This is a genomic window from Neorhizobium tunisiense, from assembly GCF_039631515.1.
In the GTDB taxonomy this organism is placed as follows: Bacteria; Pseudomonadota; Alphaproteobacteria; order Rhizobiales; family Rhizobiaceae; genus Neorhizobium.
Genome location: NZ_JBDIUU010000001.1, coordinates 1337448 through 1393681 on the forward strand (window position 1 = coordinate 1337448; position 56234 = coordinate 1393681).

A 56234-nucleotide genomic window follows, 5' to 3' on the forward strand; every position below is an offset into this window, starting at 1 on the left:
GTGTCTGGCATAGTGGTGGTAGAGTGCGGCGGCGGAATGCAGGAAAACGAGTGCCAGCGTCGAATAGGCGAGAACCGCATGGACGGTCGTCCACCACGCCTCGGCGGCTTCCGACTTCGGCACCGGAAGATGCGGAATGACGACGAGGTTGAACGCGAAGGTGGGAATTTCGAGCGGCGATACGGAAGCGATCATCCAGCCGGCCACCGGCACCACCACCGCCAAGGTCAGCAGCAGATAGTGCATCACATGGGCCGAGCGACGTTCCAGGGCACTCAGACTTTCCACGGGCTTCACGCGCATGGCGGTCAGCGAACGAACCAGCCTCACGGCGGCCAGCAGCAGTGCCAGCATGCCGAAGGACTTGTGCCACTGGAAGAGCGAGAACTGCAGGGCGGGATCGATCGATCGGCGGGTCATGACAAAGCCGAGGGCCAGCAGGCCGAGGATCAGCATCGCGATCAGCCAGTGCAGAACGATCGCGACAAGATCATAACCATCGGCGGAGCGACGCGGCATGGGATGTTTCCGGAATTCCTTGGCAATTCACAAGCGGAAACATCGTACTTTCCAACCCGACCGGCAAGCGCCGCCGCGATCACGGTCATTCAATATTATTGAATAGGGATTTGTGCCGCCGTTACTGGTCAGCAGCCGTCAGGAACAGGATATTCAAGTCCTTTTCCGGATAGAAGTCGTCGGCAGTCATCTCGAAGGTCGTGGGGCCGACCTTCTTGATGCCGTTGCCGCAGAAGCTGACGTAGTCCTGCGCCCTGCCCTTGTCGATCGTCAGCTTGAACTTGCCGATCGAGCCGCCCCAGTTGGCGCCGGTGGTGAGGATATACGACACCCATTGCTCGGTGTAGTTCGGACCGTTTTTCCCAGCCGCCGCTTCGAGCTTTGCGGCGGTCTTCATGAAGGCGGCGTCGATGCAGTAGCGCTCGGCATAGTCCTTATAGTTCGTCGCCGGCTTGCCCTGGTCGATGAAGGTCATGGCGACAGTGCCGCCGACGCTCGGCTTGTAGCGATGACTGACGCGGACGGGCTTGCCGGCCGGGAACTTGGTCTTCCACCAATAGACCGAGCGCAGCGTCCAGGCGGGCGTCAGATCCTCCTGCCAGCCCTTGCCGGCGTCGTAGCGGTTGACGAACACCAGCCCTTCGGCGATCCAGGCCGTCTTCACCTCCTCGGGCAGGGCCTTGAGCGCGGCGAGCGTCCGGTCGCTGTAGGGGAGAAGCGGAATGTTGCGCGTCACGAGCTCGTCGGTGCGGTCGACGCCGGCCGCCAGCACCCGCTGCTGCAGGTCCGGCTTGATCTGCCGGCTGTCCTGCACGACCGAAAAGCCAAGGAAATTGTCGGCGTCGGTATCGTCGAGCGCGATATTGCTGTCCATGCTGCCGGTGATATCCGGCATCGGGAAGGCGATGACGCTTTCGACGTCCTTGTCGCTGGTGTTCTTGAAGACGTAATCGACCAGCACTTCCTCGCGGGAAATGTAGAGTTGCTCCTCGGCCATGGTGACATCGGAGGTCTGAACGTAGATCAGCCCGCCCGTCTTCAGCTCCGCCATGGAATCGTTGGCGAATACCGGGTTCGAGACAAGCAAAAGCCCGCCGATCAGCAAGGTCCACCGCATTTCCGTCCCTCCGGTTCGTCGCCGTCTTTCCGGCCGCCGGACGATAGACGCAAATGCTGAAACAGAGAAGGCAGGCCGGATGGTCTTCCGGCCTGCCTCTGAGATCGAGCCATATGGAGGGATCAGAATTCCGACCACTCTTCCTTCACGGCCGCAGCGCTCGCCGTCTTGCCGGAAAAGGCGCGGGCGACAGTGGAACGCAGGGCGTTTGCCGGCGATGCCACGGGACGGGCTGCGGACGGGGCCGCGACCGGACGAGAGATCCGGGCCGCCGGCGTACCGCCGAAGTTGAACTGCCTCAGCAGGGCATCCAACGCCTGGGCTTCCTGGGCAAGCTTGTGGCTTGCCGCGTTCTGCTCTTCGACCATGGCGGCGTTCTGCTGCGTGCCCTGGTCCATTGCGTTGACCGAAGTGTTGATCTCCTGGAGGCCAGTCGACTGCTCGCGGGTGGAAATGACGATGGCGGAGAGGTGCTGGTTGATCTGCTGCACCTCACCGACGATCGCTTCCAGCGCCTGGCCGGTCTCGCCGACCAGGGCAACGCCCGCATCCACCTGCTGGCTGGAGGTGGTGATCAACGCCTTGATCTCCTTTGCCGCATTGGCGGAGCGCTGGGCGAGCTCGCGGACTTCCTGTGCGACGACCGCGAAACCCTTGCCCGCTTCGCCGGCACGGGCCGCCTCAACGCCCGCATTGAGCGCGAGCAGGTTGGTCTGGAAGGCGATGTCGTCGATGACCGAGATGATATTGCTGATCTCGCCGGACGACTTCGAGATCTGCTCCATCGCAGAGACCGCGCGGCGGACCACCTCGCCCGATTTCTCGGCACCAATACGGGTACGCTCGACGCGCTGGCCGACGTCTTCTGCACGGCGGGCCGATTCCTTCACCGTCGTCGTCACCTGTTCGAGCGCGGCGGCTGTCTCTTCGACGGCTGCGGCCTGCTGTTCGGTGCGGCGGCCGAGATCGTCGGCCGCGGAGCGGATTTCGCCGGCGCCGGAGCTGATCGCCGACGCGTTCTCGCCGACCGCCTGGAGGGCTGCCTGGAGGCGGCCGAGTGCCTGGTTGAAGTCGGTGCGCAGCCGGTCGAGATTGCCGGAGAAGGGCTTTTCGATGCGGTAGGCGACATCGCCGTCGGCAAGGCTTGCAAGGCCGGTGGCAAGCGCGTCGATCGCAAATTCGATATTGGCGGCTTCGCGTGCCTTCTGGGCGTCGTTGTCGAGACGTTCGCGCTCGCTGGTGTCGCGCAGCATGTCGGCATCGCGGGCCAGACGCTGCTTCTCGATCGCCGCATCCTTGAAGACCGTGACGGCCTTGGCCATGCGGCCGACTTCGTCGCCGCGTTCGAGAGCCGGAACCTCGATGTCGTGATTGCCGCCTGCAAGGCTGGTCATGGCATCCGTCATGCCGACGATCGGCTTGACGATGGCGCGCGACAGGGCAAGCACCAGGGCAACCGCGATCAGGCCGGCAATGCCGCCGCCGAAGAGAAGCGTCAGCAACAGGTCGGTGTGGGCGCTGGTCTGGGTTTTGACCATGGCGGTGGAGAGGTCGAAAGCCTGCTTCTTGATCTTCGCGGCAGCCTCGCGGAAGACGTCAAGCTGGCCCTTCGACTGGTTGCGGCCGATCTCGATGACTTCATCGATCGGCTTGCTGGTGTTCTTGCGCGCATCGAGCTGCGGAACGGTGAGCTGGGTGTGGAAGACATCGGCTGCGGCCCGCATCGCATCGAGCGAAGCCAGCATATCCGGCATGCCGACAGCGGCCTTCTTGGCAGCGTCGATCGCCGCAATCATCTTCTCGCGGTTGTTGAAGACGTCCGCATAGGTGCTGTCGCTCTTGAAGAGCAGGAAGCCGCGCTGATTGACGGCCTGTTCCAGCATGGCTTCGAGCGCCGCGTCCACATGCATCAGGATAGTCTGGGAGACGACCTGCTGAGCGGAAGACCGACTCGATTTCAGCGCCTGCCAATAAACGCCGGCGGATGCCAGCAGACAGACCGACATCAACGCCGCAAAGGTGATGATCAGCTTCTTGTTCAGGGATAGGTTTTTAAGCGACATCAGTGGCTTCCGCTCTCGGTTGAAACAGCATTGGACATCTCCTCCAGCCTGGAGAGAATCCCAACATGATTAAAATTTGATTGAACGCGGCCGAGAGTTTTCGTGGATCAAGCCCCTTGCAAGCAAGGCGATAGGCAGGCATTGACTGCGTCCATGTCCTCAACTCCCGAAAACCAACGCCTCGACCAGCTTCTCGTCTCGCTCAATCTCGTCGCGAGCCGGGCCCGTGCGCGCGACGCGATCGCCCGCGGCACCGTCACCGTCAACGGCCGTGTCGTCACCAAACCGAGCCTCACCTTCCCGCCCGACGCGAAACTCACCATCGACGACCCGGCGCAGGATTACGTGTCACGCGCGGCGCTGAAGCTCGTCGCGGCACTCGATCACTTCAAGCTCGACCCGGCCGGCCATGACTGTCTCGATATCGGCGCCTCGACCGGCGGCTTTACCGAGGTGCTGATCATGCGCGGCGCAGAGCATGTCACCTCGATCGACGTCGGCCACGGGCAGATGCATCCGCGGCTGCTCGCCGAGCCGCGCGTCACCAATATCGAAGGCCTCAACGCCCGTTATCTGACCGCCGAGGATTACGACGACCGCGAGATCACCTTCATCGTTTCCGACGTCTCGTTCATTTCCCTGAAGCTGGCGCTGGCGCCGGCCCTCGATCTTGCCGAGCCCGGCGCGCATTGCGTGCTGCTGGTCAAGCCGCAATTCGAGGCCGGACGCGATGCGATCAGCAAGGCCGGCCTGCTGAAGGAGCCGGAGACGGCGCCGCAGGTGGCGGCCGAGCTCGAACGCTGGCTGGTCGAAGAGATGGGCTGGGTGAGCCTCGGACTGATCCCTTCCCCGATAGCCGGCGGCGACGGCAACCAGGAATACCTGCTCGCAGGCCGCAAGCCCGGTGAACCCTCATGAGCACGGTCACCGTCACGATCAATCGGCTCGGCGCCCAGGGACACGGCATCGCCAACGGCGAAGACGGCCCCGTCTACGTGCCCTATGCGCTGCCCGGCGAAACGCTGGCGATCGCCCGGAACGGCGACCATGGCACGGTCATGTCGACCTCCAATCCCTCGCCGGACCGGGTGACACCGGCCTGTCGCCACTTCGGACCGGACAGCGACGCCTGTGGCGGCTGTTCGCTGCAGCATCTGGCGGACGCGCCCTACCACGCCTTCAAGCGCAATCTCGTCGTCGAAGCGCTGAAATCCAAGGGCCTGACGCCCGAGGTCGGGGAACTGGTGATCGCGCATCCCGGAGAGCGTCGTCGGGTGGTATTTTCCGCCCGCAGGACCGAGAAGGAATTCCTGCTCGGCTTCAACCGCGCCGAGACCAACCATATCGTCTCGATCGTGGAATGTCCGATCGCCTCACCGGGCATCGTTGCCCGGCTCGAGGCCATCCGCGCGGTGGGCAAGGCGCTGGCGACCGGCTCGGAGACATTCCGCATCGCGGTTCTCGAAACGCTTGCCGGCCTCGACCTTGCCGCGGAGGGGCTGAAGCCGCTCGACGACAAGCAGCGACGGCTGGTCACCGAGACCGTGCTGGCGCTGAAAAACATCGCGCGGGTTTCTGCCAATGGCGAGATCGTCATCGAACTGCAGAAGCCGCTGGTGGATTTCGGCGGCGTCAAGGTCTCCCCGCCGCCCGGCGCCTTTACCCAGGCGACGAAACCGGCAGAAGACGCGATGGCCGAACTGGTGCTCTCGCATGTCGGCAAGGCCAAGCGCGTGATCGACCTGTTTGCCGGTTCCGGCACGTTTTCGCTGAGGCTTGCCCGCATCGCCAAGGTGCATGCGGTCGAAGGCGACGAGAAGTCGGTCAGAGCGCTCGATCACGCAGCCCGCAACACGCAGGGACTGAAGCCCGTGTCAGTGGAGAAGCGCGACCTGTTCCGCCGGCCGATGATGGTGTCCGAACTGAAGAACTACGACGCCGTCGTCTTCGATCCGCCGCGCGCCGGCGCCGAAGTCCAGATGCAGGATCTCGCCCGTTCGAGCGTCAAGACGGTCGTTGCGGTCAGCTGCAACCCGCTGACGCTCGCCCGCGACCTCAGAATTCTTGTCGATGGCGGGTACGAGATCAAGGCCGTCACGCCGATCGACCAGTTTCTCTGGTCGCCACATGTGGAAGCGGTGGCCCTGCTGCGAAAATAGGGCGCCTCGCACGGCCATCACAATCCTTGATTGCATTCGATTGGTTTGCATCCAAGGGTTAAGGTGGCATCTTTCGATGCAACCATCAGCCGCGAATAATTAGCGGCGATGGTCTTCGAAGGAGGGCAATCATGACAGAATTCGCAATGCATGGACACGGCGTCCGAGGCATGCACTGGGAGACGCTTCAGTCTCTGACCGGGCATGGGGATCCCGGCAAATTCGGGCGGATGTTTCCGAAGCTGGATCCGCTCAATGTCGACGACGATATCCTGATCGAACTCGCCCGCGCGATGAAGGAGCCGGGGGATCCGGGTAAAAACCCCGATCCCGCGGGAGACAACAGGAACATCCCGGCAGGCTTCACCTATTTCGGCCAATTCGTCGATCACGACATCACGCTCGACACGACGCCGCTCGATCAGCAGAAGGCTGATCCGCTGGCGACCAGGAATTTCAGAAGTCCGGCACTCGATCTCGATTCACTCTACGGGGACGGCCCGGGCATCCATCCCTATCTCTACCAGCGCGATCCGGTGAGTTTCAGGATCACCCCGAAGCTGCTGGTCGGGCATGCGGCGGAATCTCCCGACAACGTGCCGGGCAAGAAAATCCCGTCCCTGCCGAACGATCTGCCACGCAACCAGGTCGGCCACGCATTGATCTTCGACGAACGCAATGATGAAAACCTTCTGGTGGCGCAGACACACCTGCTGATGATCAAGTTCCACAATGCCGTCGTCGACTGGGTCAAGGAGCAGCAACCCGGTCTGGATGGAACCGCACTTTTCAAGGAGGCGCGGCGCATCGTCACCTGGCACTATCAGTGGATCGTGCTGTTCGACTTCATCGAAAGGCTGACCGAGCCGGGGCTCGTCCGCAAAATCAAAAATGCCGGCCGGCGTTACTACCGGTTCGTCGAGACGCCCTATATGCCCGCGGAGTTTGCGGCGGCGGCCTACCGTCTCGGCCATTCGATGGTGCGCGAGACATACAGCCACAATCACGTCTTCCATCCCGGCCCCGGCGCGATTGCCAATGGTACGCTTCCGCTGCTCTTCTTCTTCACCGGCAAGTCGGGCAAGATCGTCGGCGAACTAGATCCGGATCCTTCGGATTTCCCGCTCAATCCGCAGGTCGCCCTTCCGTCCAACTGGGCGATCGACTGGCGGCGGTTCTTCGATATCGAGGGAACCGACAATCCCGATTTTGCCTTCAACTTCTCGCGGCGGCTGGACCCGTTCATCACGCCTTCGCTTCATGCACTTCCCGGACTTCGGGAGGATCCGACCGAGACCGAGAAGCGCGAAGCCAATCTCGCCTTCCGCAACCTGAGGCGCGGCGTGCAGATCGGCCTGCCATCCGGCCAGGATGTCTGTCGGGCCATCGGTCTCGCGCCGATGACGCCGGAGCAGATCGCCAGGGGCGAGGATGGCGAAGTTGCGGAGCGGCACGGTCTGCACATCAAGACGCCGCTCTGGTACTACGTGCTCAAGGAGGCGCAGCACTACCACCAGGGCGAACGCCTGGGGCCGATGGCATCGACCATCGTCGCCGAGACGTTCCTCGGCCTCGTGCACGGGGACCACGAATCGTTCCTGTGGCTGCGTTCCAATTGGAAACCGGAGCTACCTGGGGCCACTGCCGGCCACTTCACCATGGCCGACCTGATACGCTTCGTGGGGGATATCAACCCGATCGGCTGAAATGGGGGACGACGGCTTGGCGGGTGACCGCCGAGCCTCTTACCGATCCAGATCGAGCGTGCCGCTACCCACCACGCCGGAGCAGCGGCAGCGGCCGCCGACGCGGCCCGGTTCGGCGTTGCAGACATAGGGACGACGGCGATCCATGCTCGGCGGCGGGGAGACGACGCAGACATAACGCTGCGGGCGGGGGCGATCCCTATCGCGGTCACGATCGCGATACCGGTCCCCCTCACGATATCGATCACGATCGTCGTCACGGCGGATGATGACGCCGTTCGGGCCGATGGTGACGGAGGGGCTCTGCGCGAGTTGCAGCGGCTGGCTCTGCAATGGGAATGCCAACGTCTCGGCCTGCGCCGGCGCTATTCCCAGAAGCAATACGAGCAAGCACGACCAGAAACGATACGACATTCTTTCCTCCCAGGTTATGGAGGCAATCTAGCGCTGAAGTTGCGTCAAAAGAAGACGGGAGCAGAGTTTCCCACGGGACACCGTTAACGCCGCATGAAAGCCTCGAAGGCGGCTCGCGCCTCGGCGCTTTTGAGCTGGGCGGAAAAATGCACCAGTTCCTCATCCATGCGGGCGAGCACCGCGTCGCGCGGGCCGCGCACCAGGTCGCGGGCGATCTTCAGGGCCTGCGGCGGCTTCTTCGCAAGGCTTACGGCAAGCGCCAGCGTCTCCGCCTCCACCGTCTCGGGCTCGACGATCTTCCAGATCAGTCCGGCATCGAGCGCGGCCGCCGCCGAAAAACCCTCGCCCGCCACCAGCATGGCAAAGGCGCGCTGGTGACCGATAACCTTCGGCGCCAGCAGGCTGGAGGCGGCTTCCGGCACCAGCGCCAGATCGACGAAGGGCGTCTTGAACAGGCTGCGGGCGGAAGCGACCGTGAGATCGCAATGCATGTTCAGGGTGGTGCCGATACCGATCGCCAGGCCATCGACACCGGATACCAGCGGTTTTTCGGCCAGCGCCAGCGCCTTGATGAAGACGGCGGCGGCCGGCGCCTCCTTCGATCCGGACATCGCATAGACCAGGAAATCGCCCATGTCGTTGCCGGCGGAGAAGCAACCTTCGGTGCCCAAGAAGGCGACGGCGCGGATGGCGTCATCGCCGTTGGCCTCTTCGAGCGCCGCGGTCATACGGTTGTACATGGCCGAGGTGATGGCGTTCTTCTTTTCCGGCCGGTTGAAGCGGATGACCATGACGCCGGGCCGGGCCTCAGGACGCTCGACGAGGACGTGGTTGTCGCTCACGGATATCTCCTTCAGGCCAGGATGGCGCGGGCAGCTTCAAGGCTCGCGGCGCCCGAGATGACCCGGTCCTTCAGGGCCGATGTTTCGGCCAGCAGGTTTTCGGCCATGAAGCGGCATAGCGCGACGCGCTTTTCCGGGCCGCCATTGTCGATGACGACAAGCGCGCCCTTGGCGAGGTAACAGCCGGTCAGCACCAGGCCGAACAGGCGCTGATAGGGCGTCGCGCCGGCAAGCGCATCGGCGATCCTGCCGGCGGCTTGCGTTTCCAGCAGCCAGCCGGTGGCGGTTTCGAGTGCGGCGATGGCGGCGCGCAGACGGTCGCCCGTCTCGCCGAATGCCGTATCGTTGGAGGCCGAGACCTTGTCGGCGATCTCCTTCAGCTCCCCGATGAAGCCGCGCACCTGGTCGCCGGCGGAGAGCGGCAGCTTGCGGGTCACGAGGTCGATCGCCTGGATGCCGTTTGTGCCCTCGTAGATCGGCGCGATGCGGGCGTCGCGCAGATAACGGGCTGCGCCCGTCTCCTCGATGAAGCCCATGCCGCCATGCACCTGGATACCGAGCGACGCGACGTCGACGCCGGCGTCGGTCGCGAAGGATTTGGCGATGGGCGTGAGAAGCGCTGCCCGTTCGGTCCAGTGGCGGGCCTCGTCGCCTTCGGTGTGATGCGACATATCGGTCGCGTGGGCGCAGGCGTAGCAGATGGCGCGAGCGCCTTGCGTCAGGGCCTTCATGGTGATCAGGGTGCGGGCGATGTCCGGATGGTCGATGATCGGGCTCATGCCCTCCCCCGACCAGCCGGGCGCCTTGCCCTGGGTGCGTTCCTTGGCAAAGGCGACCGCCTTCTGGGTTGCGGCTTCGGCAATCGCCACGCCCTGCATGCCGACCGCCAGGCGCGCATTGTTCATCATCGTGAACATGCAGGCGAGGCCCTTGTTCTCCTCGCCGATCAGCCAGCCGATCGCGCCCTTGTCATCCTCGTTGCCGGGAGAGAACTTGCCGTCGCCATAGATCATCGTGCAGGTGGGTGAACCGTGGATGCCGAGCTTGTGTTCGATCGAATGGCAGAAGACGTCGTTGCGGGCTTCCAGCGAACCGTCATCACCCACCAGGAATTTGGGGACCAGGAAAAGCGAGATGCCGCGGGTGCCGGCAGGCGCGTCGGGAAGCCGCGCCAGCACGAGATGGATGATGTTGTCGGCGGCGTCGTGTTCACCCCAGGTGATGAAGATCTTCTGGCCGAAAATGCGGTAGGTGCCGTCGTCGCTGCGCTCGGCGCGGGTCTTCAGGACACCGAGATCGGAGCCGGCATGCGGCTCGGTCAGGTTCATGGTGCCGGTCCATTCGCCGGACACCATCTTTGCGAGGTATTTTTCCTTGAGCGCATCGCTGCCGTGGACGACCAGCGCCTCGATGGCGCCCATGGTCAGCGTCGGGGCAAGCGCGAAGGCCATGGAGGCGGAATTCCACATTTCGAGCGCGGCGACGTTGAGCATATGCGGCAGGTTCTGTCCGCCATAGGCTTCCGGCGCGGTCAGGCCGTTCCAGCCACCCTCCCGCCAGTGACGATAGAGTTCCGGCCAGCCGTCCGGCGTTTTTACCTTGCCATCTGCGAGACGGGCACCTTGCGTATCGCCGATCTCGCCGAGCGGCGCCATCTCGTTGCCGGCAAACCGTCCTGCCTCCTCCAGGATCGCCTCGACCAGATCGGCGCTCAGATCACCGAACCTGCCGACCTCAAGGGCGTCCGAGAGGCCCGCCACATGGTTCAGGGTGAAGGCGATCTCCTCGACTGGTGCCTTGTACATGATGCTCCTCCTCGCGGACGCAGTTGCCACTGCCACAACTTAACCGATTCTGCTCCGTCGGCATTCCTCACATGCTTTTTACGTAAACGTAAATGCGATTGTCAATGTTCAGGCCAAGCCAAAGAACACGGCAAGCGACCGGTTGACGGCCACAAATATCTCATCCTCGATCGAGCCGAAGACCTTCCCTATCTTTTCCCGCTTCAGGGTTCTTTTAGACAATGTTGTTGAAACCAGCGTTACACAAGAGGTCTATGGAGTGATGCCTATGCTTTCGGATTCCTCGCCCATGTCCCTCATGAACCCCGCTGTCCCAGGCCTCGTCTGGGCCTATCGCTTCCATCCGGGATCGGCGCCCTGTACCCGGTTGCCGCTCGATGCGGCGCGCAGCGATCTCGAGATCGCAGACGGCTTCCTGTGGCTGCATCTCAACCTCGCTGACAGCCGCGTCAACGCCTTCCTGGAGAACTTTCCAGGCTTGACACCGCCGGCCATCGCCGCACTCACCACCCACGACACGCACGCGGCCGTGACGCTCGACGAACAGCTCGTCTACGGCACGCTGGTCGATTTCCAGCGGGAATTCGACAGCGAGACACGCAATATCGGCTGGCTGCATTTTTTCGTCTCGGACAGGATCATCATCACCACCCGCCTGCAGCCCCTGCGTTCGATCGACCGGGTGCGGGCTGCGATCGAAAAGAACGCCTCGCGCTACATGAAGCCGATCGACGTGTTCGAGACCCTGGTCGCGGAATTCCAGCGCACGCTGATCGCGCTGGTGATGGAGCTGACCGAAGAGATGAACATCATCGAGGATTTCGTCTACGACAATACGCCCCGCGACGAGAGGCGCAGGCTTGCGCCGATCAGGCGAACGGTGGTCAGGCTTCACCGGCACCTGAGGACGGTGCTGACGCTGCTGCGGCGCGCCGCGGCGACCGACGACGATGAGATGCTGCCCGGCTTCGACGACGCCGCCGCGCGGTTGATCGGTCGCCTGGAGGCGGCGGACCACGATGTCTACGCGCTACAGGAACGAGCCCGACTGCTGCACGAGGAAATCGACTCGAAGCTCTCCTCCGAAACCAACCGGCACCTCTACATCCTGTCGCTGATGACCGCCTTCCTGCTGCCGCCGACATTGGTTACCGGCTTTTTCGGAATGAACACCTCGTCGTTACCCTTCGAGGGGAATTCCGGCGGGACGGCCTATGCCTTCGGCCTGATCGGCGTTTCGGTGCTGGCCGCCTGGTGGCTGTTGAAGCGCACCGGAATTCTCTGACCGCTGAACAAATGAAAACCCGCCCGGGCTCGATACCGGACGGGTGGGATAGTGATTATCGGACGCTTAGAAATAAGGCGAGTAGCACGTCTGGCGCGGGCCGTAGTTCGGCTGGAACGAGTTCGAATAGGCGTCGTAGGAGCGGTAACGGTCGGCGCACCATTCGTAATGGCGCGGATTGATATCGTCGCCGCCGCCATAGGCCGGAGCGGGCTCGACATAACGCGGCTGAGCGGCGATGGCGCCGCCGATCAGGGCGCCGGCACCGAATGCTGCCAGCGGGAACCAATAGCCGTTATGGCGGCGATAACCCGGACGGTAGTCGCGATAACCGCGATGCCCACGATACCAGCCGCCGCCATGGCGGCGGTACTGCACGAGGGTGACGCCGGTATTGGCGTCCGTTTCGACGCCGGCGGCCGGAGCGGACGGCAGCGGCATCGCCTGAGCCGGCATCAGAGAGCCGGCGAGAACGGCAACGGAGATGCCCGCAACCGCGATGTTCTTCAAAAGAGTCATGTTAAGTCCCCAGATCCCTTGTCCATGTTTCAATTTTGCCAGGCAATATTTCAATATGCAGCGTATTTTCAGTTTCGCCGCAACCTTAGGAAGTTCATCCTGAATGCGCAATTAACGTGCCCCGCCACGCAGCAAGCCCGGTCGCGGCATATCCGCGACCGGGCTTGGCGTCGAGATGACCAATGCCTGCTTACCTGTAAGGCGAGATGCAGCGTGCCCGCACGCCGGCGCGCGGCGCATAGGTATCGTCCCAGGCCCGGTAGCTGCGATAGCGGCTTTCACACCAGGCGACGTGACGGCTCGAATAACCGCCGCGGTCTGCCTGTATGGCACCACCGATGATGGCACCGGCACCGAAGGCGGCGAGCGGGAACCAGAACCCGTTGTAATAACGGTAGCCGGGCCGGCGATCGCGATAACCGCGATGGCCGCGATACCAGCCATAGCGGTCACGCCGGAAGTCGCGACGATACTGGACATTGGTGATATCGCCGGCGGCCGAAATGCCTGACGGGGCAGCCGGCATCTGAATGGCCTGTACAGGGACGACACCGGCGAAAATCGTCGCAACGGCAACCGCCGCGGCGGTCAGGCGCAAACGAAGAGCATTCATCTTGAGCGTTTCCTCATTCTGATTTTCAATCAGAAAACAACGCCGGATCTCAGATTCCGTTCCTGGCAGGGCAGCCCGGTGCCGATCACGACTTGGCGATCAGGCGACGATCGAGAGTTGCGCCTGGTCGCCCTGCAGCCGGTTGACCATGAAGTTCGAATACCATTCGACGAACTGCATGACGCCGCCCTCGTGGAGCGGCGAATAGGGACCCGGCTCATAGGCCGGCGAGCGAATGCCGAAGGCATTTTCCTCGACGATCTGGCGGTCCTGGTCGTTGGTCATGTTCCAGACATGCGTCAGCTCTTCGAGATTGTAGTCGACACCCTCGACCGCATCCTTGTGAACCAGCCATTTGGTGGTGACCGCCGTTTCCTCCGGCCCAAGCGGGGTGACGCGGAACGAGATCGCGTGGTCGCCGAGAATGTGGTTCCAGCTGCTCGGATAATGGAAGAGCAGCATGGTGCCGATCGAATTGATCGTCACGTCGTCGGAGAGTTGGCGCTGCACGGCGTTGCGGCCGGTCATCGTATAGCTCTCGGCATCCTCGATCAGCGGCATGCGCGCGACGCGGAACTGGCCGGTCTCGTCCATGCGGAACTCGCTCGGCAGACCGGCCTCCTCGCAGCGCTGCCAATGGGCGGCGATGACCGGATCGTCCTTGGCGCCCTGGACGCCGGTCGCGGTCGGCGATTCCGGATAGGTGCGGCAGAGCTCCGGGTGGTTGGCGGCGCAATGGTAACATTCGCGGTTGTTTTCCCAGACGAGCTTCCAGTTGCCCTTCTCGATGATCGTCGACTGGTGCGCGACCTTGGCTTCAGACAGGCGGTGCGGGGCCATATAGGGTTCGATCGCTGCGCGAACCGGGGCGAAATCCGGGGCTTCGTTGGCAAGGCAGATGAAGATATAGCCGGCGACGCTCTCGCAATGGACCTTCTTCATGCTGAACTGGGCCTTGTCGAAATCCTGCCCCATCTGGCGGCCGACCAGAAGCGAGCCGTCCAGCTCGTAGGTCCATTGATGGTAGGGACAGACGAGCCGCACCGCCGAGCCGTGCTCCTTGGTGCAGACGCGGCTACCGCGGTGGCGGCAGGTATTGTGGAGTGCCCGGATCTGGTTGTCGCGGCCACGCACGACGACGACCGGGTAATCGCCGATCTGCAGGGTGAAATAGGCTCCGGCCTTGGGCAGCTCGCAATCATGTCCGACGAACAGCCAGTCGCGATACCAGATCATGTCCAGATCGAGCTTGAAATAGGCGGGATCGGTATAGAAGGGCTGTTCGAGGCTGAAGCCTTCGCGGCGGTTCTTGAGCTGCCGCAGGGCCTGATTGCGAATTTCCATATCATCTTCCTCGTCAATGTGGACAGCGGAAGGACATGGAAATGCCGGCCGGCCCTAAAGCCCGCGCAACACCCTGTCCCGAACGCCCGCCGCGTCCGGTCTTCATTTTTGTCCCGAGGCTGGTTTCCGGGCTGAGGAGCTTGTCCCTTGGGGGACAGGCTCGGCGCCTTCCCGGGCGGCCCTTGCGGCTCTTTCCCAGTGGCTCATGCCGTGCCTTGTTGCTCCACCACCGTTGCGGGGGCAGCGCCGGATTAGGGTTTCTAAAGCCCCCTGCCGGCTTCCCAATTCTCCGCCTTCCCTAGTCAGGCGGCACCTCAAGATCGAGGCGGATATAATCATCGAGCGAGCGTGTCGCATAGGCGACATTGCGACATCGGCAACCGTGTTGGCGACAGCGGCGAAACGGCCCAGAATGCAACACTCCAGCCCCGCGAAAGCGAAACCTGTCATTAAGGGATAAGCCATAAAATCCCGGCTCGAATGGGAGCGATGCCATCGTGCAGGCCAAGGGAAAGATCCGTTATTACAAAGCCCCGCCACCAACGCCTCCGGCGCCGGTGGTGGTAAAGACTGCCTCCCATTCCGAATTCCTCCGGACAGGGCGCATCGCCCGCTACAATCCGATCTGGCTGCCGGAAGAGCGTCGCTATCTCACCCATAGCGAAGTCGCCGAGCGCACGGGCAAAAGGCTCGAGGCCGCCGGGGAAACGAGCCACAACCGGATCAACTCCTTCCACCGCTCGATCAAGTTTCCGAAGATCATCTTTCACCACACGCTCGATGAGCGGCCGCATCTGGGCTATTGCCACGTCACGGCGGCAAGAACGTTTCTTCCGCGCGGCGTCCCGGTGAGCTGGTCGTTCTATATCGCCAACTTCTTCTCCAAGATCGGCGAGGAAGAAACCTTCTTCGAGCATATCAGCCCGGCCTACTCACGCATGTATTTTGCCGTCGCTGTCGAACGCGAGGCAGGCCAGCCGCTGCAGATCAACCGCACGATCCGCAAGAACGGCCTTTTGTTCCAGACCAACGATCCGATGGAAGCCATCAAGAACGTCCTGATGCTCGGCACGTCCAACGAAATGCTTCGCGAGATCATCAAAAAGCTTTGAAGACGCCCCGGGCCGCGTTATTGACGAGCGGATATGACGGCTCAAATCATCGACATCACCCGGGATCATGACGGCGCGCTTGCCCAAGCCTGCACCGTCCTTGCGGATGGACTTCCCGTGGCGATCCCGACCGAGACCGTCTACGGACTTGCGGCCGACGCCACCAATCCCACCGCGATCACCCGCATTTACGAGACCAAGGGCCGGCCGCGCTTCAACCCGCTGATCTGCCATATGTCGGATCTCGACATGGCCGAGCGCTATGCCGTCTTCGATCCGATCTCGCGCAGGCTTGCCGGAGCCTTCTGGCCGGGTCCCCTCACCCTGATCCTTCCCCTGAGACCGGAAAGCGGCATTCATGCGCTGGCGACGGCCGGGCTCGATACGGTCGGCATCCGGCTTCCCAAGGGCTTCGCTTCCGAACTCATCCGCGCCTTCGGCAAGCCGCTCGCGGCCCCCAGCGCCAATACGTCCGGCAAGGTGAGCCCGACCAGCGCGGCCCACGTCGCCGACGACCTGGGCGACAAGCTGCCGTTGATCATCGACGGCGGTGCGGCTCCGGTCGGCGTGGAATCGACCATCGTTCGCGTCGAGGATGGTGTGATCAGGCTGCTGCGGCCGGGCGGGGTAGCCGCGGAAGAGATCGAGAAGGTGACCGGTCTTGCGGTGATCCGGCTGGAGGGACCGGCGGCGATCATCGAGGCTCCCGGCATGCTGGCCTCTCATTATGCGCCGGGTGCTGCGGTCAGGCTCAACGCCGACCATGTCGAGGCGGGCGAAGCATTGATCCGGCTCGGTTCGGCCCCGGTAAAGGGAATGGAGCTCGCCGCAGCGGTTTTTGACCTGAGCCCGTCCGGCGACCTTGCGCAGGCGGCGGCAAACCTGTTCGATTACCTGAAACGCGCCGACGCCACCGGCGCCGCCAGCATCGCCGTCACGCCCATTCCCGACCACGGGCTCGGCGAGGCGATCAACGACCGGCTGGCGAGGGCGGCCGCCCCGCGGGAATAAGCCGGGGGCAAAAGAGGAGGAGACGCTGATGGACATTTCCGGGCCGCAACCAGAACTTCTCGACCGCTTCGCCGCGATCGTCGGCGAAAATCACGTGCTGCGCGATGCCAGCGATCTTGCGCCGCATCTCGTCGAGGGCCGTGGGCTCTACAAGGGTTCTTCGCCGATGCTCCTGAAGCCCGGCTCGGTCGAGGAAGTGTCAGCGATCCTGAAACTTGCGAGCGAAACCGGCACACCGATCGTGCCGCAAACCGGCAATACCGGCCTCGTCGGGGGGCAGACGCCACGCGCCGGTGGCAGCGACCTGATCGTCTCGCTCGAACGGATGAACCGCATCCGAGACGTCGATCCGGTCGCAAACGTGCTGGTCGCCGATGCCGGCGCCATCCTTGCGGACGTGCAGAAGGCGGCGGAAGCCGTCGATCGGCTGTTTCCGCTGTCGCTTGGCTCCGAAGGGTCCTGCCGCATCGGAGGCAACCTCTCCACCAATGCCGGCGGCACAGCGGTACTCGCCTACGGCAATACCCGCCAGCTCTGCCTCGGGCTCGAAGTGGTGCTGCCGACCGGCGAGATCTGGAACGGCCTGCGCCGGCTCAAGAAGGACAATACCGGCTACGACCTGCGCGACCTGTTCATCGGCGCGGAAGGCACGCTCGGCATCATCACCGGCGCGGTGCTGAAACTTTTCCCCCAACCGGTCGGGCATCAGGTCGCACTTGCAGGCCTCAACTCGCCGGCGGATGCGCTAAAACTCTTCGAGCAGGCCTCGAACCTCTGCGGCACGGCGCTGACCGGTTTCGAGCTGATGCCGCGCATCGGCATCGAATTCGTGACCCGGCATATCGAGGGCGTGCGCGATCCGCTCTCCGAGCCGCATCCGTGGTACGCGCTGATCGACATTTCGACCTCGGATTCCGCCGAGACAGCCGAGTCCATGGTGCAATCGCTGCTCGAACAGGGCTTTGAGGCGGGCCTCATCCGTGACGCCGTGATCGCCTCCTCCGTCGCCCAGCAGAAGGCGCTCTGGCATATGCGCGAAAGCATGTCGGACGCCCAGAAACCGGAGGGCGGTTCGATCAAGCACGACGTGTCGGTGCCCGTCTCGAAAATCCCGAGCTTCATGGCAGAAGCCGAGCAGGCGGTGCTGGCGGCCATGCCGGGCGCCCGGGTGTGCGCCTTCGGCCATCTTGGCGACGGCAACATCCACTACAACATCTCGCAGCCTCTCAGCGCCGACATGGCCGCCGACAAGGCGGCCTTCATCGGCCGCTGGCGGGAAATCAACGCGATCGTCCACGGCATCGTGCTCGCCGCCGGCGGTTCGATTTCGGCCGAACACGGCATCGGCCAGTTGAAGCGCGACGAACTCGCCCATATCCGCTCGCCGATCGAGATGGACCTGATGCGGCGCATCAAGCTGGCGTTCGATCCGGCCGGCATCATGAACCCCGGCAAGGTGGTGGCCATTCCATGAGCCAACCGTCGAAGACCACGATCCGGATCGACCTCGACAACGGCGTGCGGCTTGGTCCGGGCAAGGCGCAGCTCCTGGAACTGATTGCTGAACACGGCTCGATCCGGGCGGCGGGCGCCTCGATCGGCATGTCCTACCGGCGGGCATGGCTGCTTGGCGACGAAATCAACCGGATGTTCAAGGAGCCGTCGATCTTTACCCGCCATGGCGGGAAAAGCGGCGGGGGTGCGGGTCTGACCGCATTCGGCCAGGAACTGCTGTCCCGCTACCGGCGGATGGAAAAGGCAAGCCGCGACGCGATGCGCGCAGACCTCGACTGGCTGGAATCGAATACCGATCCGAGCTTCGAAACGGCCGACAAGAGCGACGACACCTGACGGGATCGCCCGCCCTCAGCTCATCCTGATCTGGGACAATGCCCATAGAGTATCCGGGCTGATGCCTGCCGAGCCGCCGCCGCTCAGAATGCTCGCCGGCGATGCCGTAACGGGGCTGTTTTCCAGATCGTACATGATCGTGAAACGCTGCACCAATTTCCTCACCTTTTCGGGATCGGCGAGGTCTTCGAGGTTCAGCTTTTTCTCCACTATCTTGGCCTGCTGGTCGACATCCATGTTGCCGATTTCGGCGGGCAGGCTGAAGGTGACGCGGAAGAATTCCATCAGCGCCTCGTCGCCGAGGATCACGTAAGGGTCGGTGATGCTGTCGGACATGCGCTCGAAATACAGCGCCAACCGGACACCGGGGTTTTCCTCGCCCTGCTGGGTTTCGAGCATCTGGCGGACGTAAAGATCCTGGGTCGCCACGACCTCGCCGCCGTTCTGGGCCTCGCCTGCCGAGCTGCGGTCGATCTCGCCGTTGGAATCGAAATTGAAGGTACCGACGATCTGCGCAAACCGCTTGTCCGTCTGGGTATTCACGAAGCTCTTGGGATCGGCGGGATCCGAATTGAAGGCCTGCTTCAGGAAGTCATCGGTGACCGTCGAAGGGTCTATTCCCTTGGACATCAGCAGGATGTCGAGCGCCTTGCGGTCGGCGAGCAGTTCGTCGCGGCTGCCGATCCGCTGCATCGCGTCGGTATAATATTTCGCCTCGGTCTGGGCTTTCTCCCTGGCCGCCTTGAGTTCATCGCCTTCCATGAACCGGCTTTGGCGCAGGATATAGTCCTTGGCAACGTTGGTGATCGCCGCATTGGACTGGAGCAGCACCTGCCGGGTGACGGCCCCTTTGGTGTCGAAGTTGAAAAACTTGGCGAGCGAGAGGAAGCGTTCGTCCTTCAGCTTGTAAATATAGCTGTTCGGATCGGAAAGATCGCTTTTCAGGGCATTTTTGATCGTCAGTTTCGAAACGGTCGCCGGGTCTAGCCCGACCGCTTCCAGCGCGAAAACCAAGGAGTCTTCGGCGTCCGAGCTCAGGAGATCGTCGAGCGTCTTCACGGCTGTGAGGTCGAGTTTGTAGAACTTGATGGTCTTTTGGAGATCCTCTTCCTGCTTGTCGTCCCAGCGGCTCATATAATTGCTGCGGGTGGAGCTGGTCTGCAATTCATCCTGGGCCTGGCCGGCGGCGACGGTGCCATCGGTATTGAAATTGAAGGCCTTCGCCAGCTCCAGATATTCCGGATTGGTAGCCCCGAAGCGGTTCGCATAGCTGTCGGGGTCGGAGAGATCGCTCGTCAGGATCTGCTCGATCGTCGATTTCACGACCGTGGCCTTGTCGAGATTGAAGGCGACCCGGATATACTTGAGAAGTCGCGGGTCGTCTATCAAGTCGCTGACATTGTCCGCCGTCTTGAGCTCCTGCTCGAAGAGCTCCTGGTTGAACATCGCCTCGGCATGGGTGACACGGGTCTGCTTGTTGAAGAAGCCGCCGACGATTTCCAGCAGCTTTTCCGGCGTGACCGCGCCGCCTGCCGGCACCGAGCCGTCCGCGTTGAAGTTAAAATCCTCGGCCAGCGATTTCATCAGGCCGAGATAGGGCGCATCGGACGCTCCGGCGGCGATAAGCTTTGCAAGTTCGGCGCGCCGCTCGGCCGTCTGGGCGAGCGGCACCAGCCGGCCATCCAGCTCCGTATAGCGTGTCTGTGACGTGGCAAGAGTGTCCTGGTCCTTCTGGATCGCCTCTACCGTCTTGGTCAGCTCCACCTGCATAGCGTCGATCTCGGCCTGGAGGGTCGCCGGGCCGCCATTGTTCAACTCATCCTGCTTGGCGGCGATCTGGGTTTCGAGATCGGTCTTCTTCTGCTGGCCAAGCGTGATCGAGTCCTGCAGAGCGGGAATGCCGGTGCTGAGGCTCAGCCGCTCGGCCAGCTCGCTGTCCTCGGTTTTCATCGCATTATGCTGGTCGAGAGTGTTGCCGTAGGCTGTGTTATAGAAGCTGGTCGGGTCGGCAGGATCGCTGACCAGCACGCCGCGGATCGCATTGTAATTGTAGTATTTCGTATCGATGCCATAGGCGGTGAACAGGTAGTCGCGGAGCCTCGGATTGGCCAGCAGCTGATCGACATTGGTGATATTGCCGGTCTCGCCCAGCATCACCTTGAAATAACGGGTGTCGGCCTCGAGCGTATCGTTCTGGGCGGCGATCGTCTGGTCATAGGTATCGAAGAGTTCCTCCATCTGCCCATTGGACTGGGCGGCGGCCCCTTCTCCGTTGGAAACGCCGAAATTGAAGGCTGCGGCGATATTCTGGTAGCGATCGTCGGTCAGGCGGTTCGCAAAACTGTTGTCGTCGCTGAGATCGCTTTCCAGCACCTGCTTCATGAACGCCTTGGCGTAGATCATGTCATCCAGGCCATGCGCCTGCATCGCATAGGAATAGAGCCGATAGTTGTCGAGGAATTCGTCGACCGTTTTTATCTTGCCGATATTTTCCTGGTAGTACTTCGTATCGTTGACGACCATCGTCTGCCCAGCGATGGTTTTGAGGCTTTTCTGCATGTCGCGATTGACAAGATCGAAGGTGAGATAGGTCGATACCACGGAAAGGCCCCACGAGTCGGAATGATGCTGCCGCAATCATCGCAACCTAGCCTTGCCCGGGGCTTTTCTGGGCGTTCCGGCGTCACGCCGGGATTGTCCCAGGCCTGCACAGGAATGCCGCGATTCACCTTCCGGAAACCCAAAAGCGTGCCCTTTCGCTAACCATCCAGGCAGGCAAGGCTTCTTTAACCGCTATTTTTAAGCAGTCTCGAACATGGCCCGCCCTATGCTTTGGCTATCAGAGGACAAAAGTCCCGTAGAGAAACCGGCAACGGCTCTCAGGTAAAACAAGGGTAGCATATCGATGACCAACACTGTTCTGAAGCCCGTCTGGGCAGGGTCGACATTCAGGCTCGATCCGTCTCGTTTCCCGCAGCAGGTTACCTATGCGCTGCGCGAGACATCAGGAGATGTCTCCATCACCATCGACGAACGCGGCGCTGTGCTGCGCAAGATCCTTCCCGCAAGCGGCCTGCCGCTCTCCTTCGCCCTGCCCGCCCGCGCCTTCAAAGGGGTTGCGGCCCGCGCCATAGACCATGGCGACGGCGAAGTGACGGTCACACTCGAACTGCATCACGACGATCCGGATCTGTGCATCCCGCTGCTCGTCGCCCACGACCTCTGCGACATCGCCGCCGACTGGCGGAGCTGGTCGGACGCCTACCGCATTCCGATGCTGATGGTGGAAGCCGACGGCATCGCCCGGCCGCTGGAAAACCATATCGGCGACGTGCGCACCAGCGCCGTCAGGCAGCGCCGCCGTCACTCCTATTTCGCGGCCCGTCGTCCGCGCTTCCTGGTCCGCCGCGCCACCGGCAGCCTCGGTGTGACGATGAAGATCGAAGGCAAGGAGATTATCGCGCGCCGGTAGGGCTTTGCTTGTCCCTTTGTCCACCGCCCGCGCGATAAGGTGGGAGAGAGCCCGATCCTCAAGCGGTCGGGCTTTTTCCATTAAAGGGCGAGCGACAGGAGGAGGCCGGCAAACAGGATCGCGCCGACGCGGTTGTTGGACTTGAAAAGCCGCAGGCACTGGTCGGCATTGTCGATGTCGAGGACCAGAACCTGCCAGCCGAACATCAGCGCTGCGGCGAGAAGCCCGAGATAGGCAAGGAACCCGACGCCCGCCGATCCGAAAGCGAGCAACAGGAAGACCAGCGTCAGCCCATAGAGGCCGATCAGCCAGGGCTTGGTATTGTCGCCGAACAGACGGGCGGTCGAGCGTACCCCGATCAGTTCGTCGTCCTCCTTGTCCTGATGGGCATAGATCGTGTCGTATCCGATCGTCCAGGCGATGGCGGCCACGTAGAGCCAGATAGCGGCCCAGGAGAGGCTGCCGAACGTGGCAGCCCAGCCCATCAGCGCGCCCCAGGAAAAGGCGAGGCCGAGGAAAAATTGCGGCCAGTCGGTAAACCGCTTGGCGAACGGATAGATCGCCACGACTGCCAGCGACAGGATGCCGAGCAGGATGGCGAAAGCGTTGAACTGGATGAGGACGAGCAGGCCGACCAACGCCTGCACGGCGATGAAGACCTTCGCCTCGAAGCGGGAGACGCGGCCGGAAGGCAGCGGCCGCGAGCGGGTGCGCGCCACTTCCATGTCGATGTCATGATCGACGAGATCGTTATAGGTGCAGCCGGCGCCGCGCATGGCGACCGAGCCCAAGAAGAACAGCATGAGGTGGAAAAGCAGGAGGCCGAGGGAAAACGCGCCCTCGTCCCTGGCAGCATTCGCCGCCAGCGCCGCGGACCAGAAACACGGCCACATCAGAAGCTGCCAACCGATCGGCCGGTCCCACCTTGCAAGCTGCGCATAGGGCCAGGCCGGCCGCGGCAGAACGCGGTAGACCCAGTTGTCGGATGGAGCGTCGGCCACGCGGCCGCTGAAATCGTCGGCGTTCGTCATGGCCGGTTCTAGCGCCGGCCGAACATCGCGGTCAAGCCGGCGCTTTGTCGCCCTTCGGAGGCGGAAAGCCCCACGGCTTCCGTCGTGAGCACGCTCACGCCTTACGGCGTGGAAGAGCCACGCTTTAGGGCAGCGAGAAGCCGAATTTGTAGCTTGCCGACATGCCGAACATCAGCTGGTTTTTCGAACCGCGTTCGCGCACGAGACTGCTGTCGGCGACATCGCCGGTCAGCCGCTTGTATTCGGCGAACGAGGTGAGTTCGAGTTTCTCGGTCGCCTTCCAGGTCAGCGCCGCACCGACGCCAACCGAATGCAAGCCGCCGCCGGGGTCGTAGGCGGAGAGGCCGGATGCCGCCGACTGAGCCGGCGTGACCTTGTAATACGCATCGTTGTAGCCGTTGCTCGCCCAGGTCGCGCGCGGACCGCCCGATAGCCGGAGGTCCGGCTGGAGATCCGTGAAAGCGTCGACCGAGACGTCTGCAACTATGCCGTCGTGGCTGCGGATGCCCTGCCGGATTTCGGCACGGGCGCGGATCCAATCGGTCGGATAGATATCGACGAAGCCGCCGAGTTCGCCGCCGAGCTTGACGTTCTTCAGGCCCTTCAGGTCGTCGGACGTATCGCCGTCGCGCGGCATGATCAGCTTGGCCGCCACGCCGGCGCGGATTGAACCCTGGTCGATCAGCGCGAAGGAGATGCTGTCGTTGCGGGACGAGAAGCGTGCCTGTTTGGCGTTCTGGCGGCCGAGCGAGATGATCGGCGAAAACTGCAGGCTGCGACCGTTGTCGCCTTCGAATTTCGGCGCGACGAAACCGGCGCCGCCGAGCGTCAGGTACCAGTCGCCGGACCAGAAACCTTCCTGAGCCGCGGCGCTGCCGGAAGAAACAATCGAAAAGATGGAAATGAAAAGAGCAGCCCGAAGAGGCAAGGACATGGCGACGGATCCTGAAAACGCAAAACAGAACAGAGATCCCACTGGGGATTTCTGTTCTATTATCGCATTTCCATTGCCAGCTTGTTAACCACGCGAAAGCTTACACCGCGACCTTGTCGAGCGGGATGCGGCTCTGTTCGAAGGCCCTGAGTTCCGCTTCGCGCTCGTAGATGTAGTCGCGGTTATCGGGCACGGCGGTGCGTTTCTTGACGATCTGCATCTGGAAGATGAAGAAGCTCTCATGGGTGAAGGCCATTTCCGAACCGGCCAGGTAGAATTCCCACATGCGCACGAAACGTTCGTCGTAAAGCGCCGCCGCCTTGTCCTTGTTGGCTATGAAGCGCTCGCGCCAGTGCCGTAGCGTGTGGGCGTAATGCATCGGCAGGATTTCGATGTCGGAGACAAGCAGGCCCGCCTGCTCGATCGCCGGCATCACTTCCGAGATCGCCGGGATATAACCGCCGGGGAAGATGTATTTCTCGATCCAGGGATTGTTGATCAGAGCCGGATAAGGCTGGCCGATCGAATGCAGCACCATGACGCCGTCATCGGCGAGCACGTCGTTCACCTTGCCGAAGAATTTTGGATAATTCAGCCGGCCGACATGCTCGAACATGCCGACGGACACGATGCGGTCGTAACGCTTGTCCGGCGGCAGGTAATAATAGTCCTGCAGCTCGAAGCGAACGCTGTTGGCAAGACCGCGCTTGGCCGCGCGTTGGTTCGAAATCTTGAGCTGCGCGGTCGAGAGCGTGATGCCGGTCACGTCGACGCCGGAGGATTCCGACAGATACATGGCCATGCCGCCCCAGCCGGAACCGATCTCCAGCGCCTTCTGGCCGGGCTCGGCAAGGAGCTTGGCGACGATATGGCGCTTCTTGGCGATCTGCGCCTCGTCGAGCGAAATGCCCGGCGGATTGAAATAGGCACAGGAATATTGCCAGTCTTCGTCAAGGAAGAGCGAGAACAGCTTTTCGTTGAGATCGTAATGATGGGCGACGTTGCGCCGATTGTGGTTGATCGGCACACGGTTGCGGAACTGGGAAACCAGCACGCGGGCGATGCCGCGCCAGATCATGCCGAAGGTCAGGCCTTCGCTGAGCGTATTATCCTTGATCAGGGCCAGGAACTCGTAGATGTCGCCGTCATCGATGACGATACGGCCATCCATGTAGAGCTCGCCGAGCTTCAAGGGAGGATCAGCCACCAGTTCACGTTCGGCGGCTTCGTCGATAAACCGTATCGAAACGGATCGTCCGCCGCCGCCGCCGTAACGTTGCTCACCTCCTGAGCCGCGCACGATTAAAGTTCCGGTCTTGATGATTCTGCTGAGAAGATTGTGAAGGGACGAGGCCACGGACCCACCTCCAATAATACTAAGGATGCCTTACTAATCCAAAATCTAGTCGTTCTTGTGCGAGTTTCAAGCACATTGCCGCCATGAAAATGACATAAAAAAACAGGCCGTCAAACCTTTGTCTGACGACCCGCACGCTGTGATTGATATTTTTCCGAAGCCCGCGAAACTTACCTGCGTTTTAAAGCTTCTGCGAGTGCCGCACCGAAAGCGCCCTGCGATGCGTTTTTTTCGGTTTTCATCATTTTAGGATTGACCGGCCTGGAGTCGCGATCGGCGCCGCGTGGAGCGGGCGCCGCTTCGCCGCCGTCCTTGCGCATGGTCAGCGCTATCCTCTTGCGCTTCACATCGACCTCGACGACGCGGACCTTGACCACGTCGCCGGCCTTCACGACCTCATGCGGATCCTTGATGAAGCGGTCGGCGAGCTGCGAAACATGGACCAACCCGTCCTGGTGCACGCCGATATCAACGAAAGCGCCGAAGGCGGCCACATTGGTGACCGTGCCTTCGAGCATCATGCCCGGCTTCAGGTCGGTGATCTCGTCCACGCCGTCGGCGAAGGTAGCGGTCTTGAAGCTCGGGCGAGGGTCGCGGCCGGGCTTTTCCAGCTCGGCGATGATGTCCTTGACGGTCGGCAGGCCGAAGGTCTCGTCGATGAACCGCTTCGGGTCGAGCGCCTTCAAGGCTGCGCTGTCCCCCATCAGCGAGCGCAGGTCGCGACCGCAGGCAGCGACGATCTTCTTGGCGACGCCATAGGCTTCCGGATGGACCGCCGAAGCATCGAGCGGCTCCTTGCCGTTCGGAATGCGCAGGAAGCCGGCCGCCTGTTCGAAGGTGCGGTTGCCGAGGCGGGCGACCTTCAGGAGGTCCCTGCGGCTCGAAAATGCACCATTCTGGTCGCGGTGGGCGACGATTGCCTCGGCAATCGAGCGGCTGAGGCCTGAGACACGGGCGAGCAGCGGCGCGGACGCCATGTTCAAATCGACGCCGACGGCGTTCACCGCATCCTCGACCACCGCATCGAGCGAACGGGAGAGTTTTCCCTGATCAACATCGTGCTGATACTGGCCGACGCCGATCGATTTCGGTTCGATCTTGACCAGTTCCGCCAGCGGATCCTGCAGGCGGCGGGCGATGGAGACGGCGCCGCGCAACGACACATCGAGACCGGGGAATTCGAGAGCGGCGGTTTCGGACGCCGAATAGACCGAAGCGCCGGCTTCCGAGACGATGACCTTGGTCGGCTTCGCTCCCGAGGGAAGCGCCGGCATGTTCGCCAGCATGTCGGCGACCAGTTTTTCCGTCTCGCGGCTGCCGGTGCCGTTGCCGATGGCGATCAGCTCGACATTGTGTTTGCGGATCAGCGACGCGAGCTCGGCCTGGGTGCCGCGGATGTCGTTCTTCGGCGGGAACGGGTAGACGGTCGTGGTTTCCAGCAGCTTGCCGGTGGCATCGACGATCGCCACCTTGACGCCGGTGCGGATGCCCGGGTCGAGCCCCATCGTGGGGCGGGAACCGGCGGGTGCGGCAAGCAACAGGTCCTTGAGGTTGCGGGCGAACACATGGATCGCCTCCTCCTCGGCGCGCTCGCGAAGTTCGCGCATCAGGTCCAGCGACAGCGAGACCGAGAGCTTGACCCGCCAGGTCCAGCCGGCGGCTTCCATCAGCCAGCGGTCGGCGGCGCCCCGGTCACGGATGTCGAAGGCGAGCGCGATGATGCGCTGGGCGGGTTTTACCGGTGACGGGTCGTCTTGATCGACCTCGATCGTCAGCGTCAGGAACTCCTCGTTCCAGCCGCGCAGCATGGCGAGCGCGCGGTGGCCGGGAGCCGTCGCCCAGCGCTCGGAATGATCGAAGTAGTCGGAGAATTTTGCGCCGGCCTCCTGCTTGCCGTCGACCACCTTGGCCTTCAGCGTCGCGCCATTGCGCATATGCTGGCGCAACCGGCCAAGCAGGTCAGCATTTTCGGAGAACGTCTCGGCGACGATATCGCGGGCGCCTTCGAGCGCTGCCTTCACGTCTGCGACTTCATCCTTGATATAGGCTTCGGCCAGCTTCGCCGGATCGGCGCTGCGGTCGGCCCAGATCGCTTCGGCGAGGGGGCCGAGGCCGCGCTCGCGGGCGATCTCGGCGCGGGTGCGGCGCTTCGGCTTATAGGGGAGATAAAGATCCTCCAGTTCGGCCTTTGTCGTCGCCTTGCCAATCTTTGCGGCAAGCTCGTCGGTCATCTTGCCCTGCGAATTGATCGAATCGACGATGGTCGAGCGGCGTGCCTCTAGCTCGCGCAGATAGACCAGGCGTTCCGACAGGTTGCGGAGCTGCGTGTCGTCCAGGCCGCCGGTCACTTCCTTGCGGTAGCGCGCGATGAACGGCACGGTCGCGCCTTCGTCGATCAGCCCGATCGCGGCGGCGGCCTGTTCGGGGCGGGCATTGATTTCCGCGGCAATCGCGGCGGCAAGGAAACGGAGATCGGCGGCCATGGGCGTCCTCGTTCAAATGGGAGGCGCGACCATAGTCGAAGTTTGTGGCAAGGCAACGTGGCGATTGGCGGTTCCACAATTTGCTTCAGGCGAACCGTGCCGGAACGAAACACCGGGTGACCGATTGCTAACCAAGGCCCTGTGGAAAAGAATGAACGCACTCTCACCTCCGGCGAGAGGCAACTAAAACCCATGCCGCCGCATGATGCGGCCGAATGGAGAAACGAATGCCCAAAAATGCCGCCAGGATTCTGGCATTTGACACGGCGGTTGCCAGTGAAGAGCTCGAGGCTGCCATTTCCTATCTCGAACAGAAGCTGAACGATGCGTCTCTTCGGAACGAACCGGTGCCTTTCCTCGCTTACCGGAACAGGGTGATCTTCCAGACGACACTGGACATCCGACGTGGCGCCAAGAACCGGCGCGGTGAATTCTGACCTTTATCGAACGCAACGGCCTCCCATCGAAACGCCATGATGGCCACAAGATGGGAGGCCACCTGAGTCTTGGGCCTTGACCTTTGCCTCCCCTCCCCTTAACCGCCGCGCAAGGCCAAGGTTTTCAGCGCAGGCGAGGGCAGGACATGAAGGTTCTCTTGATCGGTTCGGGTGGACGCGAGCACGCGCTCGCCTGGAAACTCGCCCAGTCCGCGAAACTCGGCAAACTCTACGCCGCCCCCGGCAATCCCGGCATCGCCGATCATGCCGAACTCGTATCGCTCGATATCGACGACCACGCCGCCGTCGCGGCCTTCTGCCTCGACAAGGCGATCGACCTCGTCGTCGTTGGGCCGGAAGCGCCGCTGGTGGCCGGGCTTGCGGACCATCTCCGCGCCAAGGGCATTGCGACCTTCGGTCCTTCCGCAGCCGCAGCCCAGCTCGAAGGCTCGAAGGGTTTCACCAAGGACCTCTGCGCCCGCTACGATATCCCGACCGGCGCCTATCGCCGCTTCACCGATGCGGCCGAGGCCAAGGCCTATGTGCGCGAACAGGGTGCACCGATCGTCGTGAAGGCGGACGGGCTTGCCGCCGGCAAGGGCGTCACCGTCGCCATGGTGCTCGACGAGGCACTTGCGGCGATCGACGACTGCTTCGACGGCGCCTTCGGATCGGCCGGTACCGAAGTGGTGGTGGAGGCCTATCTCGACGGCGAGGAAGCGAGCTTCTTCTGCCTGTCCGACGGCAAGACGGCGCTGGCGCTGGCGACAGCCCAGGACCACAAGCGGGTCGGCGACGGCGATACCGGCCCGAATACCGGCGGCATGGGCGCCTATTCGCCCGCTCCGGTAATGACGCCGGACATGGTCGCGCGCACCATGAAGGAGATCATCGAGCCGACCATCCGCGGCATGGCCGAAAGTGGGCATCCCTTTACCGGGGTGTTCTTCGCGGGCCTGATGATCACCGCCAAGGGTCCGGAACTGATCGAATACAATGTCCGTTTCGGCGATCCCGAATGCCAGGTGCTGATGATGCGGCTGAAGAGCGACCTGCTCGACCTGCTGCATGCGGCAGCGACCGAGACGCTCGACCAGGTTTCCGCTGAGTGGAGCGACGACGTGGCGCTGACCGTGGTGATGGCCTCCAAGGGTTATCCGGGCGCCTATGACAAGGGTACCCCGATCGCCCACTTGCCGGAGGATGCTGCCGGCGGGAAGATCTTCCACGCCGGGACGGCTCTCAAGGACGGCCAACTCGTCGCAACCGGCGGCCGCGTGCTGAACGTTACGGCGACAGCCGGGACCGTCGCGGATGCGCAGGCGCGCGCCTACAAGCTCGTGGACCAGGTCGAATGGGAAAACGGCTTCTGCCGCCGTGATATCGGCTGGCAGGCGGTAGCACGCGAAAAGAGCTGAGTGTCGGAAACGCCAAGTTCATTCAAAATTTACCGATTATCCAGACGGGATGGAAACGAAGCGGCGGTAAACATTGGGGACCTCAAGAAGGATTCCCGATCATGCGTCTCGTTCTGGCTACAGCTCTGGTGTTTGCAAGCGGTTCCGCTTTCGCGTCGTCGATCACGGTGATCAACAGCGCGCACCAGCCAGGCGTCAGTATCGTCACCAAGACCTGCGCAGGCTGCCCGGTCGCCGTGGCGCCGCAATCCGACGAGGCGGCCTATAAGGTTCCCGATCTGCCGGCAGGCACCCAGAAGACGGAAATCATCGAGATCAACGGTCAGAAGAAGCTGGCGCGCACCGAAGCCTGGCTCGGCGGCTCGCCGGTGGTCCATGTCAGCAAGCTGCCCCAATGGATGGCCGAGGAAAAGGCGATCGCCGAGCTTCACCCGACGACCAACGGCTCGACCCAGACGCAGATCGTCGCCGCCGAAGCACCGAGTGACGGCATCGATACCGACGCCATGACCAGTGCCGTGAAGACAATCGGTGACGCGTCGGTCGGAATTGCCGAGGCTTCGCTCGCGCCGAAGCCGCTGGCCCTCGACATGTTCGAGCTGCGTACCAATCGGTACTAAGTTTAGAAAATCATTATATCTACATAGCAGAAAGTGCTTCTGGAATGCCGTTTCACGGCATGCGCGTAAATTGTGCATCGTCAAATCCGACCTGCTCAAAATATTTGCGTTCGGGGCTGTCAAGACCCCGATAATTAAATTTTTATTCAAATGTTCGAGATCACTCTCGCGTCATAGTGCGATGTAAGCACGTGACCGGCGCAGGACGCGCTTCCCCAAAAAACTTCGCCCCCGCTCCGGCTCCTCCGGGAGAGTTCGGCTGCCTGAAAGTGAGTCGAAACATGAAGAATCTCAAGATTTCCCACCAGCTATTGGCCATGGTGGCGGTGCTCATGGTGGCCTTTACCGCCGTCACCTACTATCAGATCCGCACGTCGATCGCCTCCATCTATGCCGAGCGCTACGAAATGCTGCGCACCCAGGTGGAATCGGGCATTTCCATCCTGCAGTCCTATTACGATCGGGAAAAATCGGGTGAGCTGAAGCGCGAGGACGCGCAGAAACTGGCTTACGCAACCGTGGCAGGGATCAAATACGAGCCGGCCGGTTACCTCTTCGGCCTGAACTACGACACGGTGACGCAGTTCCACTATAATTCCAAACTGATCGGCGTGAACCAGAAGGGTCAGCCGGACAAGATGGGCAACCTGTTCCGCGAAGAGATGGTCGCCAAGGGCCGTGCCGGCGGCGGCGTCACCACCTATTACTGGGAAAAGCCCGGCATGCCGGCCGACAAGGTCTTTGAAAAGGCCGCCTATTCCCGCGCCTTCGAGCCCTGGCAGATCATTGTCGGCACGGGCGTCTACACCGACGACCTCGATGCCAAGATCAACAAGACGATCCTGGAAGTGGTCGGCATCGGCTTCATCGCCTTCCTGTTTGCACTCGGCATCGCCCTCGTCGTCATCCGCAACATCACCAGACCGCTTGCCGCCGTGCACACGGCCCTGCAGGCCGTCGCCGACGAAAACGTCACAGCGACGATCCCGCATACGGAAATGTCGAACGAAGTGGGCATGATGGCGCAAGCCACCCAGGCGTTGCAGGAAAAGATCCGCGAACGCCATGCGATGGCCGAACGCGAGGAAAAACAGAAGGCGGAGCTCGACCGCGAGCGCCAGCAGAACGTCGATATGCAGCAGCAGGAAGCCGCGCTGCAGACCCGCGTGGTCTCCACCATCGGCGAGGCGCTCGAAGCGCTTGCCCAGGGCGACCTCACCGTCCGCTGCAGCGATCTCGGAGTGCGTTACGAAACCCTGCGTCACAACTTCAACGATGCGCTTACGCATCTCGAAGCGGCGATGGCCAAGGTCAATGCCAAGGGCATCGACATCGGCGGCTCCAAGGAAGAAATCCGACGCGCCTCGAACGAACTGTCGCAGCGCACCGAACGCCAGGCCGCGAACCTTGAAGAAACGTCGGCTGCCATCGACGAACTTGCCGTCACCGTCCGCCAGACGGCGGAAGGCGCCCATGACGCGGCCCAGCGCGTAAGCTCCGTCAGCAACGAAGCAAGCCGCTCCGACCAGATCGTCGCCCAGGCGATCGAGGCGATGGGCGGCATCGAACACTCGTCGGAAGAGATCTCCAAGATTATCGGCGTGATCGACGACATCGCCTTCCAGACCAACCTGCTTGCCCTCAATGCGGGTGTCGAAGCGGCCCGCGCCGGTGAATCCGGCAAGGGTTTTGCGGTCGTCGCCCAGGAAGTCCGCGAACTCGCCCAGCGCTCCGCAGCAGCCGCAAAGGAGATCAAGGACCAGATCTCGCGGTCTTCCGGCCAGGTGCAGAACGGTGTCCGCCTCGTCGGCGAGGCGGGCGAAGCCCTGAAGCGGATTTCCAACCAGGTGAAGGCAGCCAGCGACATCGTCGGCAAGATCGCCCATTCGGCTTCCGAACAGGACACGACGCTGCGCTCGATCTCGTCGTCGCTCAACCAGCTCGACGCCGCCACCCAGCACAATGCGGCCATGGCGGAAGAAACGACCGCCTCGGCCGAAGCGCTTGCTGCCGACACCGATGAATTGCTGAACCTGATCAGCAGCTTCCGCATCAGTGCAGGCCAGGACACCGGCTACAATGCCGGTGCCGGCAGCCTCAACCGCGTCGCACAGAAGATGCGCCGCGCGAGCTAGTCAAAAGTTAGTCGGGGGACGGGGAACCGCCGGGTCGAAGGATCCGGCGGTTTTCTTCATAGGGCAGGATACATTCCCAGATAAGCACGCAATGCAAGTTTATCTTTCAAATACACGCAATACTGGTGCAGTCTATTTGAATTATGGCGCCTTCATATTCAAAAATCTTCTTTTCAGCTCCGAGCCTTTAACGCTCGAACTCCGTGGAAGCAGATATAGAGCTCCCTGAAATATTCAACTCACTGCTCGAAGTTGCTTATTGTTAATTTTTATTCAAATATTTCGTTACATTCTCACGGATGTGCAATGTCAGCACATCCTCCTGCGCAGAATGCGCCTCTCCACTCAGAACCATTCCCCCCAGTCGCTCGATACGGCTCAATCAGTTATGGAACGAACATGAAAAACCTGAGGATTTCAAACCAGCTTGTGCTGCTGGTTCTGGCCCTGATCGCCGGCTTCGCCGTCGTGACCTATCTCGAACTCCAGGCCTCGACGCGGGCTATCTATGCCGAGCGGTATGGCATGCTGCGGACCCAGGTGGAGTCCGGTATCGGCATCCTCAAGAAGTTCCAGCAGCGTGAGGCAGCCGGCGAACTGACCCGTGCCGAAGCCCAGAAGCAGGCCTTCGCCGCAGTCTCCGCCATGAGCTTCCAGCCGGACGGCTATCTGTTCGCCTATGACTACGACGTGAAGATGCTGATGCATCCCGACCAGAAGAAGATCGGCGACAACGGCAAGGGCAAACCGGATTCCGCCGGGAAGCTGTTCCGCGACGAAATGGTCTCCGTTGGCAGATCCGGCGGCGGAATTGTCGATTATATGAGCACGACCAAGCCTGGGCTGCCCGATGGCGACTTCTCGAAGAGCTCCTATGCGAAGGCGTTCGAACCCTGGCAGTTAGTCCTTGCGACAGGCGTCTACACCGACGACCTGCAGGCACAGATCCGCGGAATGGTGCTGGAGGCACTCGCTATCGGCGCAGTCGCGTTGATCATCGCCCTTGCCGCTGCATATGTCGTGATCCGCAATATCACCAAGCCGCTGGCCGCCGTGCATGGTGCGCTGGAAGCCGTCGCCGACGAAGATGTCACGATCGCCATCCCGCATACGGAGATGTCGAACGAAGTGGGCATGATGGCGAAGGCCACACAGGCGCTGCAGGAAAAGATCCGCGAACGCCATGCCATGGCCGAACGCGAGGAAAAACAGCGCCAGGAGCTCGACCGCGAGCGCCAGCAGAACCTCGACAGCCAGCAGCAGGAAGCCGCGCTGCAGACCCGCGTGGTCTCCACCATCGGCGAGGCGCTGGAATCACTCGCCCATAGCGACCTGACGATCCGCTGCGGCGATCTCGGACCGCGTTACGAGACGCTGCGACACAACTTCAACGAGGCGCTCGCCCATCTCGAAGCGGCGATGAGCAAGGTCAATGCCAAGGGCATCGACATCGGCGGCTCGAAGGAAGAAATCCGACGCGCCTCGAGCGAGTTGTCGCAGCGCACCGAACGCCAGGCCGCCAATCTCGAAGAGACGTCCGCGGCTCTCGACGAACTGACCGTCGCCGTTCGCCAGACCGCAGAAGGTGCACACGAGGCAGCCCAGCGTGTCACCTCGGTCAGCGCCGAGGCCACCCGTTCCGACCAGATCGTCGCCCAGGCGATCGACGCGATGGGCGGCATCGAACACTCGTCGGACGAGATCTCCAAGATTATCGGCGTCATCGACGATATCGCCTTCCAGACCAACCTGCTGGCGCTCAATGCGGGTGTCGAAGCGGCCCGCGCCGGTGAATCCGGCAAGGGTTTTGCGGTCGTCGCCCAGGAAGTCCGCGAACTCGCCCAGCGCTCCGCAGCGGCCGCCAAGGAGATCAAGGATCAGATCTCACGGTCTTCCGGCCAGGTGCAGAACGGTGTCCGCCTCGTCGGCGAGGCCGGCGAAGCCCTGAAGCGGATTTCCAACCAGGTGAAGGCGGCGAGCGACATCGTCGGCAAGATCGCCCATTCGGCATCCGAACAGGACACGACGCTGCGCTCGATCTCGTCTTCGCTCAACCAGCTCGACGCCGCCACCCAGCACAATGCCGCGATGGCGGAAGAGACCACCGCCTCGGCCGAGGCGCTTGCCGCCGACACCGACGAATTGCTGAACCTGATCAGCAGCTTCCGCATCAGTGCAGGCCAGGACACCGGCTACAATGCCGGTGCCGGCAGCCTCAACCGCGTCGCACAAAAAATGCGCCGCGCGAGCTGACCACAGTTAGTCGGGGGACGGGGAACCGCCGGATCGAAGGATCCGGCGGTTTTTTTGGGGGTTAGATCAGGCGGCGGCCACTGCCAGGTGGATGCCCGAACTTTCCTGCAATTGCCGGATGACATTGAACAGATTATCGGCGCGCGGATTGCCTTTCGGCCCTAACATTCGCATCAGGCTCTTGGCCGGCATATCGACCTTTTCGGCCAATGTCTGGAAACCGATCGTAGCGTTGATGAAGTCGCGCAGCACGCTCTTGCCGGTTTCGAGATCGCCTTCCAGAAGAAGTTCGACCGCATCCGAAAGCAAAGCGGCGCGAAATGCCGGATCCTGATCCAGCCGGGCCTTCACCGTTTCCTTGAATTCGCGTGTCAGGGCCATATCAACTTCCCTTCCTGGATTTGTAGTTCTACCAATAGCCAAGCGCGGTCTCGATATCATTTTGCTGACGCTGTTTGGTTCCGCCGACCAGCAGGATCACCAGTTGCTCCCCGTCCCGACCGAAATAGATCCGCTAGCCGGGCCCGTAGTCCATCCGGTATTCCAGCACTCCGGCGCCGACCGACTTCACGTTCGAGAGGTTGCCTTGTCCGATCCGCGCCAGCGCAATCGTCACCTTCGAGGCCGCACGGGACTCGATCTTCGAAAACCACCGCCCGAAAGGGCTCGATCCATCTGGCTCAAGGTATTCGGTGATCTTCATTGGATGATGGTAACATATCCGTCACCATCATCCAATAGCGTCGGATGTTCAGCCGCTGATCTTCGAGAAATCCGCAACCGTCGCGGTTGCCTCGCGGATGGCCTTCAGGAGCGCCAGACGGTTGGCGCGGATCGCCGTATCCTCGTCGTTGACGAGCACGTCCTCGAAAAATTTGTCCACAGGCGCGCGGAGCTTCGACAGGGCTTCCATGGCCGAGCGGAAATCTTCCTTGGCGACTGCCTCGGAGGCTTCCTTGGATGCGACCACGATGGCTGTCCAGAGCGCCTTTTCGGCGTCGAGCTTCAGCAGTTCTTCCGAAACGCCATCGGCAACGACGGTGCCCTTCTTCTCTTCCGCAGCGAGGAGCTGCACGGCACGCTTGGTGCCGGCGAGCAGGTTCTTGCCGTCTTCCGAGGTGATGAACGCCGTCAAAGCCTCGACGCGGCGGGCGACCAGCAGGAGGTCGTCGGCGTCGGGCGTGAGGACCGCGTCGATGAGGTCGTGGCGGGCGCCCTGGTCGCGAAGGTAGACTTTGAGGCGGTCGTGAAAGAAGGAGAGGAGGTCCTTTGCGACCTCGCTCCTACGCAATATCAATTGCGGAGGATTTCCGCCCAAACCATCAAAGTCAGCATCGACCAATGGAGCACAATCTGGTGCGGATATTATTATCCCATCGCTATCGATCAAGGCACTTTCTGCTCCACGCGCAACCACCTCCCATGAACCACCAAATGCGGCTCCGTTCGTCAGCTTGCGACTATTCGCGGCGAATACTTGCCTATTGGTTGCTTCTGCCCACGTAACAATACCGGCGAACCACAGATTGATCGCCGCTTTGATTTCCAAAGATTTTTTCCGCTCCAACAGCATACGCACGACTCCGAGCGCCGCGCGGCGGAGCGCGAAGGGGTCCTTGGACCCAGTGGGCTTTTCATCAATCGCCCAGAAACCAACGAGCGTATCGAGCTTGTCGGCAAGTGCGACTGTCAAGCCGACCTTGTCCTCGGGCAGGCGATCCGACGGGCCGTTCGGCTTCCAGTGATCCTCGATTGCGGCGGCAACGGAAGCATCCTCGCCCTGCAGCGCCGCGTATTTGCGGCCCATCAGGCCCTGTAGTTCCGGAAATTCGCCGACCGCCTCGGTGCGCAGATCGGCCTTAGCCAGGACTGCGGCACGATCGACCAACACAGGATCGGCGCCCGTGACCTTCGCCAGTTCCTTGGCCAGTGCACGGATGCGGGCAACTCGCTCGCCCTGCGTCCCAAGCTTGGCATGGAACGTCACGTTCAGCGCATCGAGCTTCGCCATGCGCTGGTCGAGCGGCTTCTTAAGGTCGAGGTCAAACTTCGCAGCAGAATCCTTCAGCGTATCCAAATCCGGCATGTCGCCCTGGTCGCGGGTCCAGAAATGCTTGGCGTCGGAGAGGCGAGCCCGCACGACCTTGCCGTTGCCGTGCATGATCTCCTTGCCGCCGTCCTTCGCCTCGATGTTCGAGATCAGGATGAAGCGGTTGGAAAGGCCCTCGCCGCCGGTCTGCGGGCGGGTGACGAAACACTTCTGGTTCGTCTTGATGGTCAGCCGGATGATTTCGGAGGGGATTTCGAGATAGTCCTCTTCGAACTCGCCCATCAGCACATGCGGCCATTCGACGAGGCCGGAGACTTCCTCCAGCAGTCCTTCGTCCTCGACCAGGTCGAGGCCGTTGGCGAAGGCGAGATCGCGGGCGTCGTGCAGGATGACGTCCTTGCGGCGGTCGGCATCGAGCATGACCTTCGCCTTTTCGAGGCTCGTCACGTAGTCGTCGAAACGGCGCACGGTGATGGCGTCGGGCGCGTGAAAACGGTGGCCGTAGGTAATGTTGCTTGCCACCAGCCCGTCTATCTCGAAGGGGATGACCTGGATTTCGTCATGTTCCGGGCCGAAGACGCAGACGATCGACTGCAGCGGGCGCACCCAGCGCAGGCTTTCCGGGCCCTTGCCGTCGATACCGGCGAAACGGGCACCCTTCGGCATCGAGGCGGCACCCCAGCGCATGGATTTCGGCCAGGGGAAATTGCGGATGATGCCGGGCATTACGTCTGCGATGATCTCTTCCGCGGGACGGCCGGGCTTGGAGATGACAGCGACATAGAAATCGCCCTTCTTCGGGTCGTTGACGACCTGAGCCTCGGAGATCGACGAAAGACCCGCACCGCGCAAAAAGCCGGCGATGGCGCCTTCCGGGGCGTCGGTACGCGGACCCTTGCGCTCCTCGCGCTGGTCGGCCGACCGCGCCGTCAGGCCGCGGATATCCAGCGTCAGGCGACGCGGCGTCCAGTATTCGCGCGCACCCTCATAGGTCAGGCCCGCTTCCACCAGCGCGTCGGTGACGAGCTTTTTCAGGTCTCCCGCCGCCTTGCGCTGCATGCGGGCGGGAATTTCCTCGGAGCGGAGTTCGAGAAGCAGATCGGGCATCGATAATCAACTTTTTGATGATTGTTCAACAGGGCGTGGCCTTAGCAAGCCCGCCGCCAAAAGTCACCAGCCGGATTGGCGAAAGTGTCTACCAGCCGCCTCCGCCACCGCCACCTCCCCCGCCACCGGACGAGCCGCCGGAAAAGCCGGAGGAGGACGAGGAGGATTTCGGGGCGGGGATGGTCGAGGCGATGGTTGACGCCATCGAGGAGGAGAAGCCGCCGATGCGATCGCCGAAATTGGAGCCATAGTTGCCGCTATACCAGCCGGGCGCATAGGCGCCGGCGGCGGCGCCTGCCACGGCACTCGCAAGCCAGGTCTCGAACGTGTTGCTCCACGGCTTCTCGACGCCGAGCGCCACCGCATAGGGCAGCAGCTTTTCGAAATGCTGCGGCGACATGGTGGGGGCGCCGGCCGTGTTCATGCGGTCCTTTTCGGCAAGCGTCAGGTAGATGCGCAGGCCCTCGATGCCGTCCATCAGCTTGCGGCCGAGCGGCGTGGGAGCGCCTATCAGGAAGAAGAAGATGACGTTGGCAAGCACGATGCCGCCGACCGAGACCAGGATCGGCCAATGCTCGTTGCCGGTCATTTCCGACATGATCGCCACCAGCACCGCCGAGCCGATCGACAGGGCCACCAGGCCGATAAAACCAAGGATCACGACCGAGACGATTTTCGAAATCAGCGACGACCCGCGGCGGAAGCCCCTACCGAAGCCAACAGCAAGGAAACCGAGGACCACAGCGAAAAACGCTGGGATGATCAGCATGGCGATCATGTCCGGTTCAAGGTTGCCGAACACCAGCAGAGCCACGATGGAAAGCACGCTCAGGATGACGCCGCCGATCACGTAACCCTTGTTGCCGTTGTAATATTTGCCGCGATGTTCCTTCTCGATCGCCTGGCGGAAGCTCGCGCCGATCGACTGGACAGTGGTGCCGTGCGCCTCGTCGATCACCAGTGCCTGCCCCTTTGCACCGATGGAACCGAGGATCGAGGCCTGGCCGATCGGCACGTCCCGCGGCACCGATTTGTCGGTGCGCCGGATGACGATTTTCTCCGCGAGGTCCTCCAGCGTTACGTAACCCTTGACCGCCAGATCGAGCGCGCTCGCGGCAAACGCCGTCCAGCCGCCGCCGGAAAAGCCCTTGTTGTCGATGTAGTTGACGAGAGCCGGCGACAGGCCCTCCGGCGCATCCCAACGCGGCACGACGACGCCGCGATCCGGGTCGCGGCCGACGCGGCCCCAGAAAAGCGCATAATAACCGACGACGAGGACGAGGCCGACGATCGAGATGATCGTCCCGATATTGTCGCGCCACCACCAGGCGCTTTCCTGTTCTTTCGAAGGGGGAGCGACGATCCCCTTGGGAAAGCCGGCGACGATCGTTAGGCCTTCCTGCATGCCGAGCGGCTGGGTGGTCGAAAAGGCCGCCTGATTGCCATTTGCCTGCATGCGGGCATTGCGGGCCGTGGATCCGAGCGGGCCGGTATAGGCGGCGGTCTGGGTTATCCGCGCAGCACCCGGCAAGGTCACCCGCGCCGAGGCCTGGGCGATGCGGAATTCCCAGCCATTGCCGGTGACGTTCCAGTAAAGCTCGTCGTGGTCGTCGAAATAGCGGATCTGCCGGTCGGTCTTGTAGGTAAAGACGAAAGTGTGCTCGCCATCCCGGAGAAACACGTCCTTGTCGCCGGAATAGATGCGGATGCCGCCGGTGACGCTTTCCGTGTGGAAGGGCTCGGCCTGGCCGTCGCGGGTGACGGAAACGACCTCGAAACCGACGCGCACGGTGCGGCCGTTGGCGTCCTGCATCGTCAGCGGGAAATCGCGAAACAGGCCGCGCTTGATCTTGTCGCCTTCCGCATTGGCAATGATCGTCTCTGTCACCGTCAGGTCGCCGTTGTCGGCGACCTGGATGTCGGAATGATAGGAGCGGATATATTCCTCTGCCGCGGCGGGCAGCGCCGCCGACAGGGAGAAAAGCAGAGCCAGGCCAAAGCCGGAGAACCACCGCATCACGACATTTCTCCTCTTCGGCACGGCCGATCCGGGTTTTCAGTTTAAACTATGTCCGTGTACTCAACTCCGAGCGAGGCCAGCACGTCCCAATAGCTGGGGAAGGTTTTGGCGACGCAATCCGGATCGAGAATGGTGATACCGCCGATCATCAGCCCCGCCAGCGCAAAGCTCATGGCGATGCGGTGGTCGGCGAAGGTGTTGATTTCGGCGGATAAGGTCTGGCCGGCGAGCGACGGATCGGAGGCGACGATCAGGTCGTCGCCCTCTTCGGTCGCAAGGCCTTCGCGAATTGCATTGAGGCCGAGCGAGAGCGCCCTCACCCGGTCGCATTCCTTGACGCGCAGATTGGCGATGCCGGTGAAACGCACCGGCGTTTCGTTGAAGGCGGCGAGCACCGCGAGCGTCGGCACCGCATCCTGCATCTGCGAACCGTCGATTTCGGCCGGCAGGTGCGGGAACTGCGCGATCACTTCGTAGGCCTTGGCATCCGGCTGGGTGAAGGCTGTGGCAGGCACGCCGAGATCGATCGCACCGCCGGTCAGTACTTCCGCTGCCCAAAGATAGGTCGCGGCCGAGGCATCCGGTTCGATCACGAAATCCGCGGCCTTGTAGCCGGTCGGCTCGACCTTCCAGGTCGCGGCATCGATCTGCTCGACCTTGGCGCCGAAGGCCTGCATGGCGGCGAGCGTCAGATCGACGTAACCACGGGCGCCGATTTCCGCGCCGGCGAGCGCAACCGTCAACGGGGCGTTGGCACCTTGGCTGACAAGCGGCCCCGCCATCAGCAGCGCAGAGACGTATTGGCTGGAGAGCCCGGCATCGATCTCGACGCGGCCGGAGGCGAAATGGCCGTTGCCGCGCACCGTTACCGGCGGGCAGCCGGTCGGCGCCTCGGCATCGATGCCGAGCGATTTCAGGGCGGCGACCAGCGGGCCGATCGGCCGCTTGCGCATGTGTTCGTCGCCATCGACAACGACAGTGCCATCGACCGAAGCGACTGCCGCCGCCAGGAAGCGGGTCGCGGTGCCGGCATTGCCGAGGAACAGAGGAGCGGACGGGGGCAAAAGCTTGCCGCTGCCCGTCACGACGAAGGTCGTTTCGTCCGGCTGTTCGACCGCAACGCCCATGGCCCGCAAGGCCTCGGCCATGTAACGGGTATCGTCGCTTCGCAACGCGCCGGTCAGCCGGCTGGTGCCTTGTGCGAGGCCCGCCAGAAGCAGCGCGCGATTGGTGATCGATTTCGAACCCGGCGGCATGGCACGCCCGGAAAGCGGCTTGCCCGGCGGCAGGATGGTGAGTTTGGCTCTACCCATGATATTCGTCTCTTAACGCCAATGGAATGCCGCAACGAAGCGGCCGACCGCGCTCTTAAACCGTTGCGGCGTCAACGTCCAATGGCGGATTTCAGAACTTGACGGTGGGGACCGCCCGGTCCGCCGCATTCTCGATCTCGAAATACTCACGCTTCGAGAAACCGAACTGGCCGGCGACCAGGTTGTTGGGGAAGCTCTCGACCTTGACGTTCAGGTCGCGGGCAGCACCGTTGTAATACCGCCGCGACATCTGGATCTCGCTTTCGATGGTTTCGAGCGATTCCTGCAGTTCGGAAAAGTTCTGGTTTGCTTTCAGGTCCGGATAGGCTTCGGCAAGCGCGATGATCTTGCCGAGTGCCTGGCCGAGCAGGCCTTCCGCCTGGGCGCGGCCGGCGACATCGCCTGCCGGCACCGCCTGCGCCTGGTTGCGCAGCTTGACGACTTCCTCGAACGTGCCCTTTTCGTGGGCCGCGTATCCCTTCACCGTCTCGATCAGGTTCGGGATCAGGTCGGCGCGGCGCTTCAACTGAACATCGATGCCCGACCACGCCTCCTCCGCCATCTGGCGTGCCTTGACGAGGCCGTTGTAGATCATAACGACGTAGAATGCGACGAGAACAATTATGCCGATCAAAATGTACATCTGAGTCTCCCGACGTGGCCCTGCGATGGGACAGTAGAGGCTTGCACTAAAAAAGTGGTTGAAGTCATCGATTATTTTTCGCGGTGATTTTTTTGACTTACCGCAAAGTTCAGGCCGCGTGGATGTCCTAGATTCTCTTGCAGAAAATGGGCGATTCCGACGATTCGGCCCCACCTCAAAACAATCTGGATGGAATTGCCATGGCGTGCTTGGTACGAACCGCCAATGTGCTGGCGTTTGCCGTGCTGTTTTTTCAGTACGGGGTGATGATGAAGCCCCCGGAACCGGCCGGCACACGCCGGTTTCTGCAGATCTATGCAGGGCAGCTTCCGACCGGGGCCTATCCGACCATCAAACCCGTCTGGCAGTTGGGCACAGAGTGGACGGGAGCCGTTTGAACGGCTCGCTGCACGCGGCCAAGTCCGAACTCAGGCAGCTTTGCCGAAATTCGCACCACCGGCATCGGTCAGCAAGAAAGCCTCGCCACAGGCTTTGGCGAGCGTGCGGACACGCAGGATATAGCTCTGGCGCTCGGTGACCGAGATTACGCCACGCGCATCCAGCAGGTTGAAGACGTGGCTCGCCTTGATGCACTGGTCATAGGCGGGGAAGACGCATTTGTGCAGCATCTGGTTGGCGTTCGCACCCGGAGCGCCGGCTGCGAGCAGCGCCTGGCATTCCTTTTCCGCATCGATGAAGTGCCGGTGCAGCATGGCAGTGTCGGCAAATTCGAAGTTATGGCGGGAATATTCCTGCTCGGCCTGCAGGAAGACATCGCCGTAGGAGATCTTTTCCTCGCCCTCGCGGCCGTTGAAATTGAGCTCGTAGATGCTGTCGACGCCTTGGAGATAGGTGGCGAGACGTTCAAGGCCATAGGTCAGTTCGCCGGCGACCGGCGAGCATTCGATACCGCAGACCTGCTGGAAGTAGGTGAACTGCGAGACTTCCATGCCGTCGCACCAGCATTCCCAGCCGAGGCCCCAGGCGCCGAGCGTCGGGCTTTCCCAATCGTCCTCGACAAAACGCACGTCATGCAGCAACGGGTCAAGGCCGATCGCCGCAAGCGAGCCGAGATAGAGCTCCTGCAGGTTCGGCGGGTTCGGCTTCAGGATGACCTGGAACTGGTAATAATGCTGCAGGCGGTTGGGGTTTTCGCCGTAACGACCGTCGGACGGACGGCGGGACGGCTGCACATAGGCGGCCTTCCACGGCTTCGGGCCGAGCGCACGCAGGGTCGTCGCCGGATGGAAGGTACCGGCACCGACTTCCATGTCGTAGGGCTGCAGGATCGCGCAACCCTTGTCGGCCCAGTAATTCTGGAGCGCGAGGATCAGCCCCTGGAAGGAGCGGGTCGGAGACATGTGGTCGGGCAGCTCGGTCATGGCCATATCTGTGTCGGTTCGAGGATGCGGACGAGTGCCACGCATCAGGGGCGCGGGTCAAGGATTTATGCGTTTGCAGCGGTTGCGGGTATGCGCGCCGGGCACGATCCATGCTAAGGTTCGTCCGTTCTTCCGGAGAAAGACCATGAACGTCAAGAACAGCTTCACCTTGTCGGACCGCTATCTGCGGCTTGCTGAAAAGCTTGTTGAGGACGGCCAGTTTCCGTCCATCGAGAAGGTCCTTGAGGCCGGCATTGACAGTTTGTTGCGGGACGAGGAGAGCTCCGCCCATGAAGATCCGCTGATCGGCATGAAGGACGAAATCCGCCGCCGCGCGGAGCTGCCGCGGGATCAGTGGTTGCCCTGGGATGGGGACGAAATGGCTAACCGTATCAAGGCAAGGCTGGACGAGAAATATAAGAACCGCTGATGAGCTACACGATCATCAAGCACCCGCTCGTCGAGCTCGATATCTTTGACATCACCGATTTCATTTCGTCTTATGCCGGCACTGCCATCGGCAAATCCAAGGTCGACGAGATCACGCTGTTCATCTCCCGCCTTACAGATTTCCCCAAAATCGGGACCATCCGGGATGACATTCTACCCGGTCTTCGCGCCATCCCGGCCTCAGAAAAAGCTGTTGTTTGCTTCACCGTGAACGATGAAAACCTGACCGTCTCCATTCTCTGCGTAAGCTATGCGGGCTCCGATTGGGCATCGCGGGTGAAGGAACGAGTTTAATCGCTATTCGTCTCGCGACTGTTGGCTTCCTCGCGATCGAATTTCCAGCCGTCCGGCAATTCCCACTTGAAAGCACGAACCCTTTCCAGTGCCGCATTCCGTTTGTCGGCATCAGTCTCCGCTACAGCAGGTTTCTTCTCCTCGGGCATGAGGCCTACTCCTCATCCCGCTTCACCCGGTATTCCCCCGTCGTAGGATCCCGTTCCAGGGTACCGATTGCGCCGGTCTGGCGTTCCTTTTCCTCGCGGCGGCTGCGCGATGACAGTCTTTCGGCGTCCTTGATGAACTTCTTGTAGAGCATCCAGCCGCCGCCGATGACGATGATCAGAAATATAAGCTGCGCCATTTCCCCCTCGCGCTATTCTTGCGGCCTCAAAGGCCGTAGCGGCTCCACATTGCCTTTTCTTCGAGGCTCGCCGCAAGTCCCGTGACCGCGCCTGCGGCGAGTTCTCCGGCCTTGCCCTCACCGAAGACGACGCCGGGCACGCGGCGGCCGAAGAGGGTTCGGGCGCTGCCGATCAGTTCCAGCTTCGTGTCCTTGCCATAACGGCGCTTGAGGACTTCGCGCATATCGCCGAGGCTGTCGATCAGGCCGAGATCGAGCCCGCGCAAACCGCTCCAGAACAGGCCCGAAAAGATGGTCGCGTCGTCGGCGAGCCGCTCGCCGCGGCGCATCTTGACCATGTCGATGAAGACCTTGTGGATCTCGAGCTGCAGGGTCTTCAGATATTCGATGTCGCCTTCCTTTTCCGGCTGGAAGGGATCGAGGATCACCTTGTTTTCGCCGGCGGTATAGACGCGGCGCTCGACGCCGATCTTGCGCAGCAGTTCCGGAAAGCCGAAACCGCCGGAAACGACGCCGATCGAACCAACGATCGAGGTGGGATCGGCAAAGATCTCGTCGCCGGCGAGCGCGATCATGTAGCCGCCCGAGGCCGCGACATCCTCGACGAAAACAAGCACCTTCTTGTCCTTCTCTTCCGCCAGCGAACGGATGCGCTGGAAGATCAGGCGCGACTGGACCGGCGAACCGCCCGGCGAATTGACCGAGATCGCGACGACCGGCGCGTCTTTCTTCGAAAAGGCCTTGTCGAGCATCGGCGCCACGCCGGCCAGGTTGAGGCTCTGCTTGAACTGGCTGCCGCCGGCCATGATCGCTCCGTGAAGCCGGACGACGGGTATTGTCAGCCCCTTCTTACGGAACCTTTTCGGCGTCAACCTCTGCAAAAACCCAGCCATTTCTTTTCCTTCTGTCGCGTTCGGCTCTGCCAAAGCATGTATGTGACGGAATTTCAAACGCAATGGCTGCGCCCTTGAAAGCAGGATTTTGATTTTCCAGTTGCGAATGACTTGCATTGTCATTCCAGCAAGGCATTATCCGCTCGCGAACGGAGATAGAATGAAGATGGACGTTTTGAGTTCAAAGCAGGACAGCGGCTGGCGGAACAAACGGGGGGAGGCATCGCTTTCCGACGTCCATCGAAGCATCAACATCTCGCGCTCCGGATCGCGGTGGCGACGGCTCGCGGCCTTTGCAGGCCCGGGTTACCTGGTCGCAGTCGGCTATATGGATCCCGGCAACTGGGCGACTTCACTCGCCGGCGGTTCGAAATTCGGTTATGCGCTGCTTGCGGTTGCCCTGCTGTCCAACCTGATGGCAATAGTGCTGCAGTCGCTCTGTGCGCGTCTTGCAATCGCATCGGGCCGGGATCTGGCGCAGGCCTGCCGCGACGCGTTTCCGAAATGGGTTTCCATTCCGCTCTGGGCGCTTGCCGAAATCGCCATCATCGCCACCGACATCGCCGAGGTGATCGGCACCGCGATCGGCCTCAACCTGATCTTCGGCATCCCGCTCGAGCTCGGCGTGCTGATCACGGCGCTCGACGTGTTCATCATCCTTTATCTGCAGAAGATGGGTTTCCGCTGGGTCGAGGCGTTTATCATCACACTGCTCGGCGTCATCGCCGTGTGTTTCGCGATCCAGATCTTCCTTGCCGATCCGCAATGGGGCGGCGTCATCCGCGGCTTCTTCCCGACAACCGAGATCGTCACCAATCCGGAAATGCTCTATCTGGCGCTCGGCATTCTCGGCGCGACCGTCATGCCGCATAACCTGTACCTGCATTCCGGCATCGTGCAGACCCGCAACTATGGCCACACCCTGCCGGAAAAGAAGGAAGCGCTGACCTATGCGACGATCGACTCCACCGTCGCACTCTGCTTCGCACTGTTGATCAATGCCTCGATCCTGATCCTCGCGGCAGCAGCCTTCAACAGCACCGGGCGAACCGAAGTCGCCGAGCTCGGCGAAGCCCATTCGCTGCTCGCACCGCTGCTCGGGCTCGCCATTGCGCCGACGCTGTTCGGCATCGCCCTGCTCTGCTGCGGCCTGAATTCGACGGTGACGGCGACGCTCGCCGGTCAGATCGTCATGGAAGGCTTCCTCAAGATGAAGCTGCAGCCATGGATCCGTCGCCTGATCACCCGGGCGATCGCCATCATCCCGGCCGCGTTTGTCACCATCTGGTACGGCGACGCCGGCACGGCGGAACTCTTGATCCTCACCCAGGTCGTGCTCAGCCTGCAGCTCTCCTTCGCGGTCTTCCCGCTCGTCATGTTCACCGCCAGCAAGGCGAAGATGGGTGAACTCGTGGCGCCGATCTGGCTCTCCGGCGTCGCCTGGCTGATCGCCGTTGTCATCGCCGGCCTCAACGTCAAGCTGCTCGTGGATTTCGTTTCGGGCTGAGGCGGGCATAGGCGGCCCGGCCATTGTTCAGGTCGTCGACGAATGCCGAGAAGGCATGGCCGTCCGCGCCATGCACGAAAAGCGGCGCCCGGAACGTCAACCGGGCGCGCGAGCCCTTGACGGCGGTGACGAGGATGCGTGTGGCGCTTTCGTCCGGCCGGGGATGAAGAGCCGTGATTTCCAAGCCGCCGAAACGCCTGCCGCAGGCCTCGATGATCTCGGCGATCGATTGCGGCCGGGCGATCAGCGACAACTGCCCGCCGGGCTTCATGATCGCGCCGGCGGTGCGGATCCAGGCCTCGAACAGATCGTCCGTCATCGCATGCGCCTCGGCCTTCAGGGCATCGGGCGTCTTGCGATCGCTGGCATCGTTGAAGGGCGGGTTCATGATGACATGGTCGTGGATTTCGTCGATGAGGCCGGCGGCGAGCCGCGGCTTGCCGGTCAGCGTCACGTCGGCTTCGAGCACCTCGACGCGAGCGGCCAGGAAGGCGTTTTCGGGAAGTGCCAGCGTCCTGCGGGCATACTCGGCCATCAGCGGCGATTTTTCGATGAGCAGGACATTTGCGTGTTGCAGCCGTGACGCGACGGCAAGGCCTGCCGCGCCTGCGCCCGAGCCGAGATCGGCAACGCTGACAGGTTTGTCGGAGGCGACCAGCGAGGCGAGCAGCATGGCGTCGACCCCCGAGCGATGCCCGCCGCCCTTCGGCTGCATGACGTGGAACCGGCCGCGATGGAAGGCGTCGATCGTGTGGGTTGGGGTGGTCATGCTTTGTGGCACCATCGAGCGTCGGCGGGCGGCAACCCCCCTCTGCCCTGCCGGGCATCTCCCCCACAGGTGGGGAGATCACAAGCGGTACGCTCCTCATCCCCCAAAGAACAGTGTGCAGAAAGAGACGTTAGATATAAGGCGACGAGCGCGCGCTCAGCCGATCTCCCCACCCGTGGGGGAGATGCCCGGCAGGGCAGAGGGGGGCTATCCGCACAAAGGCTCAATGTTAAAGCTCCGGCAAAACTGAAGACAGAAGATCTACAAGCATCAAGGCCGCAGCTCCGCTTCCAGCCCCGCGTCCTTCAGGATCCGGCGGGCCTCGTCCGCTCGGTCCGCCGTCACCATCAGCCGGCGCTGCAGCAGGCCGAGCGAACCTTCGAGCACGCTCATCGACTGGTCAGCGACCATGCAATGGATACCCGCATCCTTCATCAGGCTCTCAGCCAGCGACAGGATCACGATGTCGTTGGTGCGGATGATCTCCAGCATGGCTTGTTTGTTACCCCATTATATCCGGCAGGATGCGATTTGCGCTTGCCGCACTATCCGCCTCTTTCTATTGTCGTTTGAAAGAATTCGATAGGGAGGCCTGATCATTGGGCGTCGTCATACCGCTTGAAGAAGGCAAAAACAAACTGGCATCCGTCAAACCGCTGGTGGATCTCACCAAGGCGGACATGGATCGGGTCAACCAGTTGATCCTGTCCAAGGCCGGCTCCGACGTGCAGATGATCCCGGAAGTCGCCAACCACCTGATCTCGTCCGGCGGCAAGCGGCTGCGGCCGATGCTGACGCTCGCCTCCGCGGCCCTGTTCGGTTATCGGGGCGATGCCCATGTGAAGCTCGCGACCAGCGTCGAGTTCATGCACACGGCAACACTGCTGCATGACGACGTGGTGGACGAAAGCGACCTGCGCCGCGGGCGTTCCACCGCACGGATGATCTGGGGAAACCAGGCAAGCGTGCTGGTCGGCGATTTCCTGCTCGGCCAGGCGTTCCGGATGATGGTGGATGTCGGCTCGCTCGAAGCGCTCGACGTGCTGTCGGCCGCAGCCTCGGTGATCGCCGAAGGCGAAGTGCTGCAGCTTTCGGTCGCCAAGAACATGGAGACGACCGAGGACGACTATCTGTCGGTCATCCGCGCCAAGACGGCGGCGCTGTTTGCGGCCGCCGCCGAAGTCGGCCCGATCATCGCCAATGCCGACAAGGCCGGCCGCGGCGCGCTGAAATCCTACGGGATGAACCTGGGTCTTGCGTTCCAGCTCGTCGACGACGCGCTCGATTACGGCGGCAAGGCTGCCGATCTCGGCAAGAATGTCGGCGACGATTTCCGCGAGGGCAAGATCACGCTGCCCGTCATCCTCTCCTATCGCCGTGGCACCGAGGCCGAGCGCACCTTCTGGCGCCAGGCGATCGAGAAGGGCGAAAGCAGCGACGAGAACCTGGAAAAGGCGCTCGGCCTGATCAACAAATACGGCGCCTTGAACGACACAATCGGCCGGGCGCTGCATTACGGCACGATCGCCCGCGATGCGCTGGCGCCGCTTCCCGCCTCGCCGCTCAAGGCCGCCCTTCTCGAAGTCATCGACTTCTCGATCCAGCGCGTCAATTGACGGGAAGCCGTCCGCTAACAAAGGTGTGACCGGCGCCGCGCCTACGCGGCGCTGGGGATTTCCTTGCGGACGTGCTTCAAAAAAGCCATTCTATCATGAATCAATAGGGCGGAATTGGCGGCGGTATTTCACCGAATCGCCATGCTCTTACGAAAGGCATGTCTATGCGGCAGAAATCCAGCCTTCTTCTGCTCTCCAGCGCGGCGCTTGCAACCGTTCTTCTGTTCGGAACGGTGGCCAATGCGGCGACGGCGGAAGCGAAGCCAGCGGTGAAAGATACGGTGACGTTCGGTCCCGGTAACGTGAAGACGTTTTCCGGTGCATTTCTGGCCGCACGGACGGCCGATGTCGACCATGATTACGACACTGCGATCGCCCTCTACCGCAAGGCGCTGGCTTTCGATGCCGCCAATCTGGAAATCCGCGAGCGGCTGATGATCTCGCTGCTGCTCAACGGCGATTTCGACCAGGGCCTCGCCGAAGCCAACGCGCTCAAGGACGACAACGCCGTCGAGCGGATCACCAAGATCGTCCGCGGCCTCGATGCCCTGCGCGCCAAGAAGTTCGATACGGCCAAGAAGGTCCTTGCCTACGAAGGCCCGAACGATCTTGACCGGCTGACCCACCAGCTTCTGTCCGCTTGGGCGGATGTCGGCGCCGGCAAGGGCAAGCAGGCGATGGCCGGCATCAACAACCTCAAGGGACCGGCCTGGTACAAGGTATTCACCGATTACCACCTCGGCGCCATGGCGCTGGTGACGGGCGATATCGGCACGGCGCGGCAGCACCTCAATACCGCCGTCACCAACAAGGAAGCCGTCGCCACCGCGCCGGACACCTTTATGCGCGCGGTGATGGCGCTTGCGCGTCTGGAAGCTGCTGCCGGCAACAAGCAGAAGGCGCTGGACGCGATCTCCGTCGGTGACGGCATGGTCTCGAACTATGCGCCGCTGAAGGCCCTGCGCCAGAGCATCGAGAAAGGCCAGAAGCCCGAACAGCAGGTGAGCAATGCCGCAGAAGGTGCTGCCGGCGTGCTGTTTTCGATCGGTGGCGCACTGAACCGCCAGGGCGCCGAGGACATGGTCTCGCTCTACCTGCAGATTTCCCACGCGCTCGACCCCAAGAGCGCCGACACGCTGATCCTGCTCGGCGGCATCGCTGAAAAGCTCAAGCAGCCGGAGCGCGCCATCAAGTTTTACGCCAGCGTTCCAGCCGATTCGCCGATGCGCCGCATTTCCGAGCTGCAGCTCGGCGTGACGCTTTCCGACACCGGCAAGGTGGACGAAGCCAAGCAGCACCTGAAGTCGCTGATCGATTCCGATCCCTCCGACATCCGCAGCTACATCGCCTATGGCAGCGTCCTTTCCGACGCCAAGGACTACAAGACCATGGCGGAAACCTACGACAAGGCTGCCGAGGTCATCGGGCCTGTGCCGAAGCCCGGCGACTGGACGATCTTCTTCCAGCGCGGCATCGCCTACGAGCGGCTTAAGAACTGGGCGAAGGCCGAGCCAAACTTCCGCAAGGCACTCGAGCTCAACCCGGAACAGCCGCAGGTCCTCAACTATCTCGGCTATTCGCTGGTCGACATGAACAAGAACCTCGACGAAGGCCTCGACATGATCAAGCGGGCCGTCGATGCGCGCCCGGATGACGGCTATATCGTCGATTCGCTCGGCTGGGCCTATTTCCGGATGGGCAAGTTCGACGACGCCGTGACCGAGCTCGAACGCGCGGTGCAGCTGCGCGCCGGCGATTCGACGATCAACGACCATCTCGGCGATTCCTACTGGCGCGTCGGGCGCAAGCTCGAAGCCGTCTACCAGTGGAACCGGGCTTTGATTTCGGAAGGCGAGGATATCAACCGCGAGCAGATCAAGGAAAAGATCGAGAAGGGCCTGGCGCCGCTCGATCCGAACGCCACGACCGCCGACCGCAGCCCGACGGAACCCGTGGCCCCCGCCCCGCCGGCGCCGGCCAATCCCGACAAGAAATCCTGACGCGCATGTTTCTGGACAATCCGTCATCCGACACCTCGCTCGCCGACAAGGCGGGCCTTTTCGAGCTGGCGCCCGCCAAGATCAATCTCGCCCTGCACGTGACCGGCCAGCGGGCCGACGGTTATCACCAACTCGAAAGCATCGTGACTTTTGCGGATACGGGCGATCGGTTGTGCTTTAGCGGTGCGGACATCGACGATTTTTCCGTTTCCGGCCGGTTCGCCTCGCTGCTGCCGACCTCTGCCGAGGGCAGGCATGGCAACCTCGTGCTGAAAGCCCGCGACCTCCTGCGCCAGGCGCTGGAGAAAAGAGGCGTTTCAGCGCCGCCGGTTTCCATCCATCTCGAAAAGAACCTGCCGGTCGCAGCCGGTATCGGCGGCGGTTCGGCGGATGCGGCAGCAGCCCTGCGCGGCCTGATGCGCTTCTGGAAGGCCTGCCTGCCGGACGGGGACCTGGCAGCGCTCGGGCTTACCCTCGGTGCCGATGTTCCGATGTGTCTTAAGAGCGAGGCACTGATGGCCAGGGGGATAGGCGAGGAACTGACCGCGCTTCCCGACCTGCCTTCGCTGTCGCTGGTGCTCGGCAATCCGCTGGTCGGAGTCTCTACGCCGGATATCTTCCTCCGTCTGACGCAGAAGGAAAACGCGGCGATCGGCCCGTTCGAAAGCGACTGGATCGGCTTCCTGAAAACTCTCCGGAACGATCTTGAACCGCCGGCGCGCTCGCTGGTGCGCGAGATCGACCAGATTTCCAGCCTGATCGGCGCGGAGGGCACGATGCTGACGCGGATGTCCGGTTCGGGCGCTACCTGTTTCGGGATATTTCCTTCCTTCGAAGCGGCGGAAAAGGCGGTGGAAAACCTTAACGGCCAGAAGCCGGAATGGTATTTTCAGGCGGTGAGAACCGTTGGCCAAGCGCCCGAGAAAACCCAATGAACCGGATCGACGACACCCGTTCCTTCATCCCCGTCGGCATCGCCGTGCTGACCGTTTCCGATACGCGCACGCTTGCCGACGACAAGTCTGGCGACACGCTGGTGGCGCGGATTGCGGAAGCCGGCCATGAGCTGAAGGCGCGCGCGATCGTGCCCGACGACAAGGACCGCATTGCCGGCCGGGTGCGGGAATGGACGCTCGATCCGGATATCGACGTGGTGATCACGACGGGCGGCACGGGTTTTACCGGCCGGGACGTGACGCCTGAAGCGCTCGAACCACTGTTCGAAAAGCGCATGGACGGCTTTTCCGAAGTGTTTCACCGGATTTCCTACGACAAGATCGGCACGTCGACGATCCAGTCGCGGGCAACCGGCGGTGTGGCGAACGCCACCTTCATCTTCGTGCTGCCGGGTTCGCCCGGCGCCTGCAAGGATGCCTGGGATGGCATTCTGAAGGCGCAGCTCGACTACCGCCACATGCCCTGCAATTTCATCGAGATCATGCCGCGGCTCGACGAGCACCTGAAGCGCGGCGGCAAATAGCTGCTACCTGACTGCAGCGGCCACCCAGGCCGGGATCATCTCGCTGGCGAGCTTCGACACTTTCTGGCCGCGCGCAAGGGTTTCCAGGTCCATGCCCGATTTTGCCAGCGCGATCGCCTGCCGCTTCGGCAGCAGCATGCCATATTCCAGCGGCGGCACGGCGCGGCCGATACGCTTGAAGAACGGCCGCCGGTAATTGCGCGCCGGCGCGAACCGGGCCGGCTGCTTGTTCAGCGCGATATATTCCATCACCTCGTCGATCCAGCCCGCCTGCAGCCGGGCACCGGGTTCGACCAGCAACAGCCATTCGCCGCGGGCGCTGCGCAGAATATCCTTGATGTCCCAGTGGCCATGAAAACGGCAGCCGGCCGCGTCGGCGACGCGGGAGGAACCGTCCCGCGAACCGTGATCGAGCACCACGACATCGCTTACGAGCCCCTCCACCGCAGCGGATACGAGCACCGAGAGTGTCTGCGCCAGCTCGGATTCCTGGTCGCGGCATTCCATAATGACAGTCAGCATTCCTGACATGTAACGCATTGCCACAAGGAACGCCACAAATGCCGACCCCAAATTTTGTTCTTGCAATGTTCTCGTTTTGCGGCTAGGAATTTAATCAGCAGGAACGGGGATTTCCCCTTCAGGAGCTACCATGAACGAGCTGCATCAATTGCGGCAGGACGCTTTCGCGCCTGCCCATACGGCCGATATTGCCGATGCGTTGGTCAAGTCCTCCGGTCTTCGGGTGGAGGTCGACCGACGTCGCGGACGCGGCGCAGGTCTCAATCCGAGCGGCCGTTTCGAAGAAGAGCGCCGCGAGGCATTCGACGACGGCTGGCAGACACTGGAGGAACTCGAACCGTTCAGGACCGAGGTGCAGGTGGAAAAGCCGCGCACCGCAATTACCCGCAACGAATCGCCGGACCTGTCCTTCGATCGCTCGATCAATCCCTATCGTGGCTGCGAACATGGCTGCATCTACTGCTTCGCCCGACCGACCCACAGCTTCATGGGCCTTTCCCCGGGCCTTGATTTCGAATCAAAACTGTTCGCCAAGCCGGACGTGCCGAAACTGCTCGAGCGGGAGCTGAGCCGCCCGGACTACAAGGTGCGGGCGATCGCGATCGGCACCAATACCGACCCCTATCAGCCGATCGAGCGGGAATGGCGGATCATGCGGCAGATCCTGGAAGTGCTGCAGAAGGCCAATCATCCGGTCGCGATCGTCACCAAGTCGGCGCTAATCACCCGCGACATCGACATTCTCGCCGACATGGCTTCGAAAGGGCTCGCAAAGGTCGGGATTTCCGTGACCACCCTCGACCGCAAGCTTGCCCGCGCCATGGAGCCGCGCGCCTCGACCCCTCCCAAGCGCCTCACGGCCATCAAGGCGTTGACCGATGCCGGCATTCCGGTAGCGGTCATGGTGGCACCCGTCATTCCGGCGCTCAACGACCACGAGATCGAGCGGATTCTGGACGCCGGCCATGCGGCGGGGGCAACGGAGGCAAGCTACGTGCTCCTGCGCCTGCCGCTGGAGGTGAGCCCCCTCTTCCGCGACTGGCTGCTGCAGAACTATCCGGACCGTTACAGGCACGTGATGTCGCTCGTCCGCTCGATGCGCGGCGGCAAGGATTATGACGCCGAATGGGGCAAGCGGATGAAGGGTGCCGGTCCCTATGCCTGGCAGATCGGCCGCCGCTTCGAGATGGCGACCAAGCGGCTTGGCATGGTGCGGCGTGGCCTGCCGCTGCGCGACGACATTTTCCTCCGCCCCGACGGCGGCGGCATCCAGCTTTCGCTGCTCTGATCTGACCGGCCTCCGGTCCGATTGCGAATCTCAATTTTCGACGCGACCCGCCCTGTCCCCGCGTCGGAAAACACCCCGGTTCCACCGCCGCCCCTCGGTGGATAGCGACGCCGCAATCGCCCGCCGGGGGTTGCAGGAGGTCGGGACGACGTGCGAGGTTGCCGCCATGTTACCTCGTACGTCGCCCGATTCTCCGATGCTTTTCGAAGACGTTCCGCTGGTTCCGGATTTCAGTCTGGAGCTTGTGGCGCGTCAGGCCGGCCACTGGCCGGTCGCGGGCACGGATGAGGCGGGGCGGGGTCCGCTGGCAGGTCCGGTTGTCGCGGCCGCGGTCATCCTCGACCCGGACAATATTCCGGACGGCCTCAACGATTCCAAGCAGCTGACTCTTAATCAGCGGGAGGTTCTGTTCGAGGCGATCATGGCGACGGCGGAAGTTTCGATCGCCGCGTCCGGCCCGCGCCATATCGACGAGCGCAATATCCTCCGCGCCAGCCTCGACGCCATGCGTCGCGCGGTAGCCGGGCTTGCGGTTACGCCGGCCTATGTGCTTGCCGATGGTCGCGACGTGCCACAAGGCCTTTGCTGCCCCGGCAAGGCCGTCATCAAGGGCGATGCCCGCTCCGTCTCGATCGCCGCCGCCTCTATTATCGCCAAGGTCACCCGCGACCGGATGATGACCCGCGCGCACCTGGTCTTCCCGGCTTACGGGTTTGCCAACCACGTGGGGTATGGGACGGCGCAACACCGCGCTGGCATCGAGGCACATGGCCCCTGCTCGCTGCACCGGATGAGCTTTCGGCCGCTCAAGAAGGATGAACTGCCAGAGGCGTAAGCCGGTAGAAATCTACGGCCTGTCCGGCGAAGCCGCTCAGCTCGTCGGTATCGTCTTGAGCATGCTCGGCCGCACGGATACCCGCTCCCACCAGGACATCAGGCCGGAATGCTTGCCCAGCAGGTCGTTTGCGACGGGTGACTTCATGAAATAGTCAATCATTGGCGCCAAATGAAGGTCCGCCAGGCTGATCCCATCCCCGCAGAGCCAGGCAGAGTTCTGCAGGTCGGCAAGGGCCTTCAGGCAAGTCGGCGCCCTTTCGAGCGCAGCAGTGAGGCGAGCGGCATCCGTCTGCCTGCCGTTGGCGGGTTTGGAAACCTGCTCGACATAAATGCCCCACACGAGTGTTGGGTAGACGTAGCTGTCCGCAATGCCAATCATCTGGTTCATGCGCGCTCGAATGCGAGGGGTGTCTGTCTGCAACGCGGGACCATCAAAGGCCTCGTCCACATAACGCGTGATCGCTCCCGTCTCGTAGAGCTTAAAGTCGCCATCTTCAAACGCGGGGATGCGCCCGAAAGGCTGGCGTTCGAGGTATGACGCTGGCGGACCACCTGACGCAAAGACATCGACCGGAACCAGTTCGTGGTCCACACTTTTCTCCAGGAGGACGAGGCGTACCGTCCGCACATAAACGCTGTAGTCCGCGCCGAACAATCGTGGCTTGCGCATGACGCTCTCCGTAGAAATCCTCTATGTCCCAAAAACAAAAAAGGCCGGGTTTTCGCCCGGCCTTCTGGAAGTCTTATGTGATTGAAATCAGTTCAATCGCGACTGCACCTTGCCGACGGCGTCCTTAAAGAGCGTGTCCTGGGTGGAAGCGTCGGCCTTGCGGGCGATGACGCTCTGAGCGGCGGCGATGGCGAGGTCGACGGCGGCGGCGCGGACGGCGCCGATCGCTTCGGCTTCCGCCTGTTTGATCTTCTGCTCGGACAGCGCGTTGCGGCGGGTGACGAATTCGTCGGTCTTCTGGCGAGCTTCCTCGGTCAGGCTTGCTGCTTCACGCTCGGCGACGGCCACGATCTGGGCGGCTTCCGCTTCGGCTTCCTTGCGCTTGCGCTGATATTCGGCGAGCAGGGTCTGAGCTTCCTCGCGCAGACGCTTGGCTTCGTCGAGTTCCTTGCTGATGTTGGCGGCGCGCTCGTCGAGCGACTTCGCCAACATGCCCGGGACTTTAAGATATACGACCAGCGCCAGGAAGAGAACGAGACCTACGAGG

General features: G+C 62.3%; 53 protein-coding genes and 1 riboswitch (2 of these 54 cut by a window edge). Of the genes, 24 read left to right on the forward strand and 29 right to left on the reverse strand.

Annotation, left to right across the window (positions count from 1 at the left end):
* From ABCW43_RS07145 to ABCW43_RS07155, 3 genes are all read right to left on the reverse strand, one after another.
* A protein-coding gene (locus tag ABCW43_RS07145) for a cytochrome b (RefSeq protein WP_345922741.1) crosses the window boundary here: on the reverse strand, positions 1 to 519 show its 5' portion. 75 nt of this gene lie to the left of the window's left edge; the window shows 519 of its 594 coding nt (coding positions 1–519); it begins with the start codon at positions 517 to 519; its stop codon lies off the left edge, out of view.
* A 121-nt stretch (positions 520 to 640) separates the two neighbouring features.
* A complete protein-coding gene (locus ABCW43_RS07150; protein WP_345922742.1) occupies positions 641 to 1636 on the reverse strand; it encodes a DUF4424 domain-containing protein in 996 nt (331 codons plus the stop codon).
* A gap of 122 nt (positions 1637 to 1758) precedes the next feature.
* Positions 1759 to 3699, reverse strand: coding sequence for a methyl-accepting chemotaxis protein (locus ABCW43_RS07155; protein WP_345922743.1), 1941 nt, complete (start codon positions 3697 to 3699; stop codon positions 1759 to 1761).
* A 153-nt stretch (positions 3700 to 3852) separates the two neighbouring features.
* Between ABCW43_RS07155 and ABCW43_RS07160 the strand changes: the two genes are divergently transcribed.
* From ABCW43_RS07160 to ABCW43_RS07170, 3 genes are all read left to right on the forward strand, one after another.
* Positions 3853 to 4617 carry a TlyA family RNA methyltransferase gene (locus ABCW43_RS07160; RefSeq protein WP_345922744.1) on the forward strand — a complete coding sequence of 255 codons (765 nt, stop codon included), beginning with the start codon at positions 3853 to 3855 and terminating at the stop codon, positions 4615 to 4617.
* Positions 4614 to 5858 (forward strand): class I SAM-dependent RNA methyltransferase, encoded by a 1245-nt coding sequence (locus ABCW43_RS07165; protein WP_345922745.1) that lies wholly within the window; start codon positions 4614 to 4616, stop codon positions 5856 to 5858. The genes ABCW43_RS07160 and ABCW43_RS07165 overlap by 4 nt, the downstream gene beginning before the upstream one ends.
* Positions 5859 to 5989: 131 nt before the next feature.
* Complete coding sequence (locus ABCW43_RS07170; RefSeq protein ID WP_345922746.1) at positions 5990 to 7564, forward strand: peroxidase family protein; 1575 nt, start codon at positions 5990 to 5992, stop codon at positions 7562 to 7564.
* 39 nt (positions 7565 to 7603) lie between these two features.
* Here ABCW43_RS07170 and ABCW43_RS07175 read toward each other — a convergent pair whose 3' ends face one another.
* The 3 genes from ABCW43_RS07175 to ABCW43_RS07185 all read right to left on the reverse strand — a co-directional run bounded on the left by ABCW43_RS07175 (position 7604) and on the right by ABCW43_RS07185 (position 10625).
* On the reverse strand, positions 7604 to 7978 hold the full coding sequence (locus tag ABCW43_RS07175) for a hypothetical protein (protein WP_345922747.1): 375 nt from the start codon (positions 7976 to 7978) through the stop codon (positions 7604 to 7606).
* Between the two features lie 83 nt (positions 7979 to 8061).
* A complete protein-coding gene (locus ABCW43_RS07180) occupies positions 8062 to 8820 on the reverse strand; it encodes a crotonase/enoyl-CoA hydratase family protein (protein WP_345922748.1) in 759 nt (252 codons plus the stop codon).
* Between the two features lie 11 nt (positions 8821 to 8831).
* Positions 8832 to 10625 (reverse strand): acyl-CoA dehydrogenase, encoded by a 1794-nt coding sequence (locus tag ABCW43_RS07185; protein WP_345922749.1) that lies wholly within the window; start codon positions 10623 to 10625, stop codon positions 8832 to 8834.
* A gap of 289 nt (positions 10626 to 10914) precedes the next feature.
* On the opposite strand from ABCW43_RS07185, the gene ABCW43_RS07190 reads away from it, so the two are divergent.
* Positions 10915 to 11910 (forward strand): transporter, encoded by a 996-nt coding sequence (locus ABCW43_RS07190; protein ID WP_345922750.1) that lies wholly within the window; start codon positions 10915 to 10917, stop codon positions 11908 to 11910.
* A gap of 66 nt (positions 11911 to 11976) precedes the next feature.
* Here the strand turns inward: ABCW43_RS07190 and ABCW43_RS07195 are convergent, their stop codons facing one another.
* The 3 genes from ABCW43_RS07195 to ABCW43_RS07205 form a co-directional block, all read right to left on the reverse strand.
* Positions 11977 to 12429, reverse strand: a complete 453-nt coding sequence (locus ABCW43_RS07195) for a BA14K family protein (RefSeq protein ID WP_345922751.1) — start codon at positions 12427 to 12429, stop codon at positions 11977 to 11979.
* Between the two features lie 190 nt (positions 12430 to 12619).
* Entirely contained in the window at positions 12620 to 13042 is a 423-nt protein-coding gene (locus ABCW43_RS07200; protein WP_345922752.1) for a BA14K family protein, read from the reverse strand.
* A 99-nt stretch (positions 13043 to 13141) separates the two neighbouring features.
* Complete coding sequence (locus ABCW43_RS07205; RefSeq protein WP_345922753.1) at positions 13142 to 14386, reverse strand: aromatic ring-hydroxylating oxygenase subunit alpha; 1245 nt, start codon at positions 14384 to 14386, stop codon at positions 13142 to 13144.
* Between the two features lie 100 nt (positions 14387 to 14486).
* Positions 14487 to 14718: riboswitch (cobalamin riboswitch) on the reverse strand.
* 165 nt (positions 14719 to 14883) lie between these two features.
* Here ABCW43_RS07205 and ABCW43_RS07210 point away from each other — a divergent pair.
* The 4 genes from ABCW43_RS07210 to ABCW43_RS07225 are packed head-to-tail and all read left to right on the forward strand — an operon-like array spanning position 14884 to position 18360.
* Positions 14884 to 15498, forward strand: coding sequence for a DUF6656 family protein (locus ABCW43_RS07210; RefSeq protein WP_345922754.1), 615 nt, complete (start codon positions 14884 to 14886; stop codon positions 15496 to 15498).
* A gap of 33 nt (positions 15499 to 15531) precedes the next feature.
* Positions 15532 to 16509 (forward strand): L-threonylcarbamoyladenylate synthase, encoded by a 978-nt coding sequence (locus ABCW43_RS07215; RefSeq protein ID WP_345922755.1) that lies wholly within the window; start codon positions 15532 to 15534, stop codon positions 16507 to 16509.
* A 28-nt stretch (positions 16510 to 16537) separates the two neighbouring features.
* Positions 16538 to 17983, forward strand: coding sequence for an FAD-binding oxidoreductase (locus ABCW43_RS07220; RefSeq protein ID WP_345922756.1), 1446 nt, complete (start codon positions 16538 to 16540; stop codon positions 17981 to 17983).
* Entirely contained in the window at positions 17980 to 18360 is a 381-nt protein-coding gene (locus ABCW43_RS07225) for a winged helix-turn-helix domain-containing protein (RefSeq protein WP_345922757.1), read from the forward strand. Before ABCW43_RS07220 ends, ABCW43_RS07225 begins: the two co-directional genes overlap by 4 nt.
* A 15-nt stretch (positions 18361 to 18375) precedes the next feature.
* Here ABCW43_RS07225 and ABCW43_RS07230 read toward each other — a convergent pair whose 3' ends face one another.
* Complete coding sequence (locus ABCW43_RS07230) at positions 18376 to 20961, reverse strand: DUF1217 domain-containing protein (protein ID WP_345922758.1); 2586 nt, start codon at positions 20959 to 20961, stop codon at positions 18376 to 18378.
* A 304-nt stretch (positions 20962 to 21265) separates the two neighbouring features.
* Here ABCW43_RS07230 and ABCW43_RS07235 point away from each other — a divergent pair, with 304 nt between their 5' ends.
* Positions 21266 to 21832 carry a DUF6101 family protein gene (locus tag ABCW43_RS07235; RefSeq protein ID WP_345922759.1) on the forward strand — a complete coding sequence of 189 codons (567 nt, stop codon included), beginning with the start codon at positions 21266 to 21268 and terminating at the stop codon, positions 21830 to 21832.
* Between the two features lie 80 nt (positions 21833 to 21912).
* On the opposite strand, the gene ubiA is transcribed toward ABCW43_RS07235, so the two are convergent.
* The 4 genes from ubiA to ABCW43_RS07255 form a co-directional block, all read right to left on the reverse strand.
* Positions 21913 to 22863 (reverse strand): 4-hydroxybenzoate octaprenyltransferase, encoded by a 951-nt coding sequence (gene ubiA, locus ABCW43_RS07240; RefSeq protein ID WP_345922760.1) that lies wholly within the window; start codon positions 22861 to 22863, stop codon positions 21913 to 21915.
* Positions 22864 to 22987: 124 nt separating this feature from the next.
* Entirely contained in the window at positions 22988 to 23797 is an 810-nt protein-coding gene (locus ABCW43_RS07245) for a MipA/OmpV family protein (protein ID WP_345922761.1), read from the reverse strand.
* A gap of 100 nt (positions 23798 to 23897) precedes the next feature.
* Positions 23898 to 25154 carry a cyclopropane fatty acid synthase gene (locus ABCW43_RS07250; protein WP_345922762.1) on the reverse strand — a complete coding sequence of 419 codons (1257 nt, stop codon included), beginning with the start codon at positions 25152 to 25154 and terminating at the stop codon, positions 23898 to 23900.
* A gap of 170 nt (positions 25155 to 25324) precedes the next feature.
* Positions 25325 to 27637, reverse strand: a complete 2313-nt coding sequence (locus ABCW43_RS07255) for a Tex family protein (protein WP_345922763.1) — start codon at positions 27635 to 27637, stop codon at positions 25325 to 25327.
* Between the two features lie 227 nt (positions 27638 to 27864).
* Here ABCW43_RS07255 and ABCW43_RS07260 point away from each other — a divergent pair, with 227 nt between their 5' ends.
* The 5 genes from ABCW43_RS07260 to ABCW43_RS07280 all read left to right on the forward strand — a co-directional run bounded on the left by ABCW43_RS07260 (position 27865) and on the right by ABCW43_RS07280 (position 34500).
* On the forward strand, positions 27865 to 28074 hold the full coding sequence (locus tag ABCW43_RS07260; RefSeq protein ID WP_105402038.1) for a hypothetical protein: 210 nt from the start codon (positions 27865 to 27867) through the stop codon (positions 28072 to 28074).
* A gap of 146 nt (positions 28075 to 28220) precedes the next feature.
* Positions 28221 to 29492, forward strand: coding sequence for a phosphoribosylamine--glycine ligase (gene purD, locus ABCW43_RS07265; RefSeq protein WP_345922764.1), 1272 nt, complete (start codon positions 28221 to 28223; stop codon positions 29490 to 29492).
* 101 nt (positions 29493 to 29593) lie between these two features.
* Positions 29594 to 30112, forward strand: coding sequence for a plant virulence effector HPE1-like domain-containing protein (locus ABCW43_RS07270; protein ID WP_345922765.1), 519 nt, complete (start codon positions 29594 to 29596; stop codon positions 30110 to 30112).
* 281 nt (positions 30113 to 30393) lie between these two features.
* A complete protein-coding gene (locus ABCW43_RS07275; RefSeq protein WP_345922766.1) occupies positions 30394 to 32247 on the forward strand; it encodes a methyl-accepting chemotaxis protein in 1854 nt (617 codons plus the stop codon).
* A 399-nt stretch (positions 32248 to 32646) separates the two neighbouring features.
* Entirely contained in the window at positions 32647 to 34500 is a 1854-nt protein-coding gene (locus tag ABCW43_RS07280; RefSeq protein ID WP_345922767.1) for a methyl-accepting chemotaxis protein, read from the forward strand.
* Between the two features lie 66 nt (positions 34501 to 34566).
* Here the strand turns inward: ABCW43_RS07280 and ABCW43_RS07285 are convergent, their stop codons facing one another.
* The 6 genes from ABCW43_RS07285 to ABCW43_RS07310 all read right to left on the reverse strand — a co-directional run bounded on the left by ABCW43_RS07285 (position 34567) and on the right by ABCW43_RS07310 (position 41633).
* The gene (locus ABCW43_RS07285; protein ID WP_345922768.1) at positions 34567 to 34881 is read right to left on the reverse strand and encodes a helix-turn-helix domain-containing transcriptional regulator; all 315 of its coding nucleotides are present in this window, start codon (positions 34879 to 34881) and stop codon (positions 34567 to 34569) included.
* Between the two features lie 133 nt (positions 34882 to 35014).
* Positions 35015 to 35203 (reverse strand): hypothetical protein, encoded by a 189-nt coding sequence (locus ABCW43_RS07290; protein WP_345922769.1) that lies wholly within the window; start codon positions 35201 to 35203, stop codon positions 35015 to 35017.
* A 48-nt stretch (positions 35204 to 35251) separates the two neighbouring features.
* The gene (gene glyS, locus ABCW43_RS07295; protein WP_345922770.1) at positions 35252 to 37657 is read right to left on the reverse strand and encodes a glycine--tRNA ligase subunit beta; all 2406 of its coding nucleotides are present in this window, start codon (positions 37655 to 37657) and stop codon (positions 35252 to 35254) included.
* Between the two features lie 88 nt (positions 37658 to 37745).
* Positions 37746 to 39677 carry a DUF2207 domain-containing protein gene (locus tag ABCW43_RS07300; protein ID WP_445738904.1) on the reverse strand — a complete coding sequence of 644 codons (1932 nt, stop codon included), beginning with the start codon at positions 39675 to 39677 and terminating at the stop codon, positions 37746 to 37748.
* A gap of 41 nt (positions 39678 to 39718) precedes the next feature.
* Positions 39719 to 40993 carry a 3-phosphoshikimate 1-carboxyvinyltransferase gene (gene aroA / locus ABCW43_RS07305; RefSeq protein WP_345923396.1) on the reverse strand — a complete coding sequence of 425 codons (1275 nt, stop codon included), beginning with the start codon at positions 40991 to 40993 and terminating at the stop codon, positions 39719 to 39721.
* Positions 40994 to 41081: 88 nt separating this feature from the next.
* The gene (locus ABCW43_RS07310; protein WP_345922772.1) at positions 41082 to 41633 is read right to left on the reverse strand and encodes a LemA family protein; all 552 of its coding nucleotides are present in this window, start codon (positions 41631 to 41633) and stop codon (positions 41082 to 41084) included.
* A gap of 146 nt (positions 41634 to 41779) precedes the next feature.
* On the opposite strand from ABCW43_RS07310, the gene ABCW43_RS07315 reads away from it, so the two are divergent.
* Complete coding sequence (locus tag ABCW43_RS07315) at positions 41780 to 42031, forward strand: hypothetical protein (protein ID WP_345922773.1); 252 nt, start codon at positions 41780 to 41782, stop codon at positions 42029 to 42031.
* Between the two features lie 30 nt (positions 42032 to 42061).
* Here the strand turns inward: ABCW43_RS07315 and ABCW43_RS07320 are convergent, their stop codons facing one another.
* Entirely contained in the window at positions 42062 to 43015 is a 954-nt protein-coding gene (locus ABCW43_RS07320; protein WP_345922774.1) for a glycine--tRNA ligase subunit alpha, read from the reverse strand.
* A gap of 145 nt (positions 43016 to 43160) precedes the next feature.
* Between ABCW43_RS07320 and ABCW43_RS07325 the strand changes: the two genes are divergently transcribed.
* Together ABCW43_RS07325 and ABCW43_RS07330 are read left to right on the forward strand one after the other, a co-directional pair.
* Positions 43161 to 43445, forward strand: a complete 285-nt coding sequence (locus tag ABCW43_RS07325; RefSeq protein WP_345922775.1) for a hypothetical protein — start codon at positions 43161 to 43163, stop codon at positions 43443 to 43445.
* On the forward strand, positions 43445 to 43759 hold the full coding sequence (locus ABCW43_RS07330) for a type II toxin-antitoxin system RelE/ParE family toxin (RefSeq protein WP_345922776.1): 315 nt from the start codon (positions 43445 to 43447) through the stop codon (positions 43757 to 43759). Before ABCW43_RS07325 ends, ABCW43_RS07330 begins: the two co-directional genes overlap by 1 nt.
* On the opposite strand, the gene ABCW43_RS07335 is transcribed toward ABCW43_RS07330, so the two are convergent.
* From ABCW43_RS07335 to ABCW43_RS07345, 3 genes are read right to left on the reverse strand one after another with little or no spacing between them, the layout of a single operon-like run.
* Positions 43756 to 43908 carry a hypothetical protein gene (locus ABCW43_RS07335; RefSeq protein WP_345922777.1) on the reverse strand — a complete coding sequence of 51 codons (153 nt, stop codon included), beginning with the start codon at positions 43906 to 43908 and terminating at the stop codon, positions 43756 to 43758. The genes ABCW43_RS07330 and ABCW43_RS07335 overlap by 4 nt on opposite strands.
* A 5-nt stretch (positions 43909 to 43913) precedes the next feature.
* A complete protein-coding gene (locus ABCW43_RS07340; RefSeq protein WP_345922778.1) occupies positions 43914 to 44105 on the reverse strand; it encodes a hypothetical protein in 192 nt (63 codons plus the stop codon).
* 26 nt (positions 44106 to 44131) lie between these two features.
* Entirely contained in the window at positions 44132 to 44998 is an 867-nt protein-coding gene (locus ABCW43_RS07345) for a S49 family peptidase (RefSeq protein WP_345922779.1), read from the reverse strand.
* Between the two features lie 166 nt (positions 44999 to 45164).
* Between ABCW43_RS07345 and ABCW43_RS07350 the strand changes: the two genes are divergently transcribed.
* On the forward strand, positions 45165 to 46505 hold the full coding sequence (locus tag ABCW43_RS07350) for an Nramp family divalent metal transporter (RefSeq protein ID WP_345923398.1): 1341 nt from the start codon (positions 45165 to 45167) through the stop codon (positions 46503 to 46505).
* Here ABCW43_RS07350 and ABCW43_RS07355 read toward each other — a convergent pair.
* Positions 46474 to 47274, reverse strand: a complete 801-nt coding sequence (locus ABCW43_RS07355) for a tRNA1(Val) (adenine(37)-N6)-methyltransferase (RefSeq protein WP_345922780.1) — start codon at positions 47272 to 47274, stop codon at positions 46474 to 46476. The genes ABCW43_RS07350 and ABCW43_RS07355 overlap by 32 nt on opposite strands.
* Positions 47275 to 47544: 270 nt before the next feature.
* Complete coding sequence (locus ABCW43_RS07360) at positions 47545 to 47766, reverse strand: putative signal transducing protein (protein WP_345922781.1); 222 nt, start codon at positions 47764 to 47766, stop codon at positions 47545 to 47547.
* A gap of 107 nt (positions 47767 to 47873) precedes the next feature.
* On the opposite strand from ABCW43_RS07360, the gene ABCW43_RS07365 reads away from it, so the two are divergent.
* The 4 genes from ABCW43_RS07365 to moaB all read left to right on the forward strand — a co-directional run bounded on the left by ABCW43_RS07365 (position 47874) and on the right by moaB (position 52370).
* On the forward strand, positions 47874 to 48890 hold the full coding sequence (locus tag ABCW43_RS07365; protein ID WP_345922782.1) for a polyprenyl synthetase family protein: 1017 nt from the start codon (positions 47874 to 47876) through the stop codon (positions 48888 to 48890).
* 164 nt (positions 48891 to 49054) lie between these two features.
* Positions 49055 to 50890, forward strand: coding sequence for a tetratricopeptide repeat protein (locus ABCW43_RS07370; RefSeq protein WP_345922783.1), 1836 nt, complete (start codon positions 49055 to 49057; stop codon positions 50888 to 50890).
* A gap of 5 nt (positions 50891 to 50895) precedes the next feature.
* Positions 50896 to 51825 (forward strand): 4-(cytidine 5'-diphospho)-2-C-methyl-D-erythritol kinase, encoded by a 930-nt coding sequence (locus tag ABCW43_RS07375; protein WP_345922784.1) that lies wholly within the window; start codon positions 50896 to 50898, stop codon positions 51823 to 51825.
* Positions 51822 to 52370, forward strand: a complete 549-nt coding sequence (gene moaB / locus ABCW43_RS07380) for a molybdenum cofactor biosynthesis protein B (RefSeq protein ID WP_345922785.1) — start codon at positions 51822 to 51824, stop codon at positions 52368 to 52370. Before ABCW43_RS07375 ends, moaB begins: the two co-directional genes overlap by 4 nt.
* Before the next feature lie 3 nt (positions 52371 to 52373).
* Here moaB and ABCW43_RS07385 read toward each other — a convergent pair whose 3' ends face one another.
* Positions 52374 to 52892: a glycosyltransferase family 2 protein gene (locus tag ABCW43_RS07385; protein ID WP_345922786.1), complete on the reverse strand. Its 519-nt coding sequence runs from the start codon at positions 52890 to 52892 to the stop codon at positions 52374 to 52376.
* A 130-nt stretch (positions 52893 to 53022) separates the two neighbouring features.
* Here ABCW43_RS07385 and ABCW43_RS07390 point away from each other — a divergent pair, with 130 nt between their 5' ends.
* Entirely contained in the window at positions 53023 to 54180 is a 1158-nt protein-coding gene (locus tag ABCW43_RS07390) for a PA0069 family radical SAM protein (RefSeq protein WP_345922787.1), read from the forward strand.
* Positions 54181 to 54346: 166 nt separating this feature from the next.
* The gene (gene rnhB / locus ABCW43_RS07395) at positions 54347 to 55015 is read left to right on the forward strand and encodes a ribonuclease HII (RefSeq protein ID WP_345922788.1); all 669 of its coding nucleotides are present in this window, start codon (positions 54347 to 54349) and stop codon (positions 55013 to 55015) included.
* A 36-nt stretch (positions 55016 to 55051) separates the two neighbouring features.
* On the opposite strand, the gene ABCW43_RS07400 is transcribed toward rnhB, so the two are convergent.
* Entirely contained in the window at positions 55052 to 55687 is a 636-nt protein-coding gene (locus tag ABCW43_RS07400) for a glutathione S-transferase family protein (protein WP_345922789.1), read from the reverse strand.
* An 87-nt stretch (positions 55688 to 55774) separates the two neighbouring features.
* Positions 55775 to 56234, reverse strand: partial view of a F0F1 ATP synthase subunit B gene (locus ABCW43_RS07405; RefSeq protein ID WP_345922790.1) — the 3' portion only. Its footprint extends 26 nt past the window's final position; the window shows 460 of its 486 coding nt (coding positions 27–486); its start codon lies beyond the right edge, outside the window — the gene reads right to left on this strand; its stop codon occupies positions 55775 to 55777.

Coding starts and splice junctions, on each gene's coding strand:
- ABCW43_RS07160 (WP_345922744.1), top strand. CDS start 3,853: ATGTCCTCAACTCCCGAAAACCAACGCCTCGACCAGCTTCTCGTCTCG.
- ABCW43_RS07290 (WP_345922769.1), bottom strand. CDS start 35,203: ATGAAGATCACCGAATACCTTGAGCCAGATGGATCGAGCCCTTTCGGG.
- ABCW43_RS07350 (WP_345923398.1), top strand. CDS start 45,165: ATGGACGTTTTGAGTTCAAAGCAGGACAGCGGCTGGCGGAACAAACGG.
- ABCW43_RS07310 (WP_345922772.1), bottom strand. CDS start 41,633: ATGTACATTTTGATCGGCATAATTGTTCTCGTCGCATTCTACGTCGTT.
- ABCW43_RS07225 (WP_345922757.1), top strand. CDS start 17,980: ATGAGCCAACCGTCGAAGACCACGATCCGGATCGACCTCGACAACGGC.
- ABCW43_RS07355 (WP_345922780.1), bottom strand. CDS start 47,274: ATGACCACCCCAACCCACACGATCGACGCCTTCCATCGCGGCCGGTTC.
- ABCW43_RS07245 (WP_345922761.1), bottom strand. CDS start 23,797: ATGTCCTTGCCTCTTCGGGCTGCTCTTTTCATTTCCATCTTTTCGATT.
- ABCW43_RS07320 (WP_345922774.1), bottom strand. CDS start 43,015: ATGACCGAGCTGCCCGACCACATGTCTCCGACCCGCTCCTTCCAGGGG.
- ABCW43_RS07200 (WP_345922752.1), bottom strand. CDS start 13,042: ATGAATGCTCTTCGTTTGCGCCTGACCGCCGCGGCGGTTGCCGTTGCG.
- ABCW43_RS07335 (WP_345922777.1), bottom strand. CDS start 43,908: ATGCCCGAGGAGAAGAAACCTGCTGTAGCGGAGACTGATGCCGACAAA.
- ABCW43_RS07280 (WP_345922767.1), top strand. CDS start 32,647: ATGAAAAACCTGAGGATTTCAAACCAGCTTGTGCTGCTGGTTCTGGCC.
- ABCW43_RS07275 (WP_345922766.1), top strand. CDS start 30,394: ATGAAGAATCTCAAGATTTCCCACCAGCTATTGGCCATGGTGGCGGTG.
- ABCW43_RS07325 (WP_345922775.1), top strand. CDS start 43,161: ATGAACGTCAAGAACAGCTTCACCTTGTCGGACCGCTATCTGCGGCTT.
- ABCW43_RS07400 (WP_345922789.1), bottom strand. CDS start 55,687: ATGCGCAAGCCACGATTGTTCGGCGCGGACTACAGCGTTTATGTGCGG.
- ABCW43_RS07345 (WP_345922779.1), bottom strand. CDS start 44,998: ATGGCTGGGTTTTTGCAGAGGTTGACGCCGAAAAGGTTCCGTAAGAAG.
- ABCW43_RS07220 (WP_345922756.1), top strand. CDS start 16,538: ATGGACATTTCCGGGCCGCAACCAGAACTTCTCGACCGCTTCGCCGCG.
- ubiA (WP_345922760.1), bottom strand. CDS start 22,863: ATGACGAACGCCGACGATTTCAGCGGCCGCGTGGCCGACGCTCCATCC.
- ABCW43_RS07285 (WP_345922768.1), bottom strand. CDS start 34,881: ATGGCCCTGACACGCGAATTCAAGGAAACGGTGAAGGCCCGGCTGGAT.
- ABCW43_RS07235 (WP_345922759.1), top strand. CDS start 21,266: ATGACCAACACTGTTCTGAAGCCCGTCTGGGCAGGGTCGACATTCAGG.
- ABCW43_RS07175 (WP_345922747.1), bottom strand. CDS start 7,978: ATGTCGTATCGTTTCTGGTCGTGCTTGCTCGTATTGCTTCTGGGAATA.
- rnhB (WP_345922788.1), top strand. CDS start 54,347: ATGTTACCTCGTACGTCGCCCGATTCTCCGATGCTTTTCGAAGACGTT.
- ABCW43_RS07375 (WP_345922784.1), top strand. CDS start 50,896: ATGTTTCTGGACAATCCGTCATCCGACACCTCGCTCGCCGACAAGGCG.
- ABCW43_RS07150 (WP_345922742.1), bottom strand. CDS start 1,636: ATGCGGTGGACCTTGCTGATCGGCGGGCTTTTGCTTGTCTCGAACCCG.
- ABCW43_RS07370 (WP_345922783.1), top strand. CDS start 49,055: ATGCGGCAGAAATCCAGCCTTCTTCTGCTCTCCAGCGCGGCGCTTGCA.
- ABCW43_RS07390 (WP_345922787.1), top strand. CDS start 53,023: ATGAACGAGCTGCATCAATTGCGGCAGGACGCTTTCGCGCCTGCCCAT.
- ABCW43_RS07215 (WP_345922755.1), top strand. CDS start 15,532: ATGACGGCTCAAATCATCGACATCACCCGGGATCATGACGGCGCGCTT.
- ABCW43_RS07330 (WP_345922776.1), top strand. CDS start 43,445: ATGAGCTACACGATCATCAAGCACCCGCTCGTCGAGCTCGATATCTTT.
- moaB (WP_345922785.1), top strand. CDS start 51,822: ATGAACCGGATCGACGACACCCGTTCCTTCATCCCCGTCGGCATCGCC.
- ABCW43_RS07270 (WP_345922765.1), top strand. CDS start 29,594: ATGCGTCTCGTTCTGGCTACAGCTCTGGTGTTTGCAAGCGGTTCCGCT.
- ABCW43_RS07315 (WP_345922773.1), top strand. CDS start 41,780: ATGGGCGATTCCGACGATTCGGCCCCACCTCAAAACAATCTGGATGGA.
- ABCW43_RS07340 (WP_345922778.1), bottom strand. CDS start 44,105: ATGGCGCAGCTTATATTTCTGATCATCGTCATCGGCGGCGGCTGGATG.
- ABCW43_RS07170 (WP_345922746.1), top strand. CDS start 5,990: ATGACAGAATTCGCAATGCATGGACACGGCGTCCGAGGCATGCACTGG.
- glyS (WP_345922770.1), bottom strand. CDS start 37,657: ATGCCCGATCTGCTTCTCGAACTCCGCTCCGAGGAAATTCCCGCCCGC.
- ABCW43_RS07195 (WP_345922751.1), bottom strand. CDS start 12,429: ATGACTCTTTTGAAGAACATCGCGGTTGCGGGCATCTCCGTTGCCGTT.
- ABCW43_RS07155 (WP_345922743.1), bottom strand. CDS start 3,699: ATGTCGCTTAAAAACCTATCCCTGAACAAGAAGCTGATCATCACCTTT.
- ABCW43_RS07185 (WP_345922749.1), bottom strand. CDS start 10,625: ATGTACAAGGCACCAGTCGAGGAGATCGCCTTCACCCTGAACCATGTG.
- ABCW43_RS07190 (WP_345922750.1), top strand. CDS start 10,915: ATGTCCCTCATGAACCCCGCTGTCCCAGGCCTCGTCTGGGCCTATCGC.
- ABCW43_RS07385 (WP_345922786.1), bottom strand. CDS start 52,892: ATGCTGACTGTCATTATGGAATGCCGCGACCAGGAATCCGAGCTGGCG.
- ABCW43_RS07360 (WP_345922781.1), bottom strand. CDS start 47,766: ATGCTGGAGATCATCCGCACCAACGACATCGTGATCCTGTCGCTGGCT.
- ABCW43_RS07260 (WP_105402038.1), top strand. CDS start 27,865: ATGCCCAAAAATGCCGCCAGGATTCTGGCATTTGACACGGCGGTTGCC.
- ABCW43_RS07165 (WP_345922745.1), top strand. CDS start 4,614: ATGAGCACGGTCACCGTCACGATCAATCGGCTCGGCGCCCAGGGACAC.
- ABCW43_RS07205 (WP_345922753.1), bottom strand. CDS start 14,386: ATGGAAATTCGCAATCAGGCCCTGCGGCAGCTCAAGAACCGCCGCGAA.
- purD (WP_345922764.1), top strand. CDS start 28,221: ATGAAGGTTCTCTTGATCGGTTCGGGTGGACGCGAGCACGCGCTCGCC.
- ABCW43_RS07255 (WP_345922763.1), bottom strand. CDS start 27,637: ATGGCCGCCGATCTCCGTTTCCTTGCCGCCGCGATTGCCGCGGAAATC.